A 56369-nucleotide genomic window follows, 5' to 3' on the forward strand; every position below is an offset into this window, starting at 1 on the left:
GTTGTCCAAGGCAGTTAGAGCAGCACCAACAGTCGTGTAAGTGCCTGTTGAAAGAGCATAGTTTGGAGCAGTGAAAGCACCGTTCGTGAAGCTCGCTCCGCCGCCCAGTGATGCAGCAAGTGGGGCAATCTGACTCACGATTACCGCGTCATTTGCGGCCTGACCAGCTGCAACATTCACGATGCGGCGACGCAAACTGCTGTCGCCGACAGATACGGTGTTGGCTCCGCCATCCGTCGAACCATGTCCCAAAGACACAGCATTTTGGGAGTATGCTTCGCCGCCTATGGCGATTGTGCGAGCGCCAGCAGCTTGCCCGCCAATTGCGATTGCAGAACCGAACATGCTGCCATTGGCCACTGCGCCTGAGCCAATGGCAATGCTGCCGATGGTGCCGGCGTAAGCTCGGTATCCAAAGGCTACCGCTTGCTGGCTAGCGACAGAAAAATTGCCGATTGCTGAACCGCCCCAAGCGGATGAGGCCGTATCGCCAAAGGCAACGCCGCCGTCTGTATTGGTAGCCCGATTTCCAACGACAGTTGCCGTTCCGATTGGGTTGGCATCGATGGAGTTGTCTGTGACTCCTCCGGTAGTCAGCCACGCCGAAGCGCCGTTGCCGAGCACGAGACAGCCGACTACACCATTGTCCCGGCATGTGGCGTTCTGAGACCCCTTGATGATCATTTGGTCGCCGACTGTGTCAGCCAAAGCCGGCTGAGCGAAGGCCGCAAGTGCGAACGACAGGGCGAGTGAGAGTCTGCGGAGAGCGCTCATTGCTTCACCCCACCGCATACGAAGGTGGGGCCAGGCACTGCGCTGATCTTTCCGTCTTTACTTGGCTTGGAGATCACGACCTCTTGGAAGCTCGCTCCTTTTCTTGATGCAAAGGTTGCGGTGTAGCGGCCGTCTCTGCCTGTGCGTGCTTCCGCGACGGGAGACGTCCCTTGGTTTGCGCGAATGACGATATGCGCATCAGAGACGAGTTCGTTAGCAACGATCAGTGCACCTTGAACTGTGCATACGCTGTTTTGATAGGTGACAGTTGGCTTGACGGCCGCATTGAATGCTTGTGGATCAACTGTTGTGATCACTGTTGCAAAGGCTGGTGCCGATAAAAGGGAAAGTATTGGGATGAATAATTTAAACACTGGATCTCCGTCTCGTTGAGTTGCCTTTAACAAAACAGAAAAAATCTAAAGCGCAAGACGTTGATCACAAAAAAAACCGCCCGAAGGCGGCTTTTCTATTCTGTATTTTATTCGCACTTCAAAGATGGTCCTCCGAAAATGTAAAAGGCGTGTTTTGGATCTGCTGTCTTGGCTCTGATGTATTGATGAGGGCTCGCCGTAGTTGGGGTGTAGGTGTAAGAGAAGAAGCCACGGTTGTCGGTCTCGACAAGGGCAATGCGCTTGTCTTTTGTGTCTGTCAATAACACCGGTGCGTTAGATTCTAGTTTTCTACCGGTTGACACTAGTCCGCTGACAGTGCATTTCGCATCGCCCGATGTGGTGTCGTCATGATTGCTGATTGTGTAAAGCTCATAGTGATTTGGCACAGGTCTGGACGATCTGTCGAGGCTGATCCCGCTGGGCTGTAAGGGCTTTGGTCCTGAGCTGGCTTGTGCACATGTGCTGGCCGCCATGAGCGCGAGTATTAAAAGTGGTTTCATTGAATCTCCTTTGTTGAGTGGTGTTGGTTTAGTCAAACACCAAATGGCTTTTGCGCAAGGGTTGGAGCATAAAAAAACCGCCCGAAGGCGGCTTCTTTTTTAAATTGGCGATCTTAGTAAGAAATCGTGATTTGACGTTCTGCTGTGTAAGTGCCAACAGCTGCATATGTCGCGTCGGTGTTGACAGTGATGCGAGTGCTGAACACCTGTTCCACGCCAGTGCCGACAGAGCTCAATGCCGCATTGTTTGCAGTAGTGCTAAAGGGCTGCCAGTTCGACGGACCGCTCAGGCCAAAGCTCGCGCGCGCCTTGATCTCTTTTGAGGTAGCGGCGTCAGTCATCACGAAGTTGCCCGATGCATCGGCGGTATCCATCTCAACCGTGTAGGGGAGGTCTTTGTTGCAGGTGACAGTCAGATCCTGGATCGCAGAGAGCGCAACGATAACGCTGTTCTCGTCCTTTTCACCCAGCTGCATAAATACATCATCAGGAATTGCCATTTTGCAGACTGCCGCTTGAACGGCAGTGATATTCATTGTCTGTGTCTCAGTTGCAGCAAAAGCCGGATTTGCAGCAGCCATTGCCAAGCCAAATGCTAAGCCGGTAGCAATGGTAATTTTATTCTTTAACATCGATTGATCTCCTTCATTGATAAGCGGAATTGCTTAGTATCCAATCGAAGTTAAGGCGAATTTGAAATTGCGCAAGTCATTCGCACTGAATTTGCACAAGATCTTTGTCCGCCTTGTCGATGGGAAGGACACCACTGCAAGTGACGCTATCTGTTTTGATCGTGACGCTTCTGCCAGGGTTGTAGGTAGGAAGGAATATTCGGCCGTCATCAGCGATTGGAACTTCCAAGTCGTCTGCGACCGCGACCCCTGAACCACGCACGATCTTCCCTTGGAACATCGCTCGCAGTTCTAGCGGTTTGATGTAAGAGATTGGAAAGATCACTTTGCTTCCGAACAACCGAGGTGGTGTCGTTGTCTGGGTGCGTTGATTGATCTGTGCATCCAGAGGCAAAGAACTTACGTCTAGGCCGACGTTCGACGTTCGGTATGCAGACAACGGGAAGAGGGCGTAACCGCTACTATTTGTGACTTGGTTCGAGCCATTGGCATTGAGCTTTGCATTCGCCGTGTCAGCAACTTCGACGAGAGCAAAGGAGCGATTGAGAGTGCGACCGACAAGTGCACCACCTTCGCCCAGCCAGATTGAGCCCTCGTAGCGCCCTGTCACGCCGATATCGCCATTGCGCGTCGTGGACTGTGCTTGGAAGCGTCCTGAGCGGGTGTCTAGGCCAGCATTGGCGTAAGAGCCCGTGTCAGACGTTCCCAATCCATAGTTGATCCTTCCGGCTCTGCCGTTGAATGCCAGGTTCCTGTGGTCATCACTGAGCGACATGCTCGCTCGCTGCCGGGTGCCAAATTGACGGGTGTAGAACACATAGAAGCCACTCTCATCGCGGTCTCGATAGAGCTGGACGCTCAGGGTGCTGTTGGCACCTGAGTAGCGGCCGGTGAGGCTCAGACGCTCGGTCTGAGCCCCCGTTGAGTAGGTGTTCGAAGACCAGGACAATCCAACTTGGAACGGGCGATGGGTGTAGGCGATGCTCGCCAGATTACTGTTAGTGATGACCGATCCGGCGCGCCATTGGTCACTGAGCTGCCAGCTGTCAGTGGAGCGCTTCTGGGTCTGAGCGTTGACCGACCAATTTCGCGTCTGGAAGCTGTATCCAGCCGAGTATGAGAGGGCGCTTTGCCCATCCGATTGGCTTGCCAGACTGCTTAGAGTGAGGACACCAGCGGTCCCTAGAACGACAGTTGCATCCAGCCCCAGGTTCGCGTTCTGCCCCATCATTTGTGCAGAGGAGCCGAGCGTAAAGAAAGGGCTCAGGCCCCTGCGGTAGAAGCCCGCGAGCGCAAGATCTCGGTAGTCGTTACCAATGGATCCGAAGCGGCTCAGGCCGCCAGTCACAGCCCATTCTGATGCCCTTGGGCGCAGGGCCCGGTTGGTAAAATAGAAGTCACTCTGAATGATCTGCTCGCGGCCAAACTGGTCTCTCAACACGACAGACGACGAGTTCAAGCCATTGAGCATCGAGCCTTGCTCGATGGAGTAGGGGCCTCGATCCAGGTTGAGCTGGCGTTGCCGCTCGTTGTTGAGATAGATCTCAGCTGTGGTCCTGCTATCGGCAATGCCGGCGATAACCGGGACGGGGTAGAGATCGCCCGTAAGCTCGCGCTCCGTGCCGACGTTGAAGCCCAGCAAATTCGACGTGGACGTGATGCCTAGCGTAGGCGTAAAGACATCCCCGATCTCCACCGAGAGTCCCTTCCTGATGAAGTCCTTGGTCCATGTCGTGAGCCCCCGTGCGTTGGAAGAACCACCAGGTTGAACGTTCAATTGCCCCGTGTTGATTAGCACACCACCTGCGAGACCTGTTCGCATGTCATAGCCCCAGGATGCTGCCCAGTCGCCTCGGTATGAGCGGATGACGGCGAGATCTTGGTTGATCAAGATGCCCTTCGGTGCGGGGTCTGCCTCTACAAGCGCGTCCGCTGATCCCACGACCTGAGGCCTGAAATATTTGCCAGGCACTGTGAGGGTGACGAGTTGCTTCTCATCTTGCACTTCCACCCCGACACCGAGGGCTTTCATGCTCTGGATAGAGGCGAAGTCGCCGACCAAGCCGTAGCTTTTGAGCTTTGCGGATGGGACGAGCAAATCGCCGTCATCCGTTGTTGTTGCTAGAAGTGCCTCATCTACTGTTTTCCCATTGATCGAGATGGCATAGATGCTCTCAGCACCATATGAACTTGAACACCAAAGAAGAGGGGCTAGCGCCAAAGCGCGCCAGGCCATTACTCAATCACTAGCTCAGTCACAACGCCATTGATCAAAGCCTTGACCGATGTCGCGTTGCCTTTAGAAATCACCATCTCCTCCCCAGGCAGCAAGTAGCCGACCAGACCATCACGACGATAGCTGCCATAGTTGAGGTTCGCGATCTGGGCAGTAATCGGGCTTGCATTGCGAAGAACGATGGCTGATTCAGACGCTCTAGCGGTGACTGTGGCTCTATCAGATGCACGCCAAAAAAGGGGGAAGTTCATGTTGAAGACGGGCTCAATCCCAGTCGTCTCCAGCTTCTTGACGTTCTTCTCTTTCACGACGACGCGATAAGCAAGCTCACTGCTGGATGTCTCGGTGTTGATGAAGCGGACCACTTGAGATTTGCCTGCTTCGAGATAGAAGGAGCTTGGAGCGAAACGGATAGCGTCAACAGGTGTGCGGGCCTGCTTTCCATCAACCAGGGTCCACTTGAATGCTTGAAGCTGATACTCCTTTCTCTCATTCGAGGTGTTGACGACAGTCAACGAGCCATTGTTCTTTTCTGGGCTAATCGTTTGGGCCAGGGGCGAAACTTGCATTGCATTAGACGCAAATGGACATAGCGCTAGTGCTGCGCTTAACAATAGATATTTCATTAGATCTCCGAGTTTTTTGAGTGTCCTTCACAAATAACCCGGGTCCAAAGATTGTCAAGCTGTGTGCAATAAAGAAGCCGCAACAATGTGCGGCTCTATGTTCAAACGCTCGATTAGGAAAAAGTGTATTTGAAGAGGTCGGGCCGGGCCATGCATGCTCTATTTGGGTGCTGAACAGTCCATCCCCAGGAAAGGAACCGATCTTTACCCATAGCGATGCAGGTGGCTTCCAAGCCCATTGGGCACCAGGTTGATACCAATGCTCGTTCAAGAATCAAAGATGATGGTTCGCCAGCGCTCGCGACGAAATTGGGTAGAGGTTGGCCGTGGCGCTTTGCCCATTTGGACTGACCACACTCGGCTTTCATCTCAACGTGCGGATAGTCTTTGGGAGAGGTCCACCGGCCACCCCAGTTCAATCCGAGGATCTCAGCCAGCTCCCCGAACCGCTCATATCCGGCCAGAACATGAGGATCAATCAGATCCCAGCTCGGCTTTCCATCGACATAGATGGCGGCATCCAGGGCTAAGCCATAGTTGTGGCAGCTCGACCAGGCTCCAACACTCGTGACACCAGACGCGGACGCGAGGAGGACGGCTTGGCGTTCAGGGCTTCGATATCCCTCTATAGGTCTCAGATCAAACCCTTCCGCTTCCATCACCTCCTGAATTGCTTCGATCTTTTCTCTGAGATCAGGATGGACGCCTTTCCAGGCGCGTTCTTGAGCTGGGTGGAAAAAGCGATAGATGCGTCCGCGTGCTTTCTTCTTTGATCTTGGTATTTCGGCTTGGAACGAGATGCTCTTTGACACGACTTCTCCATAGGAAGCAGGAGTTGAAGAGCCATAGATGATTCCGGTTGAACTTTGATCAAAGAATTGAGCGTGAGCTGTGCTCGGGCTCACCAGGAAATTCGATGAAGTGAGTTTCGACCAATAAGGTTCTTGACCAGCGAAGACGGAAGTTGGTGAAAGGAGTATGAGAAAGCTAAAGAGCAGTTTGCGCATCGGATCTCCAGTTTTATTTGAGTGTTAATCACAAATAAGCCGGGGTCACACAATGTCAAGGACTCGGGCATTAAAAAGCCGCCAGTCAATGGCGGCTTTAAGAACTGGTGTGACTTTGATCCTATTTGCTTTTCATGCGTGCATTGAAGGCGAGAGAGATAGCGGCAGTCATGTCCTCACTGCTCAAAAGAAGCAGGGATCGAACCACTTCCTGAATGCTGGTCTCAACATCTCCCCGGCTTTCAAGCTCATCGATCTTCTTTCCGAGCTCTACGGGATCTGGATTGAAGTAGCGCATGAACATCTTCAAGTCTCTGTGCCCTGAGATCTTCGCCGCTTCCGCTGGGTTGAGGTAGTGGCCGAGTTCCGTGATGCGGGTATGACGAAGATCATGAATTCGTGCGGTCAAGATGTCCGGATTGTCCTGGCTGATAGCGACATCAGAACGTGCCCGGTCCCAAGCCTGGGTGATCGTGTCTGGTCGGGATCTTTTGCCGCGACTTGATACGAAGACCGGGCCTCTTTTTTCTGAGGAAAATGTATGCCGCTCTTCTAAAAGTCTCAGTGCATCTTTGTTAAGCGGAATTGTCCGTTCAACGTATTTGCCATCATTAGCCTTTGTCCCTCGCAGCCGTGCGGTCTTGTTTTTAAAGTTGATGTCTGACCAATCAAGCTTGATGCACTCAGAGCGTCGGGCCGCAGTAAAGCGGGCGAAACGGATGACATCAATGGTAGCCGGATCTGTTCGTCCCTTTTCCAAGCGCTCAATGATCGAGTTCCACTCGTCTTCTGTGAGAGTCCTGGATCGTGAATCGTCTTGGTTCAGGGATTTGAGTGTGGCAATGGGTGAGCGGATATCGATCTTCCAAGCGTCATAAGCATGCTTAAAGATCGTTTGAATTGTGGTCAACGCCCGTTTCTTGCTCCCTGGCACAATTTCGCGAACGGACCCGTCTTTCAGGACTTTGACGTAGAGATTGACGAAGGAGGTCGAGTGCTTGCCTAGGAAATCGTCACTTGTGAGGTCCTTGGCGAGCTTGTTGGTGAGCAGTGACATGCCCGTTTTGTGCAGCCCAAGGCCCTTGCCGGTGCCCAAAAACAACATGACGTTCGACCGATCAGTCCTCACAGAAGAGTGTTTGATCACTCCCGAATCGATCTCATCCACATAGCGCCGCAGGAGGTCCCCAAACGTCCAGGCGTCGGCCGTGTTGGCGAAAGGGGTCTGCCTGAGCTCGAGGGAGGCGTGTTCACGGCTCACGTAGGCTTCGGCCATGAGCCTTGCCGTATCGATATAGTGCTCGGTCCCGGGCTTGGCCTTTGGATCGACTGGGTAGCGTTTGAGGGGGAATTTGAGCGCCTGGCCGTCCAGGGAGCGCCTGATTCGGGCCTCCCACCGCAGTTGGCCATCGGTCCGCAGCGTCACGCCAGCCGCAAGGCTCACGGCCTGAGAGGGCTTGATCCCAGGGGGCAGGGCACCGGAAAACGACTTGATTCGCCCCTTCTTAACGACCTTCTTCTCTTTGCTCACGAGTCCAACCCCTGTATCCTTAACGGGCAACTGCTGCAAGGCCCCGTGGCACAATTGGATAGCGCGCGTCCCTCCTAAGGACGAGGTTGCTGGTTCGAACCCAGCCGGGGTCACCATTTCAGGCCGCTCGCCACAAGAGCGCCACAGCGATGCTAACTTTCGCGCCTAAAGCCTTGCAGGGCTTAGGTTTGAGGATAACGTGGTTTTCCCTCCTAAGGGGAAGGTCGCCCGTTCGAATCGGGCCGGGGTCACCACCCGCCACACTGCACGGCAACCGCTCGCCGGGCTTCTACAACAGCCCCAGCCCACCCAGCACCGCCGCCACCTCCTCGCGCTCACCACCGCGCAGCCCCTGCAACGGCAGCGGCAGGCAGTTCTCGCCGCACAGCCCCAGCAGCGCCGCCGCGCAGGCCATGACGCGAATCCCGCCAAACCGGTCATACAACGACCACAGCGGCGCCAGTCGTGCAGAGAGGGCAATGGCACCTTCGGCATCGCTGTTACCCACGGCCCGCATGATCTGCAGCGCAACCTCGGGGAACAGTCCGGCAGTTACCGAATACCAGCCATCGCACCCCGCCAGCAGTCCACGCACTGCCGAGGCATCACCACTGACGCCCAGCGTCACATGCGCAGGAACGCACGCACGGAGTGAAGCGACGCGCGCGGCCGCCTCGGCCGGATCGTCAGCAAGGCGCGGGATCTTGATCGAAGCAATGTTGGGCAGTGCGGCGATCCGGCCATGCAGCGCATCGGTGAAGCGGAAATGCGTGGTGCCCGGATTGTCGTAGACGCAGATCGGTGTGCGCACCGCTGCGCATATGGTTTCGAACAGCGCTTGCACCTCATGATTCTTCAGGGGCTGGTAGGACACCGGGGCTAGCAGCAGGCCAGCAGCACCCGCATCCTCCGCATCCAGCGCCAGTGCCAGCACATCGCGGGTACGCAGTGCACCGATGCCGGCGATCACCGGTACGCCCCCGGCATGCGCGAGTGCTTCGCGCAGCACCCGCTTGCGCTCGGGCTTTTCAAGATAGGCGTAGCTGCCCGTCGAGCCCAGGACGCCCATTGAATCAACACCGGAATCAGCCAGGCGCTCGATCAGTTGCGCAAATGCCCGAAAGTCGATGCCGGCTTCAGAGAGCGGGGTCAAAGGAAACGCGCTGAGGCCATTGAACATGGGATCTCCCGGAACTGGAATGGGCTGGGTGCCGCCGCGCCTGGGGCGTGCCGACTGGGGCGTCTGGAATTGTTTATTGTCCTATGACAAAACTCAAGTGCCGCCATGCAGAGTGTCTATCCGGTGCAAATGGCGCACCATGAATGTCATGGAGCCCAACCTTCGCCCCGTCCAGCCTTTGCACTACGCTCCCATTGCCGATTGGCTTGATTCCGCCGAGGCCACCCAGCGCTGGGCAGGCCCGGGTGTGCCGTTTCCACTACCGCCGGAGCGGTTCGCGCAGGTGCTTGAGCTCGAGGTGCGCCCGGGCTGGGCGCTGCTGGACGAGCAGGGTGTTTGTGTAGGCTTCGGCCAGTACTGGATGACCGGCGCCGGCACCGCGCACCTGGGCCGCATCATTGTTTCCCCACTGGCACGCGGGCGCGGCCTTGGCCGGCTGCTCGTTCAGTCCTTGAGTGCACAGGCGATGCGCGAAAGCGGTATCCAACGCCTCACTCTGCGTGTCTATCGTGACAACACGGCCGCCGTGGCCCTGTACCGCGATCTCGGTTTCCAGCAGGTCGAAGCGTCCTCGACGCAGGAACTTCTGTTCATGCAGCGCACGTCGGGCTGAATCCTGTTCAAGCAGGTGTGGCGGCCTGCAGGGCACACCATTGCTCGCGGGTGATGCGGCTGATGTGCTCGGTACGGTAGTCGCCAAGGAAGCTGTTGAACTTGTTCAATTCGGTATGGTGATGCTGGAAACCGCATTTGCTCTGCGCGATGAGCGATTGCAGGTTATCAGCGAAGTAACCGCACCACAGCGCTTCCAGCTCCAGCTGCAGGAATGCATGCCGCATCACTTCGCGCACCGCTTCGGGGACCAGCCCGCGGCCCCAGTACGGTACGCCGATCCAGTAGGCGATCTCGCCTTCGCGGTCGCTGATCTCGAAGTTGCTGTCAGCGCCGATCAGGATGCCGACACAGCCGATGGCGCGGCCGTCTTCGCGGTTCTGCAGAGCGTAGACCTCCGGTTGGTTGAAGACGGTGCGGATGATTTCGGTACTTTCCTCGACACTGGTGTGCACCGGCCAACCGGCGATCGGACCCACGCGCGGGTCGCGGGCGTACGCGTACAGATCGGCGGCGTCGGTGTCTCGCCAGGGGCGAAGGATCAAGCGTTCGGTGTGCAGCTGCATGTCGATTCCAAGGAGACAAAGTGAGCGCACAGGCTAGGTCGCCAGGCGCGGCCGGCCCAGAGTGGGACCTTGATGGTTTCGGTACTTTTCACAACTGATGGTCGAGCCCGGGTATGCTGGGGCCCGGAATACAGCCGGATCGGCCCATGGACCGCGTACCCCAGCTTCTGGACCAGGACGAATCCATGCGGCTGGAGGTCAGTACGCTGGCCGAAGGGCAGGGCGTCCCGTTGTCGTTCGGTCACGCTTATCTGGCGGTACTGGTATGCGTCTCGGGGCGCGCGCGCTTTGCACTGAATTTTCGTGAAGTAGCGGTGCAGCGTCATGATGTGCTGGTGCTGGCAGAGGACACGCTGGCGCTGCTGCGGCATCGCTCGCGCGGCTTCCTGGCGATGGTCTGCCTGATGCCCAAGGCGCTGGCATCGGAGGTGGCCTATGTGTTGCCCAATGCGCTGTTCCAGTTCCTGCACGAACAGCCGCACTGCCGGCCATCACCGTTGGATGTGCCGTTGCTGCAGGGATGGTTGCAGCTGATGATGGACGCGCAGCACAACGGTGGACGGCATCGCCACGTGATGCTGCGCAATCTGCTGCAGAGTTTCTTCCTGAAGATGGCCACGTTGCTGCCGAAGCAGAAGCGGGCGCCCGCGCAGGTCAGCCGACGCGAGCGCCTGGCCTGGAGCTTCTGGGAGCTGGTCGGGCAGCGCAGCACGCGCCAACGTGACGTGCAGTCCTACGCCGAGGCGCTGTGCATCACCCCGTTCTATCTTTCGCAGCTGACCCGCGAGTGCTTCGACGAGACGCCGAAGGCATTGATCGACCGTCAGGTGGTGCTGGAGATCAAGGCACTGCTCACCTACAGCGAATTGCCGATCGGTCGCATCGCCGAGCGCCTGTGTTTCGAGGATGCGTCCTACCTGTGTCGCTACTTCCGGCGGCATACCGGTCAATCGCTGACTGGCTACCGCCGGGCGGGGCAGGGTGGCACTAATGTGATACGAACAGCGGCGCCGGTACTTCGGCGAGCAGATCCTCGGTGACTCCGCCGAGCACGCGCTCGACCACCCGGCTGCGGCTGTAAGGGCCCAGCACCAGCAGGTCTGCGTCGGCATCGAGTACGTGCTGGCGGATGGTTGCGGCAACGCCGCCCTGGCTCGAACTGATCGTCTGGATCTCCACCTCAACGCCATGCCGCGATAGATGCTGGGCCATCTCTGCGCCGGGTGTGGCCTCGGCCTTGGGCGTGTCGACCATCAGCAGGTGCACCGCTTGTGCACGCGCGAGCAGGGGCAGCGCATCGGCCACCGCGCGACGTGCCTGCTTGCTGGCATTCCAGGCCACCACAATGCGATGGCCGACCTGATCGCCCTGCCAGTGCGGCGGCACCAGCAGCATCGGCACGCCGGTCTGGCGCAGCGTGCCCAGCGGGTGCCAGCCAGAAGGGGCGCCGGGCGTGCGCGGATAGCCGGCGATGATCAGGTCGCAGTACAGCGACTGCAGGGCCAGGTCGGCGCCGCCCAGATAGTCCGAGACGATGCGCAGTTCGGTGCTGATCTGCAGCGGCTCGGACACGGCACGCAGGTTCTGCATCAACTGTGCGGTGCAGGCGGCATCCGCGCGCGCCTCATGGTCGAGCGCGGCGGCGATGCCGGCGCCGCGCGCGAAGCCGTTGGCGATGTCGGTGGGATGCTGGGCGGTGGAGACTGCGACCAGATGCGCCTGCTGCGCCTGCGCCAGATGGGCGGCGATGTTGAGAACGCGGTTCCCGGTGTCGCTGGCGTCGAACAGTACAGCGATATCGCGTAGTGGATGCAGCATGGCGTTGTCTCCTTCGATGCCTGTGACGCGTTCCCTGTCGCGCACCGACCCGGGTGCACCGGACGCACACCCGTTTTAGCGCATTGGTGATTCGGATGAATCATCCGTGATTCAGTTTATTAATTGATGATTCATGCTAGCGTGAGGGTGAACCCACACCTCAGCGCTTTCATGCGACCTGCCGCAGCACGCACCCGCCGCGACCTGCACCACGCCCTGGCAGCCACCCTTGTCAGCCATCCGCGCTGCACGCTCAGCGAACTGGCGCAGGGGGCAGGCATCAGCCGGGCCACGCTGTATCGGTTTGCACCAACACGTGAAGCGATAGACGAAGCACTGTTCGCCGCAGGCTTCGAGCGTCTGGAAGCGGCGGCGGTCTGGTTCGACGAGGGCGGTGATGCACGCCACGTGCTGGAGCAGGTCACCGCCACGCTGCTGGCGGACTGGGAACTGGTGACGCTGCTGTTCGCGCGGATGATGGAAGAGCAGCAGCGCCAGGGCGACCTGCATCTGCTGCCGGAGCGCTGGGCGCCGATCGGCGAGCGCTTCGAGGCCTTTTTCCTGCGTGGTCAGGCGGCCGGAGAGTTCAACGTCGGTTTCACCGCGGTGTGGCTCGCGGACTTCTACTGGACCTGTTTCTACGGCATCACCTGGTCACTCGCACGTGGTCGGCTGGCGCCGGCCGCGGCGGCCTCCACGCTGCTCGCGTCGTTCCAGCGGGGGGCGATGAAGGATTGACCGCAGGGGCTTGCGGCCGGGGCGCCGTGGCTTACGCCTGCTTCAACAACTGCACCAGCTGGCGCAGCCGATACGGCTTGGGCAGGAACTCCACCTGTTCCGGCAGCGGCGGCAGCTGCGAGCGCGCATAACCGGACGACAGGATCATCCGCGCCTGCGGTTGTTCGCGCGCCACATGCTCGCTCAGCTCGATGCCGGACATGCCGTTGGGCATGCTGACGTCGCTGAACACCACGTCGAAACGTGCTTCGCCCTTCAGCAGGGCGGCGGCCTCATGCGCGTCGGCGGTCGTGGCCACGTCGATGCCGAGGTCGCGCAGGGCCAGGCCGATCATTTCACGCAGATCGGTCTGGTCTTCCACCATCAATACGCGGATCGGGTCATCGGTCATCGGCAGGGTCCTCCATTGCGGGGAGCAGCAGGCTGACCGTGGTGCCGACACCGGGCGTGGTGGACACGTCGACGAAGCCGCCGCTCTGGGTAGTGAATCCGAACACCTGGCTCAGGCCCAGGCCGCTGCCTTTGCCGATGTCCTTGGTGGTGAAGAACGGCTCGGTCGCCCGTTCGGCGATGTCGGCCGCCATGCCGTGGCCCTCATCGCAGACGCTGAGCGTGACATAGCCACGTTGCAGCGTGGAGTCCGCATCCGGGTCGAGGCGATGCTCCAGCGCGGTGCCGATCAGGATGCGGCCGCCTTCAAGGGTAGCATCCGCGGCATTGGCGACCAGATTGGCCAGCGCAGCCTGCAACTGCATCGCATCGGTGTTCACCAGGGGCAGGCCGGGTGTGAGCCGTAACTCCAGCAGCACCGCAGGCGGACAGGCGCGCTGCAGGTCCGGCAGCCCTTGCAGTACCAGGGCATTGATGTCCAGTGGCTCGCGGATCAGCGTCTGGCCGGTGCTGAACGCCAGCAACTGGCGGGTCAACAGCGCGCCGCGGTCGGTGGCTGCCTGTGCAGCATCCAGCAGCTCGGCGGCACGCGCATCGTCACCGCTTACACGCAGTGAGAGCAGGTCCAACGCGTTGCCGATGGTGGTCAGCAGGTTGTTGAATTCGTGCGAAAGGCCGCGGCTGAGGCGGCCGACGGTTTCGAACTGCTGGGTGTTGCGCAGCGCACGCTGGGCGTCGCGCAGCAGTCGTTGTGCCTGCCACTGCTCGGTGATGTCGCGGGTGATCTTGACGAAGCCGAGCAGCTCGCCTGCCTCGACGACCGGCTCGATGACCACGCTGGCACGGAACGAGGAGCCATCGCGACGTACCCGCCACCCTTCACTGGCAACGTGGCCATGTTGAGCTGCATGGCGGAGCAGGCGCTGCGGTTCCCCCGCCTCGCGATCGGCAGCCAGATAGAAACGGCCAAAGTGCGTGCCTACCACTTCATCGGCTGAATAGCCCTTGATGCGCTCCGCGCCCGGGTTCCAGCTGCAGACCATGCCATCAGGATCAAGCAGGTACAGCGCATGGTCGCGCACGCTGTCGATCAGCAGTCGCAGTTGGCGTGAAGGGTCCGTCAGCACGGACGTCGTAGAGGCGGCAGCGTCCACGTGGAAATGAGCATTACCCCTGGGAGGGACGTGAAGCTAGGCAGTGCAGTGTGAAGAGTGTGTGGAGGCATGGCACGTGCCATTCGTACTGTGCGGCTGAATACGACACGGGGTACCATCTCCCACCTTTATTTCCTGGAACCGACCTGCATGCGTCCTGGTGCGACCACGCGTGACCGCTGGATCTGGATGACCTCCGCCGTGCTGCTGGGGGCGACCATCGCCCTGGAACTGGTGGTTCCACTGGGCTATGCCGTCTGGCTGGCGTACTTCCTCGCTGTTGGCGTCACGCTGTTCCAGCGCAGTGCGCGCGCGCCGTTCATCGTGGCCGTCGTCGCCTGCGTCCTGTTGATCATTGGCTACAACGTCGCTCCGGCCAGCTCCAACTCGGCGTTCTCGCTGGTCAACCGAAGCATCGGCGGCTGTGCGTTCCTGATGATCGCGTTGATCGTCTCCCGCGCCATCCAGGCGCGGCGCGAAGCGATGCGGGCGCTGTGGCTGCAGGAAGCCGAGAACGCGGTGGCGATGAGCCTGCGCGGTGACCTGGGTCCGGAGCAGATCGCCGAGGCCGCGGCAACCAGCCTGGGGGCCCAACTGCAGGCGGATGTCGCCGCCGTCTACCGCCTGGAAGGGGGGCGACTGCAGCTGACCGGTGGCCTGGCATTGCCGTCCGGCATGCCGGCGTCGCTGGCATTGCAGGAGGGCGTGGCCGGGCAGGTGGCGCGGGACGAACGCATCCGCCACCTGCACGGGGGTGACGATTCGGTGCTTGAGCTGCAGACCAGCCTGGGGCGCTTGCCGGTGCGCGAGCGCATCCTGGCGCCGATCAGCAGCGATGGTGCGGTCGTGGGCATCGTTGAACTGGGACGCACCCGCGCCGGCGAACAGGATCGACTCGATGTCGAGCTGCTGGAGCGCTGTGCAGAGACCATCGGCATGGCGCTGCGCGCATCACTGCTGCGTGCACAGTTGGTGGTGCTGCTGGAGGAATCCCAGCGCCAGGGCGAGGAGCTGCAGGCCCAGCAGGAAGAGCTGCGTGTGGCCAATGAGGAACTGGAAGAGCAGAGCCGCAGCCTGCTGCAGTCGCAGAGCCATCTGGAAGAACAGCAGGCCGAGCTGGAACAGAGCAACGTCCAGCTGGAAGAGCGCACCCACGAGCTGGAGGCACAGAAGCAGGCGCTGCTGGTCGCGCAGAGCCAGCTGGTGCGCAACAGCAACGAACTGGCCGCCACCTCGCGCTACAAGTCCGAGTTCCTGGCCAACATGTCGCATGAACTGCGTACGCCGCTGAACAGCTCGCTGATCCTGGCCAAGCTGCTGGCCGACAACAAGGACGGCACGCTCACCGAAGAGCAGGTGAAGTATGCGCGCGCGATCCTGTCGTCCAACAACGACCTGCTGGCGTTGATCAACGACATCCTGGACCTGTCGCGCATCGAGGCCGGCCACGTCGAGCTGGCCGATGAAGTGGTGGTGACGGACAGCGTGCTGCAGCGCCTGCGCGAGACCTTCGAGCCGATGGCGCGGCAGAAGGGCCTGGCCCTGCAGATCGAGGCCGATGCGCTGGCGCCGAGCCAGCTGGTGGTCGACAGCCAGCGCCTGCAGCAGATCCTGAAGAACCTGCTGGCCAATGCGGTGAAGTTCACCGAGCATGGAAAGGTCAGCCTGCACGTGCGTGCGGGCGGCCAGGGCCGCATCCGGTTCGAGGTCTGCGACAGCGGTATCGGCATTGCCCGCGAGCAGTTGCAGGTCATCTTCGAGGCGTTCCGCCAGGCCGATGGCAGCACCCGCCGCCGCTACGGTGGCACCGGCCTGGGGCTGTCGATCTCGCGCGATCTGGCCGAGCGCATGGGCGGCAGCATCCAGGTCGACAGTGAACCGGGCCGCGGCAGCTGCTTCATCCTGGAACTGCCGTTGCAGGGTGCGCCCGCATCGAACGCCACTGACATCTCTGCGGCGCCCGTGGCGGCGCCCGCCACGGCCGCTGTGCCGGCGATGCCGGTACCTGCAGCGGCCGCGGTGGCGCCGACCACGACGGTGCCCAGCGTGGCCGATGACCGCGGTCGTCGCCAACGCGCTGGCCGCTTGATCCTGGCCGTTGAGGACGACGCCACGTTCGCCGAAGCACTGGTGGCCCTGGCCCATGAACTGGACTTTGACTGCGTGGTGGCCGGGACCGCCGAAGAGGCGCTGACCCTGGCCAGCGAACTGCGCCCGAACGGCATCCTGCTCGATATCGGCCTGCCGGACGTGTCCGGCCTGAGCGTACTGGAGCGCCTGAAGCGCAACCCCGATACCCGGCATATTCCGGTGCACGTGGTCTCGGCGATGGACCGCAGCCAGGTGGCGCGCGAGCTGGGCGCGATTGGTTTCGCGATCAAGCCAACCACGCGCGAGCGTCTGGTGTCGGCCATCGAGCAGCTGGAGCAGACCAGCCAGCGCGACGTGCGGCGTCTGCTGATCGTCGAGGACGACAGTGAGCTGCGCCACAACCTGGAACTGCTGCTGGGCCGTGATCAGCTGCAGATTGTCGCGGTGGGCACTCTGGCCGGTGCGCTGGAGCAGCTGAGCACGGTCACGTTCGACTGCATGGTGATGGACCTGTCGCTGCCCGACGGCAGTGGTTACGACCTGCTCGAGCACATGGCCGGCAACGATGATGTCGGCTTCCCGCCAGTGATCGTCTACACCGGCCGTGCGCTCAACCGCGAGGAAGAGCAGCGCCTGCGCCGCTACTCCAAGAGCATCATCATCAAGGGCGCGCGCTCGCCCGAGCGCCTGCTGGATGAAGTGACCCTGTTCCTGCACAGCGTGGAGGCCAGCCTGCCGACCGACCAGCAGCGCCTGCTGCGCGAGGCACGCCGCCGTGACACCGTGCTCGATGGACGCACCGTGCTGCTGGCCGAGGATGACGTGCGCAACATCTTCGCGCTGTCCAGCGTGCTCGAGCCGCTGGGCGTGACGCTGGAGATCGCGCGCAACGGCCAGGAAGCGGTGGATCGCCTGGCCGAGCGCGACGTCGACCTGGTGCTGATGGACATCATGATGCCGGAGAAAGATGGCTTGGCCGCGATGCGCGAGATCCGCGCGCAGCGTCACCTGCAGGACCTGCCGATCATCGCGTTGACTGCCAAGGCGATGCCCGATGATCGTGAGCGCTGCCTGCAGGCCGGTGCCAACGACTACATCGCCAAGCCCATCGACGTCGACAAGCTGGTCTCGCTGTGCCGGGTCTGGTGCTCGCGGCAATGAACGAACAGGCCCTGTTCGACCTGGAACTGAAGGTCCTGCTGGAGGCGCTGTACCAGCGTTACCACTACGATTTCCGCAGCTATGCGGTGTCATCGCTGCGCCGGCGCATGCGCCAGGCGATGCAGCGCTACGAGTGCGAACGGCTGGTCGACCTGCAGTACCGGCTGCTGCACGAGCCGGAACTGTTCGCCCAGGCCATGCAGTTCTTCACCGTGCAGGTCTCGGAGATGTTCCGTGACCCCGCGTACTTCCGTGAGCTGCGTGAGCAGGTGGTGCCAGTACTGCGTACCTATCCCTCGGTGAAGTTGTGGGTGGCCGGTTGCAGCACCGGTGAGGAAGTGTGGTCGCTGGCGATCCTGCTGCACGAAGAGGGCCTGCTTGATCGCAGCATCGTCTATGCCACCGACATCAATCCGGCCGCGCTGGCCACCGCCGAGGCGGGTGCCTATGGCATCGACCGGATGGCCCAGTTCAGCCGCAACTACCTGGCTGCCGGTGGCACGGCGTCGCTGTCCGACTACTACGCCACCGCCTACGATGGTGCGGTGTTCGACCGCCAGCTGCGTCGCAACGTGGTGTTCGCCGACCACAGCCTGGCCACCGATACCGTGTTCTCCGAAGTGCACCTGGTGTCGTGCCGCAACGTGCTGATCTATTTCAACCGCGATCTGCAGGACCGCGCCGTCGGCCTGTTCCGCGAAGCGCTGGTGCACCGTGGCTTCCTTGGCCTGGGCAGCAAGGAGTCGCTGCAGTTCGGGTGTCACCATGACGCCTTCGAAGTCTGTTCGCGCGAGCATCGCCTGTACCGGAAGGTGGCCTGATGGCGTTGCCGGCGCGTCCAGCCGTGCTGGTGATCGGCGCGTCCGCCGGTGGCGTAGCCGCCCTGCAGGCGGTACTTGGTGCACTGCCGGGCACGCTGCCGGTACCGGTACTGGCCGTGCTGCACCTGCCGCGTGACCGTACCAGCCGCATCGCCGAGGTGCTGGCGCCGTACTGCGCGTTGCCGGTGCGCGAAGCCGAAGACAAGCAGCCGTTGCAGCCGGGCACGGTGACGTTCGCGCCGCCGGATTACCACCTGCTGGTGGAGGACGAGGGATCGGTGGCGTTGTCGGTGGATGCGCCGGTGCTGTTTTCCCGTCCGGCCATCGATCCACTGTTCGACTCCGCTGCTGCAGTGTTCGGCGGGCAGGTATTGGCCCTGCTGCTGACCGGTGCCAGCAGCGATGGCAGTGAAGGCGTGGCTGCGGTGCGCGCCGCCGGTGGCCGTGCCTGGCTGCAATGTCCCGAGGAGGCCGAGGCGTCGATGATGCCGGCTTCCGCCCTGCAGCATGCCGGCGCCGATGCCGTGCTGCCCCTTGAACTGATGTGTCGCCGCCTGAAGGAGTTGTTTGCATGAACCTGTTGCCACCGGACCCTGCGCAGCCGCAGACCCCGGTCAACCTGCTGATCGTCGATGACGTGCCGCAGAACCTGGTAGCCATGCAGGCCCTGCTGCAGCGAGAAGGGGTCAACCTGCTGCTGGCCGGCTCGGGTGCGCAGGCGCTGGAGTTGCTGCTCGAGCACGAGGTGGCATTGGCCCTGCTTGACGTGCACATGCCGGAGATCGATGGCTTCACCCTGGCCGAACTGATGCGCGGTTCGCATCGCAGCCGCGACGTGCCGATCATCTTCCTGACCGCCTCCCCGGATGATCCCCTGCGCGTGTTCAAGGGCTACGAGAGCGGCGCGGTCGATTTCCTGCACAAGCCGGTGGCGCCGCAGGTGATCCTGAGCAAGGTCAATGTCTTCATCGAACTGTACCAGCAGCGGCAGCTGCTGAAGGCGCGCAACGAGGCACTAGAACGCGCGCTCAAACTCAACGAAACGATGGCCGCGGTACTGACCCACGACCTGCGCACGCCGCTGTCGGCCATCCTGCTGTGTGCCGACAAGCTGGCGCTGGATCTTCCCGAAGACAACACTGGCGCGCAGCAGACGCTGCAGTACCTGGAGGCCAGCACCCTGCGCATGGCACGCATGGTCGAGCAGTTGCTGGACTTCTCGCGGATCCGCAGCGGCGGCCTGCGCCTGCAGGCCAGTGCCTGCGACCTGGCCGACGTGACCCGCGCGGTGGTGGCTGAGGCGGGCAGTGCGCATGGGGCAGGCCGGATCCATCTGGACATGCACGGTGATACGCGGCTGCAGGGCGATCTGGACCGTCTCGGCCAGGTTGCCGCCAATCTGGTCGGTAATGCGCTGACCCACGGCAGCGAGGCGAGGGTGGAGGTGGACGGGCGCGACCCCCGCAGCGTGCTGTTGCGTGTGAGCAACGCCGGCCGGATCGACGACGCGCTGCTGCCGCGGTTGTTCGAGCCGTTCAAGGCCAGCTTCCACCAGAGCAAGGGCCTGGGGCTGGGTCTGTACATCGTCGATCAGTTCGTGCGCGCGCATGGGGGGCGTATCGCCGCGCGCAACGAGGCCGGGCAGGTGGTCTTCGAAGCCCTGCTGCCGAGGCGCGTCGAGGGGCTGCCTGCAGCAGCAACCTGAATTCTTCAGGAAACGCCCGCGGGTGTTGAGACGGACTCGTCCGCAACTGCTACCGTGGGTGTACATCTTGTCAAGGAAGCACCATGCCACTGCGTGCCATCGCCTATGTCAGCCAGGCGCTGCCGGATCTTTCCGCTGAACGGTTGCGGGCGCTGGTCGACGATGCAGCCCGCTTCAACAAGATGGCGGGCGTGACCGGTGTGCTGCTGCATGACGGCGGGCGATTCCTGCAGTACATCGAGGGGCCGCCGGACGGTATCGATTCGGTCTATGAGCGCATCCTGCAGGCTGGCAGCCACATCGACATCATCGAACTTGCGCGCGGCCGCCTCGGTCAGCGCCAGTTTCCGTACTGGTCGATGCGCGCGTTGCCGGTGGAAGAGGCGCTGCTGCGCCAGCTGTCATCCAGCGACTGGTCGGGTTTTACCCGTGCCCTCCAGGGCGATCGTTCCGCGCCGACGCCGGTGGATCTGCTCGACAACGTCGTGCAGCCAGTCCTGCACGCCGGCTGAGCGTCAACGCGAGGTGCCGCCGCAGTAGGCGGCATGCAGCGCCTGCAGCACGCCCAGTGCGGGCCCTTCAATCACGCGGTAGTGGACCGCCTGTGCTTCGCGCCGGGTCGCAACGATCTCCATCGCCCGCAGCACCGCCAGATGCTGCGAAAGCGCCGATGCACTCAGGGCGGTCAACTCCTGCAATTCCGCTACCGGCGCCTCACCTTCGACAAGGCGGCACAACACGCGCAGCCGCGCAGGATGGGCCAGGCTTTTGAGCAGCGCTGCGGCCTGGGTGGCATGCTCGGCCATCGCGGCGCTGTCGAGCGGGGGGCGGGCCATGGTTGACCTGTGGATTTAGAAAAAGCTAATTTAGAAAAATCTAAATCAAAAGGCAAGCGAATGTACGGAATGGGCGGAGGCAGGTCATGACCCTGCCGTGGGCCGCGGTGGCGGGGGGCGCATTGATCGGTGCGGCGGCGGTGGTGCTGCTGGCAACCACGGGCCGGGTGGCCGGCATCAGTGGCATCACTGCTGGCAGTGTGCGTGCCGCGCCAGGTGAGCGAGGTTGGCGCTGGGCGTTCCTGCTCGGCCTGCTGGCTGCTGCAGGGTTGGTGATGTGGTGGCAGGCCGCGCCAGGGCAAGCGCCCCGCGCCCTGCTGCGTGATGCCTTGCCGGCGTGGCAGCTGGTCGGTGCCGGCCTGTTGGTCGGCTTCGGTACGCGGTTGGGCAATGGCTGCACCAGTGGTCACGGGGTCTGCGGCCTGGCCCGCGGCTCAAAGCGGTCGCTGCTGGCGGTGCTGGTGTTCATGGCCTGCGCGATGCTGACCACGTTCCTGATCCGTCACGGCGGAGGCTTGGCATGAGCCGCGCGATGGTGGCCGCCGGTGCGGCAGGCGCGCTTTTCGGCGCAGGCCTGGCGTTGGCCGGCATGACCGATCCGCGCCGCATCCTCGGTTTCCTCGACATCGCCGGCGATTTCGATCCTACCTTGGCCTGGGTGCTGGCCTCTGCACTGCTGGTCAGCGCGGTTGGCCAGCGCTGGGTGCTGCGGCGCGCGCGTCCGTCCTGCGCAACGCGCTTCCAATTGCCCGCTGCGCGCGGTGTCGATCTGCGCCTGGTGCTGGGCGCGGCGTTGTTCGGCATCGGCTGGGGCTGGGCAGGCTATTGCCCGGGCCCTGCCATCGCCGGGCTGGCGGTGGGATCGCGCGAGGCGCTGTGGTTCGTGCCGGCGATGCTTGCAGGTTTCTGGCTGCACGATCGCGCGGTCCGCTGAGGCTTCACCGCTGTGTCACCCTGCATGGGGTCATATCCATGGATCACGGGGAAAGGAGCGCAACGACATGGCACGGATGAAGTGGAAGGAAAAGGCACTGCTTGCGGTCGCACTGGCCGCCGCAGCAGCACCAGCGCTGGCCTGCACGCGTGCGGTGTACCTAGGCGACAACGGCGATGTGATCACCGCGCGCTCGATGGACTGGAAGGTCGATGTAGCGACCAATCTCTACGTGCTGCCGCGCGGTATCGCACGCAGCGGCCAGGCAGGCCCGAAGTCGCTGGCGTGGACCGCGCGCTACGGTTCGGTGGTGGCCACCGGCTACGACGTATCGACCACCGATGGCATGAACGAAAAGGGCCTGGTGGCCAACCTGCTGTGGCTGGTCGAGTCGGAGTATCCGCAGCAGCGAGGCAACAAGCCGGGCCTGGCCATCTCGCTGTGGGCGCAGTATGTGCTGGACAACTTCGCCACCGTGGAGGAGGCGGTCACCGCGTTGAAACGCGAGCCGTACGCGATCGTCACCGACAAGGTGCCCGGCGAAGATCGACAGGCGACGCTGCACCTGTCGCTGTCCGATGCCAGCGGCGACAGCGCCATCGTCGAGTACATCGGCGGTCGCCAGGTGATCCACCATGACCGGCGCTATCAGGTGATGACCAACTCGCCGATCTTCGAGCAGCAGCTGGCCCTCAACAGTTACTGGCAGCAGATCGGCGGCACGGTGATGCTGCCGGGTACCAACCGCTCCGCTGACCGCTTCGCGCGCGCCTCGTTCTACATCAACGCCATTCCCAAGGCCGAGGATCCGGTGGTGGCGCTGGCCAGTGTGTTCAGCGTGATCCGCAACACCTCGGTGCCGTACGGCATCACCACGCCGGGCGAGCCGAACATCTCATCCACACGCTGGCGCACCGTGGCTGACCACAAGCGGCGGCTGTACTTCTTCGAATCGGCGCTGACCCCGAACACCTTCTGGGTCGATCTGAACAAGGTCGATTTCGGCGGCAAGGTGCTCAAGCTCGATCTCGGCCCGGACCAGCGCAATACCTTCGCTGGCGATGCACTGGGTCACTTCGTGCCCAGCGCACCGTTCACCTTCCTCGGCGTCGACGGTTAGTTCGACGCCTGGCTGGAGGCCGGGTAGACCGCCTGGATCGCGCAGCTGCCGCGGGTGTACTGCGGCAGCGGGGCGATGCTCTCACTGCGCAGATCGTCTGTCTCGAACTCGGCAGCCATGATCCGATCGCCGGGATTGCCGCAGATCAGGCCATTCTGCAGGCCCGAGTGGAAGCTCAGCTGCGGCGCGCGGTCGAGCTGGCGGCAGTGGCTGCCGAGTTCGACCCGGTAGTAGCGATGGCCACCATTACGGTGCGGATTGGTCTCCACCAGCATGCCCTGCGGGTCGGAGGACCAGGCGCGCACGTTGCGCGTGGCAAAGCAGTAGGACGGCGAGCCGCCGAAGCTGCGGCGTACCTCCTTGCGTTCGCGGATGGTCACGGCGGGCAGGGTGGCCGTGCGCAGGCGGTCGCTGTCGCGGGCGACGCTGGCGTAGTCACGATCCTGCAGCGGGGTGACCGCGCTGATGGCGCATCGGCGGCCGTCGACCACGACGCGTTCGCTGGGGCGGCCGCAGGCCCAGCCGGCGGGGGCTTCCAGCTTCAACGAGGTGGCACCGCGGACGCCGGGACAATCTTCGTTGAAGTCGATCCGATAGGCCTGGCCGGAGGCGGCGCGCAGTGCGATCGAGCGCGGTGATGCCTGCTCCACTTCCTGTACGCCGACAGCGTCCATGCAGTGCGGGGCCGGTGGCGTACGCTCCTGTGCGGAGGCCGAAGCTGCGAGCATCAGGCCGAGGCTGGTGGCCAGCACCAGGGACACCTGCTGATGGGTCATGTCCTGCACTCCCTGCGTTGGATGACGGATCGACTATAGCAGCGGTTTGCACGGCCGTTGTTACACGCGCACACTGCACGGATGGGCGCCATCTTCCATCTGCGGCACTACGGGCAGGCCACTGGCCTGGACCGCCATGACTACGCGCAGTGGGTGCTGCCGCTGCAGGGTGAGCTGCACTTCGAGATGGAAGGGCGCGGTGGTCGGCTGGACCTGCTGCAGGGGGCTTTTGTTGCCGCCGGCGAAGCGCATGACCAGATGGCTGACGGTCCCAATGGGTTCGTGATCGTTGACTGTCCTCCGGGCGTGCTCGATGACGGCACGCAGGAGCATCTGTGCCGGCAGCGCTGGCTGCATCTGCCGCTGGCATTGCGTCGGCGCCTGGCCGAGGTGCAGGCAGGGCAGCCGATGCCGGCGCTGCTGCCGCAGTTGCTGCAGGTATTTGCACCTGCTGGCAGTGGCGCGCGCATGCAGGGCCTGTGTGCGGCGGTGCAGGCCGACCCCGGGCGTGCGTGGCCGGTGGCGCGCATGGCTGCGTTCGTCGGGGTCAGCGAGAGCCGGTTGCACGCGCTGTTCCAGCAGGAGTTCGGGCTCAGCCCGCAAGCCTGGCTCAGTGCGTGCCGGTTGCGCTGGGCCAAGCATCGGTTGCGCACCAGCACGGCGCCGATCAGCGATATCGCGCTGGCCGCAGGCTATTCCGAGCAGAGCGCACTGACCCGTGCGCTGCGCCGCGAGTGTGGCCAGACCCCGGCCGCGTGGCGCAGGAGCGCCGGCTGATCTGTAGAGCCGAGCCCACGCTCGGCTGCCCTTATCTGCACAAGGGCGAATCGCAGCCGAGCATGGGCTCGGCCCTACAGAGGTGACAAGGCAGTAGCCTCGGTCAAGAGCGCCCACCGGCCAGCGCTTACACTGCGCGGCCCGTTCTCTCCCCCGAAGAACCCGAATGCGCAACAACCCGATGGCCCTGGGCATCGCCAATGGCGTTGCCGCCGGCGCACTGTGGGGCGTGGTTTTCCTCGCGCCCGCCGTGCTGCAGTCGTTCAACGCCCTGCAACTGTCGGCCGGTCGTTATCTGGTCTACGGCCTGATCGCCGTAGCCCTGCTGCTGCCGCGATGGAAGCGGCTGGCGCCGCGGCTGGGCCGCGCCGAATGGATCGGCCTGCTGTGGCTGAGCCTGGCCGGGAACCTGGTGTATTTCCTGTTGCTGGCCACGGCGGTGCAGTGGGCCGGTGGCGCGGCAGCGTCCTTGATTGTCGGCCTGATTCCGGTGGTGGTCACTCTGGTTGGCGTGCGCGAGCAGGGGGCGGTGCCGCTGAGGCAGCTGCTGCCGGCGCTGGGCCTGTGCGTGCTCGGCGTGGGACTGGTTGGCTGGGAAGCACTGATGTCCGAGCACCTGGCAACCCCGTGGCGGCAGCGTCTGATTGGCCTGCTGTGTGCGTTTGGCGCGCTGTTCTCATGGGCGTTGTACTCGATCGGCAACAGCCGCTGGCTGGCGCGCCGACCGGATCTGTCCAGCCACGACTGGTCGCTGCTGACCGGCGTGACGACTGGCGGCCTGGCCCTGCTGCTGGTGCCGATGGCCTTCATCGGTCACACCGGCGGGCACACAGCGGCACAGTGGAGTGGTTTCTGGGCGATCAGCGCCGGTGTGGCAGTGGTGGCCTCGATCCTCGGCAACGCATTCTGGAACCGCGCCAGCCGCCTGCTGCCGCTGACCCTGACTGGCCAGATGATCGTGTTCGAGACTTTGTTCGCGCTGCTGTATGCCTTCGCCTGGCAGCAGCGCTGGCCGACGCTGCTGGAGGCGCTGGCAATCGTGTTCCTGGTAGCCGGCGTGATGCTGTGTGCGCATGCCCACCGCACACCGCGGGCGATCGCCGAACATGCCGGCTGAATGCGGAAGTCATGGGTGCTGATGCCGGCTTGGTCTCAGATGCAACCAAATGCCCCCACGTTGGCCGATGATCGCCGCAATGGTTTTTTGCATCGCAGCACTTGACAGCCGCCCGGCGCGCAGTGTTTTCTGTACGCCATGGTTCTTGATGCCGCCCACGCCAGCCTGATCGCCCCCGCCACCGCGGGCCGTTCGACTGCGCCGGTCGCCACCACCACCATTACCACCACCACCGTCACCATTGCCCTGGTGCGGCCCGTCGTCTTCGTGTAACTCCCGAAAACCACGGCCCCGCACCATACAGGTGGCGGGGAAACTCGACACCTGCATGCGACGGGGCCTCCTACCGAGGTCTGCATGTCTTCCCACGCCCCCGCTCATCCCGTTGCCCCGGACGACCTGGCTGCACCGTCCATTGTCGTGCACAAGTTCGGTGGCACCTCGGTGGCCGATGCCGAACGTTACCGCCATGTTGCCGGCCTGCTGCTGGCCCGTCCCGAATCGCTGCAGGTCACTGTCGTCTCGGCGATGAAGGGCGTCACCGACGCGCTGATCGAGCTGGCCCAACTGGCGGCCAAGGGTGATGAAAGCTGGCGTGAAGCCTGGCATGCGCTGCGCGCGCGACATCGCGGCGCTGCCGTGGCGCTGTTGGGCGAGCAGGTGGGCGAGACGGTCGAATGGATCGACGCCCGCTTTGATCAGCTGGCCGAAGTGCTGGCCGCGCTGGCGGTGATCGGTGAACTGCCGCGCGAGGTCCTGGACCGCGTGCAGGGCCTGGGCGAAGTGTTCTCCGCGCAGCTGCTTGGCACCCACCTGCGGGCGTTGGGCGAAGAGTGTGCGGTGCTCGATGCGCGTGATGTGCTGGTGGTCGGGCACGGTGAACTGGGCGTGGATGTCGACTGGGAAGCCAGTGCCGACCGCCTGGCCAAGTGGCGTCTGCAGCACCCGCAATCGCGCCTGGTTGCCACCGGATTCGTCGCGCGTGATCGCGATGACCGTATCACCACCCTCGGCCGCAACGGCAGCGATTACTCCGGCGCGATCTTCGCCGCGCTGTTCAACGCCGATGAACTGCACATCTGGACCGATGTTGACGGCGTGCTGTCGGCCGACCCGCGGCTGGTGCCTGAAGCCGTGCAGCTGGAATCGCTGAGCTACGACGAAGCCTGCGAACTGGCCTACTTCGGTGCCAAGGTGGTGCATCCGCAGACGATGTCGCCGGCGATCCGCCTGGGCCTGCCGATCTTCATCCGCAACACGTTCCAGCCGGCGCATCCGGGTACGCGCATCAGTGCCGAGCGCTCGCCACGCGGGCCAGTGAAGGGCCTGACCCTGAGCCCCGGGCTGGCCCTGCTGAACCTGGAAGGCACCGGCCTGATCGGTGTACCCGGTACGGCCGAGCGCGTGTTCGCGGCCCTGCGCCAGGCACAGGTGTCGGTGGTGATGATCTCGCAGGGTTCGTCGGAGCATTCGATCTGCTGCGTGGTGCGTGCTGCTGAAGCGGCGCGTGGCCGCGAGGCGCTGCTGCACGCGTTCGCGCACGAGTTGTCGGTCGGTCAGGTGCAGCGCGTGCAGGTCAGTGAGGGCGTCAGCGTACTGGCGGCGGTGGGTGACGGCATGGCCGGCCAGCCGGGTGTGGCCGCACGCCTGTTCGAGGCACTGGGGCGTGCGCAGGTGAACATCCTGGCGATCGCACAGGGTTCGTCCGAACGCAACATCTCGGTGGCGGTGGACAGCGCCGATGCGACCCGTGCGCTGCGCGCGGCGCATGCCGGTTTCTGGCTGTCGCCGCAGACCTTCGCGGTGGGTGTGATCGGGCCGGGCAATGTCGGTGCCGCACTGCTGGACCAGCTGCTGGCGGCCCGCCCGCAGCTGCTGGCCAAGGCCAATGTCGACCTGCGCCTGCGTGCACTGGCCTCACGCTCGCGCATGCGGTTGGAAGTGGACGGCCTGCACGCCGACTGGCGGGAGGCTCTGCAGGACGCCGGCGAGTGCAGCGATCTGGATCGCTTCACCGAACACCTGCTGGCCGCGCACCTGCCGCATGCGGTGGTGATCGACTGCAGCGGCAGCGCCGAGGTGGCCGAGCGCTACGAGGGCTGGCTGGCGGCCGGCATCCATGTGGTCACCCCGAACAAGCAGGCCGGGGCCGGGCCGCTGCCGCGCTACCAGCGCATCCGCGCCGCGGCGGCGGCAAGTGGCGCACGCTTCCGCTACGAGGCTACGGTGGGTGCAGGCCTGCCGGTGATCACCACGCTGCGTGATCTGGTTGATACGGGCGACGAGGTGCTGGCGATTGAAGGCATTTTCTCCGGCACGCTGGCCTGGCTGTTCAATCGTTTCGACGGCAGCCAGCCGTTCTCGCAGTTGGTGGCGCAGGCGCGGTCGATGGGCTACACCGAACCGGACCCGCGTGATGATCTGTCCGGTGTGGACGTGGCGCGCAAGCTGGTGATCCTTGCCCGCGAAGCCGGCCACGCACTGAGCCTGGAACAGGTACAGGTGGAAAGCTTGGTGCCGGCGCTGCTACGCGACGGCAGCGTGGATGACTTCATGGCGCGGCTGGGCGAGTCCGATGCCAGCCTGCTTCAGCGCCTGCAGGACGCGCGGGCGCGTGGCGCGGTGCTGCGCTACGTGGCGCAGCTAGGTGCCGACGGCGCCTCGGTGGGCCTGCAGGAACTGCCCGCCGATCACGCCTTCGCCAACCTGCGGCTGACCGACAACGTGGTGCAGTTCCGCACCCGTCGATACTGCGACAACCCGCTGGTGGTGCAGGGGCCCGGCGCCGGACCGGAAGTGACCGCCGCGGGCGTGTTCGCCGACCTGCTGCGGGTGGCCGCCGGCGAAGGAGCGCGCCTGTGATCGCACGTGCGTTCGCGCCTGCCTCGGTGGCCAACGTGGCGGTGGGCTTCGACATTCTTGGTCATGCCATTGCCGGAGTTGGCGATACCGTGAGCGTGCGCCGCATCGATGAGCCGGTGGTGCGCATCGATGCGATACGTGGCAGTGCGGTCGAGCTGCCACTGGATGCGGCTGGAAACACCGCAGGTGCTGCGCTGATGTCGCTTCGCGCAGGGCTGGCCCTGGACTTCGGATTCGCGGTGGAGATTGACAAGGGCATTCCATTCGGTTCCGGCATGGGCGGCTCGGCAGCGTCGTGCGTCGCTGCGCTGGTCGCCGCCAATGCACTGCTGGATGCGCCGCTGACGCGCGAGGCGCTGTATCCATTTGCGCTGGATGGCGAGGCGGTGGCCAGTGGTGGCCGTCACGGTGACAACGTGGGGCCATTGCTGCTGGGCGGGCTTGCACTGTGCACGGCCGACCGCCTGCTGCCGATTCCGGTACCGGCTACCTGGCACAGCCTGCTGGTGCATCCGCACGCGGTCCTGGAAACACGCCGCGCACGCCAGGCGCTGCAGGGCAGCTATGCGCTGGGTGAATTCGTGGCACAGAGTGCGAACCTTGCGCTGGTACTCAGTGGCTGCCATCGCAGCGACGCCGCGCTGGTCCGCGCAGGCCTGCGCGATGTGCTGGTGGAGCCTCGCCGCGCCGGCCTGATTGCGGGCTTCGAGGCCGCCCGCGATGCGGCGCTGTCTGCGCATGCGATGGGCGCGGGCATTTCGGGCGCTGGCCCCAGCGTGTTCGCCTGGTTCGAGGACGCCGACCAGGCCCGCGCCGCTGCCGCACCGGTGCAGGCGGCATTCGCCGCCGCCGGTTTCGACAGCGATGCCTGGGTGTCGCCGCTGGATGCACCGGGAGCCCGCTTGTGCTGAATCCTTCCCCTTTACTGGATACCCAACCCATGCAATTTGTTTCGACCCGCGGCCAGTCCCCGGCCGTCGGCCTCAGTGCGGCGATCGCTGCAGGATTGGCGCCCGATGGTGGGCTGTATGTTCCGCAGGTGCTGCCGGCGCCACGTGAGCTGCAGGCCGGCGCAACGCTGGCCGATACCGCCGCCGATCTGCTGGCACCGTTCTTCGCAGGTGATGCTCTGGAGGCAGCGCTGCCTTCGATCTGCCGCGAGGCGTTCGACTTCCCGGTGCCACTGCGTGCACTCGGCGACGGCGACCATGTGCTGGAGCTGTTCCATGGGCCGACGGCGGCGTTCAAGGATATCGGTGCGCGCTTCCTGGCCGGAACGCTGTCGCGGCTGCAGGCCGGTAAGGACCGCGACCTGACCATTGTTGTCGCCACCTCCGGCGATACCGGTGCCGCCGTTGCTGCGGCCTTCCATCGCCAGCCCGGCGTGCGCGTGGTGGTACTGTATCCGGATGGCCGCGTGTCACCGCGCCAGGCGCACCAGCTCGGTTGTTTCGGCGACAACATCCAGGCGCTGCGCGTGGCCGGTGCCTTCGACGACTGCCAGGCCATGGTCAAGCAGGCGCTGGCTGACCGCGAACTGCAGGCACAGGTGCCGCTGAGCTCGGCCAACAGCATCAGCCTGGGCCGCCTGCTGCCGCAAATGAGCTACTACGCGCATGCGGCACTGACCCATCATGCTGAAACCCGTCGCCGGCTCAACCTGGTGGTGCCGACCGGCAATCTTGGCAACGCAATGGCTGCGGTGCTGGCGCGTGCGCTGGGCGTGCCGATCGGACAGATCGTGCTGGCCACCAATGCCAATGTGGTACTGCCAGCGTACTTCAGCGGCGGCGACTACCAGCCGCAGGCCAGTGTGGCCACCGTGGCCAATGCAATGGACGTTGGGGCGCCAAGCAACTTCGAACGCCTGCGCTGGCTTTACCACGGAGATGATGCCGAGCTGCGCGCTGCGTTCCGTGCGTTCGCGGTGGACGACGTGACCATCCGCGCCACGATTGCCGCAGCGTATGCCAGCAGTGGCGAACTGTTCTGCCCGCACACTGCGACGGCGGTGAAGGTGCTGCAGGACCTGCGCGCGCGTGGTGCCAAGGGTGACTGGGCGGTGGTGGCTACCGCCCATCCGGCCAAGTTCGAGGCTGTGGTCGAACCGTTGATCGGCGAACCCGTGGCCGTGCCGCCTGCATTGGATGCGTTGTTGCAGCGGCCGGCGCACGCCGAACCTTTGGCCGCCGATTACGCGGCGTTGCGTGAGGTGTTGGCTCCCATGTAGAGCCGAGCCATGCTCGGCTGTTGTTCGCGCACGGCGCGATGAGTCGAGCATGGCTCGACTCTACAATGCGCTTCGCGCAACACGGGTAGTGCCGGCCGCTGGCCGGCAACCCCATGAACTGCGAAACCCTCAGATCAACCCTTCACCCGCCAGCGTGCGTAGCCCGTCCTCGTCGAGGATCTCCACCACGTTCAGGTGGGGCAGGGCAATCAGCCCCTGCTGGCGCAGCTTGGTGAAGGTGCGGCTGACCGTTTCCATGGTCAGGCCCAGGTGGTCGGCGATGTCGCCGCGGCCCATTGGCAGCGACACGCGCAGGCCGTCGCCACCCAGCTTGGCCTCGCGTGCAGCCAGGCGCAGCAGGAAATCGGCCAGTTTTTCGGCAGGCTGCAGGCGTGCGAGTGCCAGCGCAGCATCCTGTGCGGCATCCAGTTCCTGGCAGGCGCGCTGCAGCAGCTTGCGCTCCAGGTGCGGGAAGCGGCTGCGCAACGCCTTCATCTGTGGCAGCGCAACGCGGCATACCCGGCTGTCGGCGATGGCCTCGATGTCGTAGCGGTGGTGGTCGCTGCCGCTCAGGCCCAGGTAGTCGCCGGGCAGCACGAAGCCGTTGATCTGGCGGCGGCCGTCGGCCAGGGTGCGCACCAGGCGCAGTGCGCCGCCGGTCAATGTATAGACATGGTCGCGCTCTTCACCGGTGCGGGCCAGCGTGCTGCCCATGCTGACCTGCTGCGATACGGTGACCTGTTCCAGCGCCTGCACTTCATCGGGCGACAGCGCCGAGCACACCGCAAGGTGGCGAACCGAGCAGTGCAGGCAGTCCAGCGTGGCGCAGGACGGCGAGGCGGGATCGTTGGTGGCGGGCGGAGCGCCGGAAGGCCGGGACATGTTGCGGGGGCGTATCGCGGGCGAGGGAGGGCCTTATGATACTTCAAGCGGCCGTTCGACCCTGCCCGAGGCGGGGGCGCTAGAATGTCGCCCCCTCCCACGTCCCGTTCCAGCAGGAGTTCCGCCCGTGATCAAGCCCCGTACCCCGCCCGGCACCCTTGAACTGCTGCCGCGCGAGCAGATTGCGTTCCAGCGCATGCTGGACGTGATCCGCCGCAACTACGAGCGCTTCGGGTTCCTGCCGGTGGAGACGCCGGTGTTCGAGCTGTCCGACGTGCTGCTGACCAAGTCCGGCGGCGAGACCGAGCGCCAGGTGTATTTCGTGCAGTCCACCGGTGCGCTGGCCAACGCCGCCGAATCGGGTGACCGTTCGCTGCCGGAAATGGCGCTGCGCTTCGACCTGACCGTGCCGCTGGCGCGCTATGTGGCCGAGCACGAGCACGAACTGACCTTCCCGTTCCGTCGCTACCAGATGCAGCGCGTGTACCGTGGCGAGCGTGCCCAGCGCGGCCGTTTCCGCGAGTTCTACCAGTGCGACATCGACGTGATCGGCAAGGACAGCCTGAGCGTGCGTTACGACGCCGAAGTGCTGGCGGTCATCCACGCGGTGTTCTCGGAACTGCGCATCGGTGACTTCAGCATCCAGCTGAACAACCGCAAGCTGATGCGCGGCTTCTTCGAAAGCTTGGGCGTGGCCGAAGGCGAGCGCCAGCTGGCGGTACTGCGCGAAGTGGACAAGCTGGACAAGCGCGGTGCCGATTACGTGCGCGAGACGCTGGTGGGCGAGGGCTTCGAGATTCCGGCCGAGCAGCTCGAGAAGATCCTGGCCTTCGTGGCCGTGCGTTCGCAGGGTCATGCCGATGCGCTGGCGCAGCTGGCCACGCTTGAAGCCGACGCCGGTTCTTCGGAGATCCTGCGTACCGGTGTTGCCGAACTGCGCGAAGTACTGCAGCTGGTGCAGGCGCTGGGCGTGCCGGAAACCGCGTACTGCCTGAACTTCTCTATTGCGCGCGGCCTGGACTACTACACCGGCACCGTCTACGAGACCACGCTGACCGATCACCCGCAGATCGGCTCGATCTGCTCGGGCGGCCGCTACGAAGACCTGGCCAGCCACTACAGCAAGTCGAAGCTGCCGGGCGTGGGCATTTCCATCGGCCTGTCGCGCCTGTTCTGGCAGCTGCGCGAAGCGGGCCTGATCGACGGCATCGAAGCCAGCAGCGTGCAGGCGCTGGTGGCGCTGATGGACGAGCAGGGTATGCCGCAGTCGCTGGACATCGCGCGCCGCCTGCGCGCCGGTGGCATCAATACCGAAGTGCAAATGGAACCGAAGAAGATCGGCAAGCAGTTCCAGTACGCCGCCAAGGCCGGCATCCGCTTCGTGGTGCTGGCCGGTGAGGACGAGCTGGCGCGCGGCGTGGTGGCGGTGAAGGACCTGTTGCGCGAGCAGCAGTTCGAAGTCTCCCGCGACGAGCTGGCCAGCACCCTGCAGGTGGAGCTGGAGCAGTCGCGGGTCATGGCGTGAAGCGTGCCGCCGCAGGGGCGCTGACGCTGCTCCTGCTGGCGGGTTGCCAGAGTGATCCGGCGCTGCGCAGCACCCGGATCGGCCCGGCCCAGTACCAGCTGGTGGTTGATCGCTGCCATGTGATCGACCGGGCGCAGCTTGAGCAGGATCTGCAGGCCCTGGCCACGCGGACGTGCCCGCGCGGGGCAGGGAGGCTGCAGAACCTGCAGTCTCATCCCAGCCGACAGGGCAGCCTGTTCGGCGAATGCCTGCGGCGCGGTGCGCTGCAGGCGAAGGTCCACTGCCAGCCCTGAGCGTCGCCAGCGTATTGATTTCAAAGTAGAACGCCCACCTTTGGTGGGCGTTCTGCGTTTATGGGAAAGAGCAGTCGAGCATGGCTCGACTCGATAAAAGCCGGTTCCGATCAGCTTTCCAGCGAGATCCGCCAGATCGCAGCCAACTGTCGAAGGCGGGGAGGGTCCGGTGGCAGGGGTGTGAGCGGCATGGATGCCGCGACCAAGCCCCCATGGACGGGTTTACGGCGCCCCCTGCCACCGGACCCTCCCCGCCATCCCACGGAATGCAGGCCTTTGCTGTTGCACTGGCTTTTGTTTCTGCGGGTGCAGGGCGCAGCCATGCCGTATCCCCCCCAACCCTCGATTTGACGCACCGCGCAAGAATGCGCTAATGTACTAACGCGCTATTACATTGACGCAAGAGATCCGCCCCGTGAAAGCCCGCCCCGACATTGCCGCCAAAGACCCGCAGGCCGACCTGGACGCACTGGCCCAGGCCTTTGCCGCCCTGCGCGCCCCCGACGAAGTGGCGGCCTTCCTGCGCGACCTGTGCACCCCCGCCGAACTGGAAGCCATGGCCGACCGCTGGAAGGTGGTGCCGCTGCTGCAGCAGGGTGTGCCGTACCGCGAGATCCACGAGCGCACCGGCGTCAGCGTGACCACCACCGGACGGGTGGCACGCACGCTCGAGCATGGCCATCGAGGCTATGCCGCCGCCATCGACCGCCTTGCTTCGCGCTGACCCGCGCCCCGTTCCGAACTTCGAGACCTCCCCCATGAGTGCAACCCAGGCAGCGCCGGCACGAGACCGGTTGCGTATCGCCATCCAGAAGAGTGGCCGGCTGGCCGAGCCCGCTCGCAACCTGCTCAGTGCCTGCGGCCTGAGCTGGCGCGAAAGCCGCGACAAGCTGTTCTGCTACGGCGAATCGCTGCCGGTGGACCTGCTGCTGGTGCGCGATGACGACATCCCGGGCCTGATCGCCGACGGCGTCTGCGACCTCGGCATCGTCGGCCGCAACGAGCTGGATGAACAGGCCGCGGCCCGCCGTCAGATCGGCCTGCCCGATGCCTACCAGGCGCTGCGCGGGCTGGGCTTCGGCCAGTGTCGGCTGATGCTGGCGGTGCCTGAGGAATGGCAGTGGCAGGGCCCGGCGCAGCTGGCCGGCACCCGCATCGCCACCAGCTATCCGGCCATCCTCAAGCAGTGGCTGGATGAGCAGGGCGTGGATGCACAGGTGGTCGAGCTGTCCGGTTCGGTGGAGATCGCGCCACGCCTCGGTACCGCAGACCTGATCTGCGACCTGGTCTCCAGCGGCGCCACGCTGCGCGCCAACCAGTTGACCCCGGTGCACAACCTGCTCGACAGCGAGGCGGTGCTGGCGGGCGCGGTGCGGGTGCCGGATGACGCACGCGCGTCGCTGCGGGCGATGCTGCTGCGCCGTCTCGACGGCGTGGTGCAGCGCCAGGACCGCAAGCTGCTGATGTTCCGTGCCAGCGAAGATCGCGTCGACGCGCTGGCGCAGCTGCTGGCCGATGCCGAGCCGCTGGTGCGGCTGCCGGCCGATGGCGGCGCGCTGCGCCTGCAGACCATGTGCCCCGGGCCGTTGAGCTGGCAGCGCATGGAGGAACTTGAGCGCGCGGGTGCGCAGGGCCTGATGGTGTTGAGCGTGGAGCGGTCGCTGGCATGAACCGTCTGATCTGGTTCCGACTTGATGAGGCTGCGCGCAGCGCGGCATTGACCCGCCCGGTGCAGACCGTGGCGCAGCAGACCCGCGATGTCGTGGCGGCCCTGATCGCGCAGGTGCGTGCACAGGGCGACGATGCGCTGCGTGCGATCACCGCGCGCTTCGATGGTGTCGAGCTGGCCTCGCTTGAAGTTTCCGAAGCCGAATTCGCCGCTGCTGAAGCGGCCGTGCCCGCCGAACTGCGCCAGGCGATGGTGGACGCCGCCGAGCGCATCGCGCGCTTCCACGCCGCCGGCATGGGTAAAGGCTATGCAGTTGAAACCGCGCCGGGCGTGGTCTGCGAACGCATGCTGCGCCCGATCGGCCGGGTGGGCCTGTACGTACCTGCTGGCAGCGCGCCATTGCCGTCCACTGCGTTGATGCTGGGCGTTCCGGCGCAGTTGGCCGGTTGCCCGCAGGTGGTGCTGTGCACGCCGCCGCGCGCCGACGGCAGCGCCGATCCGGCAGTGCTGGTAGCCGCGCGCCTGACCGGCGTGCAGCGCGTGTTCAAGTTGGGCGGCGCGCAGGCGATCGCCGCGATGGCCTATGGCACCGCCAGCGTTCCGGCCTGCGACAAGCTGTTCGGGCCCGGCAACAGCTTCGTCACCGAAGCCAAGCAGCAGGTCGCGCAGGATGGCGCCGCCGCCATCGATATGCCGGCCGGTCCGTCGGAAGTGCTGGTGATTGCCGATGCGGGCGCCAATCCGGCGTTCGTCGCCGCCGACCTGCTGTCGCAGGCCGAGCACGGCCCGGATTCACAGGTGCTGCTGTTGACCGACGATGCCGCGATGCTGGCGGCGGCCGAGGCGGAAGTGGAGCGCCAGGTGGCCCTGCTGCCGCGCCAGCAGATCGCACGCCAGGCGCTGTCGGCCTCGCGCCTGATCCAGGTCGATTCGCTGGAGGAAGCCTTCGCGATCAGCAACCGCTATGCGCCCGAGCACCTGATCCTGGCCCTGCGCGACCCGCGCGCGTGGCTGGACCAGGTGCAGGCGGCCGGCTCGGTGTTCCTGGGGGACTTCACCCCCGAAGCACTGGGCGACTACTGCAGCGGCACCAACCACGTGCTGCCCACCGCGGGTGCCGCACGTGCCTACAGCGGCGTGAGCGTGGCCAGCTTCCAGAACCTGATCAGCGTGCAGAGCGCCAGCGCCGCCGGCCTGGCCGCAATCGGTGGCTGCGCACGCATCATCGCCAGCGCTGAAGGCCTGGACGCGCACGAACGTGCGGTTGCCCTGCGCATGGAGGCCGCCGCATGAGCGCCGCCATTGATGACGTGCTGGCACTGGTGCGCCCGGATCTGCAGGCGTTCGCTGGCTACAGCTCGGCGCGCAGCGCGGCGGTGCAGGGCGAGGTCTGGTTGAACGCCAATGAGTCGGCCTGGGCCAATCCGGCCGATGCTGATGGCAGCAGCCGGCGCTATCCCGAACCGCAACCGCTGGCGCTGCGTGAAGGCCTGGCCGCACTGTATGGCGTGCAGCCGCAGCAGCTGCTGGTCGGGCGGGGCAGTGACGAGGCGATCGATCTGCTGGTGCGCGCGCTGTGCGTGCCCGGTCGTGATGGCGTGCTGGTCACGCCGCCGGTGTTCGGCATGTACGCCGTGTGTGCGCGGTTGCAGGGCGCCCCGCTGATCGAAGTGCCGCTGGTGGACGGCGAGGATGGACTGCGCACCGATCTGGATGCGGTGATCGACGCGGCCAAGGCGCAGGGTGCCAAGCTGGTGTTCCTGTGTGCGCCGTCGAACCCGGCCGGCAGTGACATCGCCCTGGATGAGGTCGAGCGCGTGGCGGTTGCGCTGCGCGGGCAGGCGCTGGTCGTGGTGGACGAGGCCTATGTCGAGTATGCACAACGGCCGTCGGCGACCACGTTGCTGGTCGCGAACGCCAATCTGGCGGTGCTGCGCACGCTGTCGAAGGCGCACGCGCTCGCGGCCGCCCGCATTGGCACGCTGATCGCTGCCCCGGAGCTGATTGCCCTGCTGCGTCGCTGCCAGGCGCCGTACCCGGTGCCGACGCCGTGCGCGGAACTGGCCGTGCAGGCACTGCAGCCGGCCGCGCTGGCACGCACCGCCGAGCGCGTGACCACGGTGATCGCCGAGCGCGAGCGCCTGTTCACGGCGCTGCCGGGCCTGCCTGGCGTTCGTCGCGTGTACCGCTCGTCCGGCAACTACCTGCTGGTCCGCTTCGCCGATGCCCAGGCCGCGTTCGATACGCTGCTGGCTGCGGGCGTGGTGGTGCGCGACCAGCGCGCCGCGCCGCAGCTGGGTGATGCGCTGCGCATCAGCATCGGCAGCCCCGAAGAGAATGACCGCGTGCTTGCGGCCCTGTCGGCGCGGAGGGCCGCAGCATGACCCCGATCCTGTTCATCGACCGCGACGGTACCCTCATCGAGGAGCCGTCCGATTTCCAGATCGACGCCTACGAGAAGCTGCGCTTCGTGCCGCAGGTGATCCCGGCGCTGCTGAAGCTGCGGGATGCCGGCTACCAGTTCGTGATCGTCACCAATCAGGATGGCCTGGGCAGCGACAGCTACCCGCGTGCCAGCTTCGATGGCCCCAACGAGCTGATGCTGCAGATCTTCGAAAGCCAGGGCATCACCTTCCGTGACGTGCTGATCGACTGCAGCTGGCCGCAGGACAATGCGCCCACGCGCAAGCCAGGCATCGGCCTGATGACCGCCTACCTGCAGGACCGCAGCATCGACTGGGCGCGTTCGGGCATGGTGGGGGACCGTATCACCGACCTGCAGTTCGCCGACAACCTCAACATCCGTGGCTTCCAGCTGCGCACCGAACAGTTCGGTGGCGAGTGGGACTGGCCGGGCATCGCCCACGCGCTGGCCGACGCGCCACGCACCGCAGTAGTCCAGCGCAATACTAAGGAAACGAAGATCCGCGTTGAGCTGGACCTGGATCGTGCCGGCGATGCACGCATCTCCACCGGCCTGCCGTTCTTCGACCACATGCTTGAACAGATCGGCAAGCATGGTGGCTTCGCGCTGGACATCCAGGCCGAGGGTGACCTGCACATTGACGAGCACCACACCATCGAAGACACCGGGCTCGCATTGGGCCAGGCCCTGCGCGAGGCGCTGGGCGACAAGCGCGGCATTGGTCGCTACGGTTTCACCCTGCCGATGGACGAGACGCTGGCCAGCGCGGCACTGGATTTCAGCGGCCGGCCGTACTTCGTGTTCGAAGGTGAGTTCAAGCGTGAGCGCGTGGGCGATATGCCGACCGAGCTGGTGCCGCACTTCTTCCGCTCGCTGTGCGACGCCAGTGGCCTGAACCTCAACCTGCAGGTGCGCGGCGACAACGATCACCACAAGGTCGAGGCCTGCTTCAAGGCGCTGGCGCGTGCGCTGCGTCCGGCGTTGGCCCGGCAGGGCACCGCGCTGCCTTCCACCAAGGGGGCGTTGTGAGCGACGTCGCGCTGATCGATGCCGGCGGTGCCAACCTGGGCTCGGTGCGCTATGCATTGGAGCGTCTGGGTGCGACGGTGCGGCTGGTGCGCGATGCGGACGGCCTGATCGGCGCGCAGCGGGTGATCCTGCCCGGTGTCGGCGCCGCCGGTCCCGGCATGCAGCGCCTGCACGCGCAGGGCCTGGTGGAATCGCTGCAGCGACTGGAGGTGCCGCTGATGGGTATCTGCCTCGGCATGCAGCTGCTGTTCGAACGCTCCGAGGAAGCGGGTGTGGAGACACTGGGGCTGATTCCCGGCGTGGTGCGCAAGCTGGTGCCGGCCTGCGGCATCCGTGTGCCGCACATGGGCTGGAACCGGCTGCTGCCGCTGCGCGAATCGCTGCTGCTGCGCGGTGTGCCGGAGCGCGCCAGCGCCTACTTCGTGCACAGCTATGCGGCACCACTCAATACCCACACTGTCGCTGCCTGCGACCACGGTGGCCTGTTCACTGCCGTGGTGGAGCAGGGGCGTTACTACGGCGCACAGTTCCACCCCGAGCGCTCCGGCGAGACCGGCTCGCTGATGCTGCGCAACTTCCTCGAGGGCACGGCTGCATGAGTTTCATCGTTTACCCCGCGCTGGATATCCGCGATGGCCGCGTGGTGCGGCTGCGCCAGGGCGACTACGCGCAGGAAACCACCTATGGCGACGATCCATTGCCACGCGCGCAGGCCTTCGCCGCGCGAGGTGCGCAGTGGATGCATCTGGTCGACCTGGACGCTGCACGCGCCGGTGGCTACACGCTGGCACCGCTGCTGTCGTCGATCCGCGCGCAGACGCCGCTGCAGGTGCAGACCGGTGGTGGCGTGCGCGGCCGCGCCGATGTAGCGCGCATCCTCGATGCCGGCGCGGGCCGCGTGGTGGTCGGTTCGCTGGCCGTGCGTCGTCCCGATGAAGTGGTCGGCTGGCTGGAGGAATTCGGCGCCGATCGCATCACCATTGCGCTGGACGCTCGTCAGGATGCGCAGGGCCAATGGCAGCTGCCGGTGCACGGCTGGACCGAGAACGCCGGGGTAACCCTGGATGAGCTGGCGCAGCGCTACGCGCGCGCCGGCATGCGCCACCTGCTGTGCACCGACATCGCCCGCGACGGCATGCTGGCCGGGCCCAACATCGGCCTCTACCAGCACCTGTCGGGCTTGCTGCCGGGTGTGGCGGTGCAGGCTTCCGGCGGCATCCGTGACGTGGCCGACGTTGCCGAAGCGCGACGTGCAGGCTGCGGTGGCGCGATCCTTGGCAAGGCGCTGCTGGAGCAGCGCATGGACCTGGCGGAGGCACTGGCATGTTGAGCCGGCGCATCATTCCGTGCCTGGACGTGCGCGATGGCCGCGTGGTCAAGGGCGTGCGTTTCCGCGACCACGTCGACATGGGCGATATCGCCGAGCTGGCGCAGCGCTACCGTGACCAGGGCGCCGACGAGCTGGTGTTCTATGACATCGGCGCCAGCCCCGAGGCGCGCTCGGTGGACGTGGCCTGGATCGAGCGCATCGCGCGGCTGATCGACATTCCGTTCTGCGTGGCCGGTGGCATCGACAGCGTGGAAACCGCGCGTCGCGTGCTGTTCGCCGGTGCCGACAAGGTGTCGATCAACTCGCCGGCGTTGGGCCGTCCGGAACTGATCACTGAACTGGCCGACGAGTTCGGCGTGCAGTGTGTAGTGGTCGGTGTCGATTCGGTACGCGAGACCGATGGACAGTGGCGGGTGCGCCGCTTCAGCGGGGACCCGGACAAGACCCAGGCGGTGCCACTGCGCACCCTGGACTGGATTGTCGAGGCGCAACGGCGGGGCGCCGGTGAGATCGTGCTGAACTGCATGGACAGCGATGGCGTGCGCCGTGGCTACGATGTCGTGCAACTGCAACAGGCGCGGGCACTGTGCCAGGTACCGTTGATCGCCTCTGGCGGTGCCGGCGCGATGGAGCACTTTGCCGAAGCCTTCGACCAGGCCGACGTCGACGGCGCGCTGGCGGCCAGTGTGTTCCACAGCGGTGCCATCGCCATTCCGGAATTGAAGCGCTACCTGCGCGGACAGCAGATCGAGGTGCGGGATGTCTATTGAAATCAGGCCGTCCTTGGACGCGTTGCAGGCGCTGGACTGGGGCAAGGGCGACGGCCTGCTGCCGGCGGTGGTGCAGGATGCCGATACCCTGCAGGTGCTGATGCTGGGCTATGTCAGCGCAGAGTCGCTGGCGGCCACGTTGGCCATCGGCCACATGACTTTCTTCAGCCGCAGCAAGCAACGGTTGTGGACCAAGGGTGAGCAGTCCGGCAACGTGCTGGTGGTGCAGTCGATCAGCGTCGACTGCGATGCCGATACGTTGCTGGTGATGGCACGTCCCGCCGGGCCGACCTGCCATACCGGCGCCGAGAGCTGTTTCGACCAGGCGCCGAAGGACTTCCTGGGCGGGCTGGGCCAGCTGGTGGCGATGCGCGAGGCACAGCGGCCACCGGGCAGCTACACCACCAGCCTGTTCGAGGGCGGCATCCGCCGCATCGCGCAGAAGGTGGGCGAGGAGGGCGTGGAGACCGCCCTGGCGGCGGTGGCGCAGGACGATGAAGCGCTGCTGGGCGAGGCATCGGACCTGCTGTACCACCTGCTGGTGCTGCTGCGCGCGCGTGGTTTGTCGCTGGAGGATGCGCGGGCGGTGCTGGAAAAGCGCCATCGTTGAGGAAGGCGTGCGGACCAGCGGTCCGCATCCACCTTTGCAATGCAGCCGAGCTTGGCTCGGCTCTACAATACAGGGTCTTCTTCTTTCCCGGACCGCCCATGAAACTGCCTGCCGCCTGGCTGTGCTGCCTGTTGCTGACCTCGCCGGCCTGGGCCGCGGACACTGTGGTCACCGGCAAGGTCTATCTGGAACGCGACGGCCGGCCGGGTCGCGGTGCGACCGATCCGGGCCTGGCCGGGGTGCAGGTCTCCAACGGCGAGACCCTCGTCAAGACCGCCGCCGACGGCAGCTACAGCCTGCCGGTGCGTGATGGCCAGACCGTGTTCGTGATCAAGCCCGATGCGTATTCCTTCCCGAAGGCGGCCGATGGCCTGCCCTCGTTCTGGCGCCACTACCGTCCGAACGGTTCGCCGGCGCTGAAGTACGGCGGCATCGCCGCCACCAGCGACGCCACCCGCAACTGGGATTTCGCCCTGCAGTCGGATCGCCATGACAGCCGCCGTGGTTTCCAGATGCTGGTGTTCACCGATTCGCAGACCGCCAGCCTGAAGGACATCGGCCACTACCAGCAGTCGATCGTGGCGCCGCTGGTCGGCCAGACCAGGGCGCGCATGGGCACCACCCTGGGTGACATCGTCAACGATGACCTGACCCTGTATCCGGCGATCAACAAGGTCACCACCGAACTTGGCGTGCCGTGGTTCCATGTGCCGGGCAACCACGACCTCGACTTCGACGCCGCCAGCGATGAGCACTCGCTGGACAGCTGGCGCAACATCTACGGCCCGGATACCTACGCGGTGGAGGAGGGTGGCGCCAGTTTCGTGTTCCTGGACGACGTGGTGTACGACCCCAAGGCCAAGCCGAAGTACATCGGCGGCCTGCGCGAAGACCAGTTCGCCTTCCTCGCCAGCTACCTGAAGGGCCTGCACAAGGACCGCCTGCTGGTGCTGGGCATGCACATTCCGCTTTTCGACGCCGCACCGGGTCGCGAGACCTTCCGCCATGCTGACCGCCAGCGCCTGTTCGACCTGTTGAAGGATTTCCGCAACGTGCTGGTGCTGAGCGGCCACAGCCACACCCAGCAGCACGTCTACCACGGCAAGGCCGAGGGCTGGAACGGCGACAAGCCGCTGCACGAATACAACGTGGGTGCCAACTGCGGCGCGTTCTGGTCGGGCGTGAAGAATGCCGCCGGCGTGCCGGACAGCACCATGAGCGATGGCACGCCGAAGGGCTATGCATTGCTCGACGTGGCCGGCAATGGCAGCTACAAACTGCAGTACCGCGTGGCCGGCAAGCCGGCCAGCGAGCAGATCGGCCTGCACGCACCGAAGGTGCTCCGCCAGGGGGCCTACCCGGCGTGGGGCATCTATGCCAACGTCTACATGGGTGAGGATGCCAGCGTGGTCGAGTACCGCGTCGATGGCGGCGCCTGGCAGCCGATGAAGCAGGTCAGCCAGCCCGATCCGCGCCTGATGGTGGAGAACGTGGCCGACGATCTGGCTGACAGCCTGCGTGGCTACGACCGCTCGCCGGAGGCCACCGCATCGCCGCACCTGTGGCGTGGCGCGCTGCCGACCGATCTGGCGGTGGGCAGTCACAAGGTCGAAGTACGCTCCACCCAGCCTGACGGTGCGGTGTTCACCGCCACCACCCGCTACAGCCTGCAGACTGCCGAGCCCTGACCTCCGCATCACGGCACCAGCGAAAGGACCCCGCATGGATATCCGCTTCATGGCCGGCACCACGCCGGTGACCCTCAGCCGCCACTGGTTCACCGGCGCGATGCTGCTGCAGAGCGCCACCGAGAAGGTCTGGGTGCAGCACCCGCTGCATCCGGGCACGCACTTCTCCTTCTCGCTGGTACAGTCGTGGCTGCGCCACATCGCAGGCCACGAAGTGCTGGTCGAGCGTACCCGGCCGCTGCTGTTTGCCGGCTTCCGCCCGCAGCGCCTGCGCGTGCTGGTGGATGGCGTGCAGGTGGCCGAACAGGAAGGCATGTAGGCCAACCTGAATCATCGGCGTGCTAGGCAAAGCCGCCCCGATGCCTGAGAATCGGGGCGATTCAATCGATCCAAGCAGGCCAGCGTGACCATCGCAGCAGCGTCCCCGGTTTCCTCCGACTCCGCCCGCGGCGGTCCTCCGCGCAGTCTGGTGGTCGCCGATGTCGGCGGCACCTTCGCCCGCCTTGCGCTGGCTGGAACCCAACCCGGCCAGGCGCCGCTGCTGGGCAGCCATCGCACCTACGCCTGCGCCGAGCATCCCAGCCTGGCGGCGATCCTTGCTGATTTCACCGCTGGCCTTGGCCAGCCAGTGCAGGCCGCGGTGGTGGCCATCGCCGGCCTGCTCGATGGCGATGTACTGATCAATTCCAACCTGCCGTGGATGGTCTCGCTGTCGGCCACCCGCGCGCAGTCCGGTCTGCATGAGCTGCAGTTGATCAATGATTTCGAAGCGGTGGCGCTGGCTATCCCGTACCTGCAGCCGGAAACCCTGGTGCCACTGAACGGCGACGCCGATCCGGCACAGGCGTTCCCGGCGCTGGTGCTGGGCGCGGGCACCGGCCTGGGCGCCGCGCTGCGTTTCGCCGATGGCGGGCGCCCGGTGCTGGCCAGCGAGATCGGCCACGCCGCGCTCGGCGCCGGCAACGCGCTGGAACTGCAGGTGCTGGGCAAGTTGCTGCAGCGCTGGGCGCACGTGGACAACGAGCGCGTGCTGTCCGGTAGTGGCCTGATGAACCTGTATCCGTGCCTGTGCGAGCTGCGCGGCGTCACCCCGGTGTGGACCAGTACCGAAGCACTGATCGGTGCCGCCCGCAGCGGTGAAGACTTGCTGGCGGTGGAGACGCTGCAGGTGTTCTGCGCCTGGCTGGGCAGCCTGGCCGGCGACGCAGCGATCGCCGTCGGTGCACGCTCGGTGTACCTGGCCGGAGGCATTTCCGCGCATGTGCAGGATTTCCTGGCCGATGGCCGCTTCCGTGAGCGCTTCCTCAACAAGGGCGTGCTGACCGAGGTGCTGCGCCAGGTGCCGGTATGGCGCGTGGAGCACGGCCAGCTGGGCGTACTCGGTGCAGCGGTCTGGCACGCCGCACGACAGCCCACGCACGACTGATCGGCACGACCGGCATCGGGCCGGCCGTGCATTGCAGACTGGGAGGGGAAGATGGTGGATCGCAGGCAGTTCCTGCAGGCCAGCGCACTGGCCGCAGGCATGGCGGCTTTGCCGGGCGTGCAGGCGCGCACGCAGGGTGGGGCCAAGGTGGTTTCGACCTGGGACTTCGGCGTGCCGGCCAACCAGGCCGCATGGAAGGTGCTGTCGCAGGGCGGCAGCGCGCTGGATGCGGTGGAAGCGGGCGCACGCTGGGCCGAGAGCGAGCTGTGCAACCCCACCGTCGGCCATTGCGGCAACCCCGATCGCGACGGCGTGCTCAGCCTGGACGCGAGCATCATGGATGGCGATGGCCGTTGTGGCGCGGTGGCCGCGCTGGTGGACATCCTGCATCCGGTGTCGGTAGCCCGCAAAGTGATGGAAAACAGCCCGCATGTTTTGCTGGTGGGCGAGGGCGCGCAGCAGTTCGCGGTGCAGCAGGGTTTCGAGCGCAAGCACCTGCTGACGCCGCAGGCCGAAGCGGCCTGGCGCGAGTGGCTGAAGACCGAGAAGTACCAGCCACAGATCAATGCCGAGCGCCGGGGTATTCCCGGCAACAGCGACAACCACGACACCATCGGCATGCTGGCACTGGACGCCAAGGGCCATCTGGCCGGTGCCTGCACCACCAGTGGGATGGCCTGGAAACTGCACGGACGCGTGGGCGACAGCCCGATCATCGGTGCCGGCCTGTATGTCGACAACGAAGTGGGTGCGGCCACCGCCTCTGGCGTGGGTGAGGAGATGATCCGCAACGCCGCCTCGTTCCTGGTGGTCGAGCTGATGCGCCAGGGGCGCTCGCCTGCCCAGGCCTGCCGCGAGGCAATCGACCGTGTGGTGCGCAAGCGGCCGGAGGCGAGCAAGACCCTGCAGGTGTGCTTCCTGGCCATGAACAAGCAGGGCGAGGTGGGCGCCTACGCGTTGCATCGCGGCTTCGTCTACGCCGTGTGCGATGCGCAGCGCCAGGATGACCTGCGCGATTCGCCGTCGATCTATGCGAGCACCCAGGCGTGAGCACGCGGCTGACCCTGGAGATCGCCAGCAACTCCCTGGCCTCGGCGTTGGCGGCGCAGGCCGGCGGGGCCGACCGCATCGAGCTGTTCGACAACCTGGCCGAGGGTGGCACCACGCCATCGTTTGCCACCATCGCGATTGCCCGCGAACGCCTGTCGATTCCGCTGTTCGTGCTGGTGCGCCCGCGCCCGGGCGACTTCCACTACGACGCGCTGGAAACCGAACTGATGCTGCGTGACATCGCGCAGTGCCGCGCGCTGGGCTGCGATGGCGTGGTGATCGGCGCACTGGACGTGCAGGGCGGCGTTGACGTGGCGTTGTGCCGTGAACTGATGCAGGCCGCCGGGCCGTTGCAGGTGACCTTCCATCGCGCCTTCGACGCCGCCCGCGATCTGCCGGCGGCACTGGAGCAGGTGATCGAACTGGGTTGCCAGCGCGTGCTGACCTCCGGCGGCCAGGTCAGCGCCGAGGCCGGTGCCGAGGTGCTGGCGGGCCTGGTCACCCAGTCGGCGGGGCGCATCACGGTGATGGCCGGCGCCGGACTGGGCCCGGCCAATATCGCCGCCGTCGCGCGACGGAGCGGCTGTGCCGAGTTGCACGCCTCGGCGAAAGGCCTGCGGCGCTCGGCCATGCAGTTCCAGAATCCGGCCCTGCGCGGACTGGATCCGGACTGGAGCCAGACCAGCACCGCGACCGTGGCCGCCCTACGGCAGGCGCTGGACGGCGCAAGGTAACCCGTTTCTTCTCTGTAGAGCCGAGCCCACGCTCGGCTGCTTTTCGCGGCGAACAACAGCAGCCGAGCGCGGGCTCGGCTCTACAACGACGCGCTGTCGACCGTACACGCCATCACGGACAAAACAGTTCCGCGCGCGATTGTCGCGATCGTGTCATTGACGTGTGCGCCATTCTCTCAGCGATGTTTCGCAACCCTTTGATTGTTCTGGATGCCGGCAGCCGATGGCAGCATTCCCTCGGGTGTTGCTGCGCCGCCGCATGCCGTGCATGGTTCAGCTGTGCTTTAGTTTGGATCGATCCACAGGGGAGGGCGCCGCGACGGTCTTGAACCGATCCAAGCGCCCGGATCAGCCGTGGTGCCGCGCCACCACCCGTCCGTGCGTCCACACTTTCGAAGAGCAACCACCCATGGCTCAGATCGTCCGCAAGCGCCGTCACCTGCTGTCCCAGGCCCTGGTCCTGGCCCTGCTTCCCCTGGCTGCCAGTGCGCAGGAAGCCCCAAGCTCGTCCACCAAGGATCTCGATGCGGTCACCGTCACCGGCTCGCGCATCAAGCGCGCCAGTGTCGAAGGCCCGGCACCGGTCAATGTGATCACCGCCGCGCAGATCCAGAAGGAAGGCTTCGTCAGCGTGTACGACGCGCTGAAGACCCTCACCGAAGCGACCGGCACTGTTGAAGCCGCCTCGCAGTGGGGCTCGCATACGCCCAATGCCAGCGGCCTGAATCTGCGCGGGATGGGCCCGAACCGCTCGCTGTTGCTGGTCAACGGCCGTCGCGTGGCGGACTACCCGCTGCCGTATGGCGGTGAAACCAACTTCTCCAACTACGGCAACATTCCGGCCGCGGCGGTGGAGCGCATCGAAGTGCTGACCGGTGGCGCCTCGGCCATCTATGGCTCCGATGCGATCGCCGGCGTGGTCAACGTCATCCTCAAGACCAACTACGACGGCGACGAAGTGCGCGTGCGCGGCGGTACCTCCACCGAAGGCGGCCGCGATACGTGGGATCTGTCCTGGGCCGGCGGCAGGACCGGCGACAACTGGAGCGTGACCTACGCGCTGCAGTACACCAAGCGCGACCCGCTGTTTGGCCGTGACCGCCCGCAGATGGACGACGCCGATGATGCACCGTATCCATCCTGGAACATGGAACAACGCAAAGTCGGCTTCCGTCCCACCGCCGGCCTGGCGCTGATCGATCCGACCACCGGCCAGCGCCTGGCGCCGCCCACCGGCACCTGCGAGAAGTTCGATGGCGAGTACTACACCGCGGATCGATTGGTCTACAACTACGCCGCCAACACCATCACCAACACCGGCCGCCTGTGCGGCATGCGTGCGGACTATGCGAACTGGCTGCTTACGGGCGGTGCCGAGAACGTGTCCGGCAACCTGTATGCCACCTTCGACTTCAGCAATGACCTGCAGGCCTGGACCAACCTGGCCGTCTACCGCTCCGAAGCGATCTGGGGCACCAATCCGCCGAGCGTGTCGCTGATCGACGACGACAACGGCTACTACTGGGATGCCAACCGCAACCGCCCGATCCTGGGCGTGCGCCAGTTCACGCCAAATGAAGTCGGTGGCGTGGATACGCTGCGCAACACCAACCGCGAACTGTCCTGGGACTGGAGCGCCGGCCTGCGTGGCCGCCTCGCTGACCGCTTCGACTGGAGCGCCACAGTGGGGCGTTCCTACTACCGCGTTGAAGAACGGCAGAACGTGGTCGACAAGCAGAAGTCGTATGACTACTTCCTGGGTCCGAAGCTGGGCACCACCGCCGATGGCGAGGCGATCTACGCACTGAACGAATCGCGCTGGTGGAATCCGCTGACGCCGGACCAGTACTGGCAGATGGGCACGGTGGCGAGGAACCGCGCATCATCGTGGGTCAACCAGGCTTCGGCGGACATCACCGGCGAGCTTTTCCAAGGGTGGGTGGGTCCGATTTCGTTCGCGGCAGTGGCCGAAGTCGCGCAGCAGGGCTATCACCTCAGCCCCGATCCGCGTGCAGGTATCGACTTCGACCTGCAGAACGTCGATCGCGGCGGCGGCGAGCGCACCCGCTATTCGGCCGGCGTCGAGTTCAAGATCCCGCTGCTGGAGAGCGTGACCGCCACTGCGGCCGCGCGCTATGACCGTTATGGCAACTACAAGGCTGACAACAGCGGCGAAGCGCTGGACATCGGCAGCCAGAAGGAAACCACCTGGAACGTCGGCCTGGAATGGCGCCCGGTGGAGTCGCTGCTGGTGCGTGGCTCCTACGCCACCAGTTTCCATGCGCCGGACATGCACTACCTGCTGGGCCAGCCGAGCAGCTCCGAAGTGCAGACCTATGACCGCCTGCGCTGCATCCAGAGCGGCGCTTACCTGGTCAACAACTGCGGCGTGGGCAACACCGACGTCTGGTACACCTTCGACGTGAACCGCCGCGGCACGCCACTGCTGCGTTCGGAAACCGGCGATTCGTGGACGGTCGGTTTCGTCTGGGATGTGATGCCCAATCTGTCGGTCAGTGCCGACTACTGGGCGATCAAGCTGGAAGACATGATCGTCGACGTCGGCGCCGACGAGGTGCTGGCCAGCGAAGCCGGCTGCCTGACCGGCAAGAACATCGACGGTACACCGTGGGCCAATCCGGCCGGTGGCGAATACTGCGCCGGCATCCTGGCCCGCGTGAACCGCGACAGCAACGGCCGTCTGGTATCGATCGAGCGCGGGCCGTTCAACCTGGCCAGCCGCGAAGTGCGCGGTATCGACCTGACCGCGCGCTATCGCCTGGAAACCGCGCAGTGGGGCAGCTTCCAGCTGGGCCTGAACTACACCAACCAGATCTCGACCAAGGAACAGCGCTACGCCAACGACCCGAACCCGGAGCGTCGTGACCGCGACCTGCGCAGCAAGCTGCGCGCGAGCCTGGCCTGGCAGCGCGGCAACTGGAACGCCAATGTCTATGCCGACCGCATCGGTTCGGTGCCGGGCGTGCGCTACCACTGGGGCACCGATCGCCTGAACAACCCGGGTGGCTGTCTGCCGTTCGCTGATGGCTATGTGCCCAGCGACAGCCCGTCGCTGAACTGCCTGGAACCGGCAACACGTCCGGATGGCTCGCCCAACCCGAACCCGAACGCCGGCCAGCAGACCACGCGCTACTACGGGCGGGTCGGGCCGTTCATCACCTGGAACTTCAACATGGGCTACCAGGTGACCGAACGCGCCAAGGTCAACGTCTACGTCAACAACGTGTTCAATTCGGCCAGCTGGAACCACAAGGATCCGTACAAGCTGGACTATGACTTCGCCCCGACCCGCCTGCTCGGCGCGGTGGGCCGCGAGTTCGCGCTGGAGTACGTGTTCACCTTCTGAGGCGGATTGCGGGCGGTACGCCGGGCCTGGCCCGGCGATACCGGCTGGACGTGGCGGCTGGATTTGACCTTCCCACGATGGCAAGGTTTAGCCTGTCCGCATCCAGAAGGAACCCCGGGAATCCGATCATGAGCACGCCCCGCGCCATTGCAGCCCCCGCAAGCCCCGCCACCATCAGCCTGCCCATCGAGGGCATGACCTGCGCCAGCTGTGTCGGCCGGGTCGAGGCCGCGCTGTCCAAGGTCGAAGGTGTGGGCAGTGTTTCGGTCAATCTGGCCACCGAGCGCGCGGATATCCGCCCGTCGGGCCCGGTCGATCGGGCCGCGCTGATCCAGGCGGTGGAGCGGGTGGGCTATGACGTGCCCGCCGCTACCGTTGAACTGGCCGTGGAAGGCATGACCTGCGCTTCCTGCGTGGGTCGCGTGGAACGCGCGCTGCTGGCGGTGCCGGGCGTCAGCCAGGCCAGCGTGAACCTGGCCACGGAGCGTGCGACCGTGCGCGGCGTGGCAGGCGTTGACGCGCTGGTGGCGGCCATCGACAAGGTCGGCTACGCCGCACACCTGATCGAGGCCGGCGTGCAGTCCGACGATGAGGCTGCAGAAAAGAAGGATGCCGAGCGCGCCGGACTGAAACGCGACCTGATCGTGGCGTCCGCGCTGGCGCTACCGGTGTTCGTGCTGGAGATGGGTTCGCACCTGATTCCCGGCATGCACGAGTGGGTGATGGCCACCATCGGCATGCAGGCCAGCTGGTACCTGCAGTTCGTGCTGACCCTCCTGGTGCTGGCCATCCCCGGCCGCCGTTTCTACCAGAAGGGCTTCCCGGCACTGCTGCGGCTGGCGCCGGACATGAACTCGCTGGTGGCGGTGGGCACCGCCGCGGCGTTCGGTTATTCGGTGGTAGCGACCTTTGCACCGCGGCTGTTGCCACCGGGCACGGTGAACGTCTACTACGAAGCGGCGGCGGTGATCGTCGCGCTGATCCTGCTCGGCCGCTTCCTTGAAGCTCGGGCCAAGGGCCGTACCTCCGAGGCGATCAAGCGCCTGGTCAACCTGCAGGCCAAGGCCGCCCATGTGATCCGTGACGGCCGCACCGTCGACATCCCGGTCAATGAAGTGCAGAGCGGCGACGTGGTGGAAGTGCGCCCGGGCGAGCGCGTGCCGGTCGACGGCGAGGTGGTCGAGGGTCGCAGCTACATCGACGAGTCGATGATCAGCGGCGAGCCGATTCCGGTCGAGAAGCAGCCGGGAAGCAGCGTTGTCGGTGGCACGGTCAACCAGAAGGGCGCACTGACGGTGCGAGCCACGGCGGTGGGCGCGCAGACGATGCTGGCGCAGATCATCCGCATGGTCGAACAAGCGCAGGGCTCGAAGCTGCCGATCCAGGCGGTGGTCGACAAGGTCACGTTGTGGTTCGTGCCGGCGGTGATGCTGGCCGCGCTGGCGACCTTCGCGGTCTGGCTGATCTTCGGTCCATCGCCGGCGCTGAGCTTCGCGCTGGTCAATGCGGTGGCGGTGCTGATCATTGCCTGCCCCTGCGCGATGGGCTTGGCCACGCCGACCTCGATCATGGTCGGTACTGGCCGTGGTGCTGAAATGGGTGTGCTTTTCCGCAAGGGTGAAGCGCTGCAGCTGCTGAAGGACGCGCAGGTGGTGGCGGTGGACAAGACCGGCACGCTGACCGAAGGCCGCCCGCGCCTGACCGACCTGGAGATCGCCGACGGTTTTGATCACGGCACGGTGCTGGCAGCGTTGGCGGCAGTGGAGTCGCGCTCGGAGCATCCGATTGCCCGCGCCATCGTGGATGCGGCTACCGAGCAGGGCATCGCGTTGCCGGCGATGGCCGATTTCGAATCGGTCACCGGCATGGGCGTGCGTGCCAGCGTTGATGGCGCGCGCGTGGAGGTGGGGGCGGATCGTTTCATGCGCGATCTGAGGGTGGATATCACGCCGTTCGCGGCGCTGGCCACCCAGCTTGGAACGCAGGGCAAGTCGCCGCTGTATGCCGCCATCGACGGCCGCCTGGCCGCGATCATCGCGGTATCCGATCCGATCAAGCCGAGCACGCCGGCCGCGATCGCGGCACTGCACCAGCTCGGCCTGAAGGTGGCGATGATCACCGGTGACAACGCCGGTACCGCGCAGGCGATCGCGCGCGAGCTGGGCATCGATGAGGTGGTGGCCGAGGTGCTGCCGGAAGGCAAGGTCGAGGCCGTGCGCCGCCTGAAGGCCACGCATGGCCACGTCGCCTTCGTCGGCGATGGCATCAATGATGCGCCGGCACTGGCCGAAGCCGATGTCGGCCTGGCCATCGGTACCGGCACCGATATCGCGGTGGAGTCGGCCGATGTGGTGCTGATGTCGGGCAACCTGCAGGGCGTGCCCAATGCCATCGCGCTGTCCAAGGCGACGCTGGGCAACATCCGGCAGAACCTGTTCTGGGCGTTCGCCTACAACACCGCGTTGATTCCGGTAGCGGCCGGCGTGCTGTACCCGGTGTGGGGCGTGCTGCTGTCGCCGGTGTTCGCGGCCGGTGCGATGGCATTGTCCAGCGTGTTCGTGCTGGGCAACGCGCTGCGACTGCGCCGCTTCCAGCCGCCGATGGCGGATGCCGCCGCTGCCACCCACTGAAGGAGATCCGCATGAACATCGGTGAAGCTGCCAAGGCCTCCAGCGTGTCGGCGAAGATGATCCGCTACTACGAGCAGATCGGCCTGATTCCCGCAGCTGATAGAACCGAGTCGGGCTACCGGGCGTATTCGCAGGCGGACATCCACCGCCTGCGTTTCATCCGCCGTGCGCGCGATCTCGGCTTCCAGGTGGCCGAGATCACCGATCTTCTGGGCCTCTGGAATGACACCTCGCGGCACAGTGCCGACGTGAAGCATCTGGCCGAACAGCACATCGCCGATCTGGAACAGCGCATCGAGCACATGCGGCAGATGGCCGACACGCTTAAGTCGCTGATCAGCTGTTGTGCGGGAGACGAGCGCCCTGAGTGCCCGATCCTGCAGCGGCTGGGTGAGGACGATGAGACGCCGGTGCCGGTTGATACCGCGAAGACCGGTGCAGTGCGGCGACGCGCACAGAAGCATTGAATCGATATCGCGTGAACCAAAAAGCCCGCCCTGTGACAGTGCACGGGGCGGGCTTCGTTGTGGACGCAGGGCAGGGGTCAGACGGTACGCGGCGGGAAACCGGCATCGTTCACCGCGGCGAACACCTGTTCCTGCGACGCGGTGGTCTGCACCTTGACCAGGCCGGTCGGCGGGTCGGCAACCACGCTGGCGTCCGGATCGATCTGCTGGATCGCGCGGGTCACGCTGCGCGCGCAACCACCGCAGGTCATGCCTTCAACATGGAATTCCATCTGTAGCTCCTTCGGTGCTCTTGGGGTGGAGTCAGTGTGCACCTTCCAACGATGGCAGGGTCAAGCGCCGGGCTGAACGACAGGCAAGGCGCCGACAAAAAACGGCAGCCACCTGTACCAGCGTGGCTGCCGTGGAGGAACGTCCCCGCCGGAGCAGGGCGTGGGTTGCGCCGGGCGTACCCGCGCAACCCGTCGTGCTTCAGAACTTCCAGGTGGCGCCGAAGTACAGCTGGCGGCCTGCGTAGGTGTTGGAGACGAGGCGGGCCTTGGTGTCATTGCCCAGGTGCACGCGCTGCTCGGACTTGGTGGCATTGATCACCGAGGCGGTCAGGGTCCAGTCCGGGGTCAGGTTGTAGGCAACATTCAGGTCCAGCTGGTCATACGGTTCGGTGTAGACGGTGAGGCCATTGTTGAGCCCGCCGACCACCTGGCCGCGACGGTTGAACGAAGCGCGCGCGAGGAACTTCTCGTTCTCGTAGAACACCGTGACGTTGGCCTGGTTCTTGGCGCTGCCAACCAGCGGCGAGGAGCCGATTTCCTGGCCGTCCAGAACAATCGAGGCCAGGTTGGTGTCGTTGTAGGTGTAGTTGGCCTGCACGCCGAAGCCGAAATCGAAGGTGTACTGGCCATACAGCTCGACGCCCTGCGACACACCATCGCGGCCATTGGCCTGGGTCTCGTAGCGCTGCACGTTCACCGCTTCACCGTTGATGACCATCGGCGTGTCGCGCACCACCGGCAAAGTGAAGTTGTCCACGTTCTTGCGGAACAGGCCGACGCCGGCGACTGCGCCCGGCTGGAAGTACCACTCCAGGCCCAGGTCGAACTGGGTGGCCTTGAACGGTTCCAGCTGCTTGTTGCTGCCCTGGCCCACCCAGCCTGCGGTCGAAGCGCCACCGGCAACGCGGCGATCATTGACGTACTCTTCGCTGTAATAGCTCAGTGCGCCCGGTGCTGCGATGTCGGTGTAGCCGGGGCGGGCGATCACCTTCGATGCGGCGCCACGCAGCACCAGCGTGTCGGTGATGTCCCAGGCGATATTGAAACTCGGCAGCACGTCGGTGTACGTGCGATCCACGCCGATCAGGCTGTAGGTCTTGCTCTGCGCCAGGTCGTGCGGCAGGCGCACGAAGCCGCTCTCGCAGCTGTAGGTCGGGTAGGCTGCAGCGGCCGGATCGGTGCACGCCATCGGCGCGCCGGACGCGTTGTCCAGGAAGTAGTCGTTGAACTTCTCGATCGAGTCGGAGGACTGCGCGAACTGCTTGGTGCGCACCACGCGCACGCCAACGTTGCCGCGCAGACGCTCGGTGCGGAAGTTGGCCTGGAAGTAGCCCGAATAGATCTTCTCGTTGACGTTGTAGACGAAGTCTTCCTCGGTACGGTTGTGCGAACCGCCGTAGGTCTTGTTCAGGTAGTCGATGTAGGCCGGGTAGTTGATGCCCGGGAACACGTTGGCATTGAAGCCACCAGCGATGTTGCTGATCGGGTTGGACAGGAAGAAGCCAGGCTGCGCATCGCCGGCAGTCGGATCGCAGCCGCTCTGGTAGCGGCTGTTGTCATAGTCGGCCGGGTCACGGCCCGGGCACACCCAGTAGGTGTTGCCGGTGTTGCGGTGGACCTTGCCATCACGGTACTTGGCACCGAACTGGATGGAGTCCAGCCAGCCGGATTCAAACAGCTTGGTGACGTCGGCCTGGAAGTAGTTCTGCTTGACCTCGGTGCGCTTCCACGACGAATCGGTCGAGCCGGTGTCGACTTCCGCGATGCCGTTCATCAGCTGCTGCTGCAGGTCGGGCGAGAAGGTGGCCGAAGGCGTGCCGGTCAGATCCCAGGCGCTGTACAGATTGCCCGACAGGTAATCGTTGCCGACCTTGCGGCGCGGCTTGGCCGACATCCGGAAGTTCATGGACGGACCACCTTCGGACCAGGTGCGGCCGCCGGTGAACGAGGCCTTCCACAGCGGGCTGATGTCCCAGTCGATGGTCAGGTCAGCGGTCTGCGACAGCGCCTTTTCCTTGCTGTAGCCACCGGTCAGCTGCGGCGTCGGAACCGTGCAGTCGTCCGGGCCCCAGCCACCGGGCTTGAGGCCGGCAGCCTTGGCCTGGTCTTCATTGCAGTAGTAGGTCTTTCCAGCCAGCTTTTCGAACTGGGCGCCGGTAACGGTGTTGCCGCTGGGATCGAAGTCCAGGCCGTTGAGCAGGCGTCCACCGGCCCAGTTTCCATCGCCATTGAAGCGGGCCATGCTCCATTCCGGAATCTTCAGCATGTTCTGGGTGTAATCACCCTGCAGTTCGAAGCGGAAGTAGTTGGCCGTCATCGTGACGTTGTCGACCGGCTTGAACTGGAAGGTCAGCTGGCCGCCCTTGCGCTCGCGCTTCTCTTCCTTCACCGCGAAGTTGACCGACGTCGGCATGAAGAAATCGCTGTAGTTGCCGCCGGTCTGGTTGTTGAAACCGGACTTGCCCCACCAGTAGTGGATGCCATCCTGCGCCTGCACGTTGCCATAGGCATCGCGCGCCTTGCCAGCGCCATACCACTGGTAGTCCTCGGTGCTGGCTTCCATGGTACGGGTGGTGCGCTTCTGCTGCGTCACGCCGATCAGCACGCCGAAACGCTCATCCTTGCTGTGCCACGAATACAGGGCCGAGGCCTGCGGGTCCATATCGTGGTGGGTATCGGAAGAGGTGCCCTCGAGCGTGACGAAGCCCGAGTTGGATTCCATGTCCAGCGGACGACGGGTGTGCAGGATGACCGTGCCGCCGATGCCGCCTTCGTCGATGCGTGCTTCCGGCGACTTGAACAGCTCCGCGCTGGACAGCATGTTCGACGGCAGCAGGGTGTAGTTGAACGAACGGGTCGCTTCGTCGTTGGTTTCCGACGTGGCGACGTAGTTGCCGTTCAACTGGGTCAAGGTCAGGTCGGGTGCCAGGCCACGCACGCTGACGGTCTTGCCTTCGCCGCCGCTGCGGGTGATGACCACGCCGGGCACGCGCTGCAGTGCGTCGGCCACGTTCTTGTCGGGGAACTTGCCGACGTCTTCGGCGGTGATCACTTCGACCACGGCGTTGGCGTCGCGCTTCTGCTCAAGGCTCTTTTCGATGGCGTAGCGGTAGCCGGTGACCTGGACGCTGTCCAGAGTGGTGGCATCCGGCGCGCCGGTAGACGTGGCCTGTTGCGCGGCGGCGCCAGCCGGAATGACGGCGGCGGCCAAGGCCAGCGCGATGGCCAACGCCAGTGCGTCCTGGCCATGCGTACGTGTTGAATGCTTCATTCCCATCTCTCCCTCTCTCCTGGATTGATCCGGTGACGTGGCACGGACAACTTGAATCGATCTAATTTGAAGTGACATTGTCGCTATCGCCATGCAGTGGCAGTTGCACCGTGCACGTGGCCTGGTACGTCCTGTTGCCGCTCCCCCAACTCCCGGCCATCGCAACGTCGTCTTGGATCGATCTAAGCGATGGGCGGGCGTTTTTTAGCATGGGTCGCCCGCGGGCGCATGCTGCTCCGCAATATGGTACTGGCGTGGCGAAGGGATGACGGTTTGCTGAAAACAGTGAAATCGTTTTCGTGCGCAGGGGAAGGGTGGGTCGGCAGGGCTGCGCCCTGCACC

53 protein-coding genes and 1 tRNA gene (1 of these 54 only partly in view) are annotated in these 56369 nt (G+C 65.0%); 37 read left to right on the forward strand and 17 right to left on the reverse strand.

The annotated features are described in order from the left end of the window. The 7 genes from M1L61_RS09795 to M1L61_RS09825 form a co-directional block, all read right to left on the reverse strand. Positions 1-774, reverse strand: partial view of a YadA-like family protein gene (locus M1L61_RS09795; RefSeq protein ID WP_161771267.1) — the 5' end (the start) only. It extends 1284 nt beyond the left edge of the window; 774 of the gene's 2058 nt are visible here — the first part of the coding sequence; it begins with the start codon at positions 772-774; the stop codon falls past the left edge of the window. Continuing rightward, positions 771-1148: a hypothetical protein gene (locus M1L61_RS09800; protein WP_161771266.1), complete on the reverse strand. Its 378-nt coding sequence runs from the start codon at positions 1146-1148 to the stop codon at positions 771-773. The genes M1L61_RS09795 and M1L61_RS09800 overlap by 4 nt, the downstream gene beginning before the upstream one ends. A 634-nt stretch (positions 1149-1782) precedes the next feature. Beyond that, a complete protein-coding gene (locus M1L61_RS09805; protein WP_248854668.1) occupies positions 1783-2301 on the reverse strand; it encodes a hypothetical protein in 519 nt (172 codons plus the stop codon). Positions 2302-2377: 76 nt separating this feature from the next. After that, positions 2378-4537 carry a fimbria/pilus outer membrane usher protein gene (locus M1L61_RS09810; RefSeq protein ID WP_248854669.1) on the reverse strand — a complete coding sequence of 720 codons (2160 nt, stop codon included), beginning with the start codon at positions 4535-4537 and terminating at the stop codon, positions 2378-2380. Then, on the reverse strand, positions 4537-5163 hold the full coding sequence (locus M1L61_RS09815; protein ID WP_138927519.1) for a fimbria/pilus periplasmic chaperone: 627 nt from the start codon (positions 5161-5163) through the stop codon (positions 4537-4539). The genes M1L61_RS09810 and M1L61_RS09815 overlap by 1 nt, the downstream gene beginning before the upstream one ends. A 113-nt stretch (positions 5164-5276) precedes the next feature. Next, complete coding sequence (locus M1L61_RS09820; RefSeq protein ID WP_248854670.1) at positions 5277-6170, reverse strand: M15 family metallopeptidase; 894 nt, start codon at positions 6168-6170, stop codon at positions 5277-5279. 121 nt (positions 6171-6291) lie between these two features. Next, positions 6292-7701 (reverse strand): site-specific integrase, encoded by a 1410-nt coding sequence (locus tag M1L61_RS09825; protein ID WP_161771257.1) that lies wholly within the window; start codon positions 7699-7701, stop codon positions 6292-6294. A 39-nt stretch (positions 7702-7740) separates the two neighbouring features. Between M1L61_RS09825 and M1L61_RS09830 the strand changes: the two genes are divergently transcribed. After that, a tRNA-Arg gene (locus M1L61_RS09830) sits at positions 7741-7817 on the forward strand. A gap of 173 nt (positions 7818-7990) precedes the next feature. On the opposite strand, the gene M1L61_RS09835 is transcribed toward M1L61_RS09830, so the two are convergent. Then, the gene (locus tag M1L61_RS09835) at positions 7991-8881 is read right to left on the reverse strand and encodes a dihydrodipicolinate synthase family protein (protein WP_248854671.1); all 891 of its coding nucleotides are present in this window, start codon (positions 8879-8881) and stop codon (positions 7991-7993) included. A gap of 148 nt (positions 8882-9029) precedes the next feature. On the opposite strand from M1L61_RS09835, the gene M1L61_RS09840 reads away from it, so the two are divergent. Then, the gene (locus M1L61_RS09840) at positions 9030-9494 is read left to right on the forward strand and encodes a GNAT family N-acetyltransferase (RefSeq protein ID WP_248854775.1); all 465 of its coding nucleotides are present in this window, start codon (positions 9030-9032) and stop codon (positions 9492-9494) included. Positions 9495-9501: 7 nt separating this feature from the next. Here M1L61_RS09840 and M1L61_RS09845 read toward each other — a convergent pair whose 3' ends face one another. Beyond that, complete coding sequence (locus tag M1L61_RS09845; RefSeq protein WP_248854672.1) at positions 9502-10059, reverse strand: GNAT family N-acetyltransferase; 558 nt, start codon at positions 10057-10059, stop codon at positions 9502-9504. Positions 10060-10205: 146 nt separating this feature from the next. Here M1L61_RS09845 and M1L61_RS09850 point away from each other — a divergent pair, with 146 nt between their 5' ends. Continuing rightward, positions 10206-11099, forward strand: coding sequence for a helix-turn-helix domain-containing protein (locus tag M1L61_RS09850; protein WP_049436275.1), 894 nt, complete (start codon positions 10206-10208; stop codon positions 11097-11099). Here the strand turns inward: M1L61_RS09850 and M1L61_RS09855 are convergent. Then, positions 11047-11877, reverse strand: a complete 831-nt coding sequence (locus M1L61_RS09855; RefSeq protein ID WP_241888321.1) for a universal stress protein — start codon at positions 11875-11877, stop codon at positions 11047-11049. The two genes, M1L61_RS09850 and M1L61_RS09855, sit on opposite strands and share 53 nt — an antisense overlap. A gap of 171 nt (positions 11878-12048) precedes the next feature. On the opposite strand from M1L61_RS09855, the gene M1L61_RS09860 reads away from it, so the two are divergent. After that, positions 12049-12615, forward strand: coding sequence for a transcriptional regulator (locus M1L61_RS09860; RefSeq protein ID WP_049453152.1), 567 nt, complete (start codon positions 12049-12051; stop codon positions 12613-12615). 31 nt (positions 12616-12646) lie between these two features. Here M1L61_RS09860 and M1L61_RS09865 read toward each other — a convergent pair whose 3' ends face one another. After that, positions 12647-13006 (reverse strand): response regulator, encoded by a 360-nt coding sequence (locus M1L61_RS09865; protein WP_010482617.1) that lies wholly within the window; start codon positions 13004-13006, stop codon positions 12647-12649. Beyond that, positions 12996-14132 (reverse strand): PAS domain-containing sensor histidine kinase, encoded by a 1137-nt coding sequence (locus tag M1L61_RS09870; protein WP_248854673.1) that lies wholly within the window; start codon positions 14130-14132, stop codon positions 12996-12998. Before M1L61_RS09870 ends, M1L61_RS09865 begins: the two co-directional genes overlap by 11 nt. A gap of 177 nt (positions 14133-14309) precedes the next feature. On the opposite strand from M1L61_RS09870, the gene M1L61_RS09875 reads away from it, so the two are divergent. From M1L61_RS09875 to M1L61_RS09895, 5 genes are all read left to right on the forward strand, one after another. Beyond that, the gene (locus M1L61_RS09875; protein WP_241875080.1) at positions 14310-17411 is read left to right on the forward strand and encodes a response regulator; all 3102 of its coding nucleotides are present in this window, start codon (positions 14310-14312) and stop codon (positions 17409-17411) included. Continuing rightward, positions 17408-18232 (forward strand): CheR family methyltransferase, encoded by an 825-nt coding sequence (locus M1L61_RS09880; RefSeq protein WP_032127427.1) that lies wholly within the window; start codon positions 17408-17410, stop codon positions 18230-18232. The genes M1L61_RS09875 and M1L61_RS09880 overlap by 4 nt, the downstream gene beginning before the upstream one ends. Next, complete coding sequence (locus M1L61_RS09885) at positions 18232-18807, forward strand: chemotaxis protein CheB (protein WP_010482610.1); 576 nt, start codon at positions 18232-18234, stop codon at positions 18805-18807. Before M1L61_RS09880 ends, M1L61_RS09885 begins: the two co-directional genes overlap by 1 nt. Continuing rightward, positions 18804-19937 (forward strand): hybrid sensor histidine kinase/response regulator, encoded by a 1134-nt coding sequence (locus M1L61_RS09890; RefSeq protein ID WP_010482609.1) that lies wholly within the window; start codon positions 18804-18806, stop codon positions 19935-19937. The genes M1L61_RS09885 and M1L61_RS09890 overlap by 4 nt, the downstream gene beginning before the upstream one ends. A gap of 83 nt (positions 19938-20020) precedes the next feature. Continuing rightward, on the forward strand, positions 20021-20449 hold the full coding sequence (locus tag M1L61_RS09895) for a BLUF domain-containing protein (protein WP_057503553.1): 429 nt from the start codon (positions 20021-20023) through the stop codon (positions 20447-20449). 3 nt (positions 20450-20452) lie between these two features. Here M1L61_RS09895 and M1L61_RS09900 read toward each other — a convergent pair whose 3' ends face one another. Further along, positions 20453-20773 carry a metalloregulator ArsR/SmtB family transcription factor gene (locus M1L61_RS09900; RefSeq protein WP_126560427.1) on the reverse strand — a complete coding sequence of 107 codons (321 nt, stop codon included), beginning with the start codon at positions 20771-20773 and terminating at the stop codon, positions 20453-20455. An 86-nt stretch (positions 20774-20859) separates the two neighbouring features. Here M1L61_RS09900 and M1L61_RS09905 point away from each other — a divergent pair, with 86 nt between their 5' ends. From M1L61_RS09905 to M1L61_RS09915, 3 genes are all read left to right on the forward strand, one after another. Then, positions 20860-21297, forward strand: coding sequence for a YeeE/YedE thiosulfate transporter family protein (locus tag M1L61_RS09905; protein ID WP_126560429.1), 438 nt, complete (start codon positions 20860-20862; stop codon positions 21295-21297). Continuing rightward, a complete protein-coding gene (locus tag M1L61_RS09910; protein WP_043397189.1) occupies positions 21294-21707 on the forward strand; it encodes a DUF6691 family protein in 414 nt (137 codons plus the stop codon). The genes M1L61_RS09905 and M1L61_RS09910 overlap by 4 nt, the downstream gene beginning before the upstream one ends. A gap of 67 nt (positions 21708-21774) precedes the next feature. After that, positions 21775-22827, forward strand: a complete 1053-nt coding sequence (locus M1L61_RS09915; RefSeq protein ID WP_126560431.1) for a linear amide C-N hydrolase — start codon at positions 21775-21777, stop codon at positions 22825-22827. On the opposite strand, the gene M1L61_RS09920 is transcribed toward M1L61_RS09915, so the two are convergent. Further along, positions 22824-23603, reverse strand: a complete 780-nt coding sequence (locus M1L61_RS09920; RefSeq protein ID WP_099560677.1) for a DUF6491 family protein — start codon at positions 23601-23603, stop codon at positions 22824-22826. The two genes, M1L61_RS09915 and M1L61_RS09920, sit on opposite strands and share 4 nt — an antisense overlap. 81 nt (positions 23604-23684) lie before the next feature. Here M1L61_RS09920 and M1L61_RS09925 point away from each other — a divergent pair, with 81 nt between their 5' ends. From M1L61_RS09925 to thrC, 6 genes are all read left to right on the forward strand, one after another. Further along, on the forward strand, positions 23685-24380 hold the full coding sequence (locus tag M1L61_RS09925) for an AraC family transcriptional regulator (protein ID WP_248854674.1): 696 nt from the start codon (positions 23685-23687) through the stop codon (positions 24378-24380). Positions 24381-24546: 166 nt separating this feature from the next. Next, positions 24547-25497: a DMT family transporter gene (locus M1L61_RS09930; protein WP_043397195.1), complete on the forward strand. Its 951-nt coding sequence runs from the start codon at positions 24547-24549 to the stop codon at positions 25495-25497. Between the two features lie 138 nt (positions 25498-25635). After that, positions 25636-25770 carry a hypothetical protein gene (locus tag M1L61_RS23125; protein ID WP_283102633.1) on the forward strand — a complete coding sequence of 45 codons (135 nt, stop codon included), beginning with the start codon at positions 25636-25638 and terminating at the stop codon, positions 25768-25770. A gap of 84 nt (positions 25771-25854) precedes the next feature. Then, positions 25855-28359 (forward strand): bifunctional aspartate kinase/homoserine dehydrogenase I, encoded by a 2505-nt coding sequence (gene thrA / locus M1L61_RS09935; RefSeq protein ID WP_043397196.1) that lies wholly within the window; start codon positions 25855-25857, stop codon positions 28357-28359. Beyond that, a complete protein-coding gene (locus tag M1L61_RS09940) occupies positions 28356-29270 on the forward strand; it encodes a homoserine kinase (RefSeq protein ID WP_043397198.1) in 915 nt (304 codons plus the stop codon). Before thrA ends, M1L61_RS09940 begins: the two co-directional genes overlap by 4 nt. Before the next feature lie 29 nt (positions 29271-29299). After that, positions 29300-30589: a threonine synthase gene (gene thrC / locus M1L61_RS09945; RefSeq protein WP_241885952.1), complete on the forward strand. Its 1290-nt coding sequence runs from the start codon at positions 29300-29302 to the stop codon at positions 30587-30589. Between the two features lie 129 nt (positions 30590-30718). Here the strand turns inward: thrC and M1L61_RS09950 are convergent, their stop codons facing one another. Beyond that, on the reverse strand, positions 30719-31471 hold the full coding sequence (locus M1L61_RS09950; RefSeq protein WP_043397202.1) for a helix-turn-helix domain-containing protein: 753 nt from the start codon (positions 31469-31471) through the stop codon (positions 30719-30721). A gap of 127 nt (positions 31472-31598) precedes the next feature. On the opposite strand from M1L61_RS09950, the gene hisS reads away from it, so the two are divergent. The 19 genes from hisS (at position 31599) to cueR (ending at position 52484) form a co-directional block, all read left to right on the forward strand. Beyond that, positions 31599-32996: a histidine--tRNA ligase gene (hisS, locus tag M1L61_RS09955; RefSeq protein ID WP_248854675.1), complete on the forward strand. Its 1398-nt coding sequence runs from the start codon at positions 31599-31601 to the stop codon at positions 32994-32996. Continuing rightward, positions 32993-33289: a hypothetical protein gene (locus M1L61_RS09960; RefSeq protein WP_043397206.1), complete on the forward strand. Its 297-nt coding sequence runs from the start codon at positions 32993-32995 to the stop codon at positions 33287-33289. The genes hisS and M1L61_RS09960 overlap by 4 nt, the downstream gene beginning before the upstream one ends. A gap of 415 nt (positions 33290-33704) precedes the next feature. Then, the gene (locus M1L61_RS09965) at positions 33705-34013 is read left to right on the forward strand and encodes a YerC/YecD family TrpR-related protein (protein WP_108754790.1); all 309 of its coding nucleotides are present in this window, start codon (positions 33705-33707) and stop codon (positions 34011-34013) included. A gap of 34 nt (positions 34014-34047) precedes the next feature. Continuing rightward, positions 34048-34959: an ATP phosphoribosyltransferase gene (gene hisG / locus M1L61_RS09970; RefSeq protein WP_019338500.1), complete on the forward strand. Its 912-nt coding sequence runs from the start codon at positions 34048-34050 to the stop codon at positions 34957-34959. Continuing rightward, positions 34956-36251 (forward strand): histidinol dehydrogenase, encoded by a 1296-nt coding sequence (gene hisD / locus M1L61_RS09975; protein WP_248854676.1) that lies wholly within the window; start codon positions 34956-34958, stop codon positions 36249-36251. Before hisG ends, hisD begins: the two co-directional genes overlap by 4 nt. Continuing rightward, entirely contained in the window at positions 36248-37342 is a 1095-nt protein-coding gene (hisC, locus tag M1L61_RS09980; protein WP_241888313.1) for a histidinol-phosphate transaminase, read from the forward strand. The genes hisD and hisC overlap by 4 nt, the downstream gene beginning before the upstream one ends. Then, the gene (gene hisB, locus M1L61_RS09985; protein WP_159360073.1) at positions 37339-38412 is read left to right on the forward strand and encodes a bifunctional histidinol-phosphatase/imidazoleglycerol-phosphate dehydratase HisB; all 1074 of its coding nucleotides are present in this window, start codon (positions 37339-37341) and stop codon (positions 38410-38412) included. Before hisC ends, hisB begins: the two co-directional genes overlap by 4 nt. Continuing rightward, on the forward strand, positions 38409-39011 hold the full coding sequence (gene hisH, locus M1L61_RS09990; protein ID WP_012480034.1) for an imidazole glycerol phosphate synthase subunit HisH: 603 nt from the start codon (positions 38409-38411) through the stop codon (positions 39009-39011). Before hisB ends, hisH begins: the two co-directional genes overlap by 4 nt. Beyond that, positions 39008-39742, forward strand: a complete 735-nt coding sequence (gene hisA, locus M1L61_RS09995; RefSeq protein ID WP_126560908.1) for a 1-(5-phosphoribosyl)-5-[(5-phosphoribosylamino)methylideneamino]imidazole-4-carboxamide isomerase — start codon at positions 39008-39010, stop codon at positions 39740-39742. The genes hisH and hisA overlap by 4 nt, the downstream gene beginning before the upstream one ends. Beyond that, a complete protein-coding gene (gene hisF, locus M1L61_RS10000; protein ID WP_012480036.1) occupies positions 39736-40512 on the forward strand; it encodes an imidazole glycerol phosphate synthase subunit HisF in 777 nt (258 codons plus the stop codon). Before hisA ends, hisF begins: the two co-directional genes overlap by 7 nt. Further along, a complete protein-coding gene (gene hisIE, locus M1L61_RS10005) occupies positions 40502-41122 on the forward strand; it encodes a bifunctional phosphoribosyl-AMP cyclohydrolase/phosphoribosyl-ATP diphosphatase HisIE (protein WP_049436248.1) in 621 nt (206 codons plus the stop codon). Before hisF ends, hisIE begins: the two co-directional genes overlap by 11 nt. A 98-nt stretch (positions 41123-41220) precedes the next feature. After that, positions 41221-42810 carry a calcineurin-like phosphoesterase family protein gene (locus M1L61_RS10010; protein ID WP_248854677.1) on the forward strand — a complete coding sequence of 530 codons (1590 nt, stop codon included), beginning with the start codon at positions 41221-41223 and terminating at the stop codon, positions 42808-42810. 34 nt (positions 42811-42844) lie between these two features. Then, positions 42845-43129, forward strand: a complete 285-nt coding sequence (locus tag M1L61_RS10015) for a hypothetical protein (protein ID WP_005409434.1) — start codon at positions 42845-42847, stop codon at positions 43127-43129. A gap of 84 nt (positions 43130-43213) precedes the next feature. Beyond that, entirely contained in the window at positions 43214-44236 is a 1023-nt protein-coding gene (locus M1L61_RS10020; RefSeq protein ID WP_248854678.1) for a glucokinase, read from the forward strand. Positions 44237-44287: 51 nt separating this feature from the next. Further along, positions 44288-45286, forward strand: a complete 999-nt coding sequence (locus tag M1L61_RS10025) for a N(4)-(beta-N-acetylglucosaminyl)-L-asparaginase (RefSeq protein WP_248854679.1) — start codon at positions 44288-44290, stop codon at positions 45284-45286. Further along, a complete protein-coding gene (locus M1L61_RS10030; RefSeq protein WP_241888308.1) occupies positions 45283-46020 on the forward strand; it encodes a copper homeostasis protein CutC in 738 nt (245 codons plus the stop codon). Before M1L61_RS10025 ends, M1L61_RS10030 begins: the two co-directional genes overlap by 4 nt. Before the next feature lie 409 nt (positions 46021-46429). Further along, positions 46430-49387 (forward strand): TonB-dependent receptor, encoded by a 2958-nt coding sequence (locus M1L61_RS10035; RefSeq protein ID WP_241888307.1) that lies wholly within the window; start codon positions 46430-46432, stop codon positions 49385-49387. A 128-nt stretch (positions 49388-49515) separates the two neighbouring features. Continuing rightward, positions 49516-52017 carry a heavy metal translocating P-type ATPase gene (locus tag M1L61_RS10040; RefSeq protein ID WP_248854680.1) on the forward strand — a complete coding sequence of 834 codons (2502 nt, stop codon included), beginning with the start codon at positions 49516-49518 and terminating at the stop codon, positions 52015-52017. Positions 52018-52028: 11 nt separating this feature from the next. Then, complete coding sequence (cueR, locus tag M1L61_RS10045; protein WP_010482574.1) at positions 52029-52484, forward strand: Cu(I)-responsive transcriptional regulator; 456 nt, start codon at positions 52029-52031, stop codon at positions 52482-52484. A gap of 77 nt (positions 52485-52561) precedes the next feature. On the opposite strand, the gene M1L61_RS10050 is transcribed toward cueR, so the two are convergent. Next, a complete protein-coding gene (locus M1L61_RS10050) occupies positions 52562-52756 on the reverse strand; it encodes a heavy-metal-associated domain-containing protein (protein WP_049409368.1) in 195 nt (64 codons plus the stop codon). A 199-nt stretch (positions 52757-52955) separates the two neighbouring features. Then, positions 52956-56033 (reverse strand): TonB-dependent receptor, encoded by a 3078-nt coding sequence (locus M1L61_RS10055; protein WP_248854681.1) that lies wholly within the window; start codon positions 56031-56033, stop codon positions 52956-52958. Positions 56034-56369 lie beyond the last annotated feature (336 nt).

Origin of the sequence: Stenotrophomonas sp. NY11291, assembly GCF_023277365.1 — a bacterium.
Lineage (GTDB): Bacteria > Pseudomonadota > Gammaproteobacteria > Xanthomonadales > Xanthomonadaceae > Stenotrophomonas > Stenotrophomonas geniculata.

Coding starts and splice junctions, on each gene's coding strand:
- M1L61_RS09875 (WP_241875080.1), top strand. CDS start 14,310: ATGCGTCCTGGTGCGACCACGCGTGACCGCTGGATCTGGATGACCTCC.
- M1L61_RS09910 (WP_043397189.1), top strand. CDS start 21,294: ATGAGCCGCGCGATGGTGGCCGCCGGTGCGGCAGGCGCGCTTTTCGGC.
- hisD (WP_248854676.1), top strand. CDS start 34,956: ATGAACCGTCTGATCTGGTTCCGACTTGATGAGGCTGCGCGCAGCGCG.
- hisA (WP_126560908.1), top strand. CDS start 39,008: ATGAGTTTCATCGTTTACCCCGCGCTGGATATCCGCGATGGCCGCGTG.
- M1L61_RS09815 (WP_138927519.1), bottom strand. CDS start 5,163: ATGAAATATCTATTGTTAAGCGCAGCACTAGCGCTATGTCCATTTGCG.
- hisC (WP_241888313.1), top strand. CDS start 36,248: ATGAGCGCCGCCATTGATGACGTGCTGGCACTGGTGCGCCCGGATCTG.
- cueR (WP_010482574.1), top strand. CDS start 52,029: ATGAACATCGGTGAAGCTGCCAAGGCCTCCAGCGTGTCGGCGAAGATG.
- thrA (WP_043397196.1), top strand. CDS start 25,855: ATGTCTTCCCACGCCCCCGCTCATCCCGTTGCCCCGGACGACCTGGCT.
- M1L61_RS09895 (WP_057503553.1), top strand. CDS start 20,021: ATGCCACTGCGTGCCATCGCCTATGTCAGCCAGGCGCTGCCGGATCTT.
- M1L61_RS09880 (WP_032127427.1), top strand. CDS start 17,408: ATGAACGAACAGGCCCTGTTCGACCTGGAACTGAAGGTCCTGCTGGAG.
- M1L61_RS23125 (WP_283102633.1), top strand. CDS start 25,636: ATGGTTCTTGATGCCGCCCACGCCAGCCTGATCGCCCCCGCCACCGCG.
- M1L61_RS09885 (WP_010482610.1), top strand. CDS start 18,232: ATGGCGTTGCCGGCGCGTCCAGCCGTGCTGGTGATCGGCGCGTCCGCC.
- M1L61_RS10055 (WP_248854681.1), bottom strand. CDS start 56,033: ATGGGAATGAAGCATTCAACACGTACGCATGGCCAGGACGCACTGGCG.
- M1L61_RS09950 (WP_043397202.1), bottom strand. CDS start 31,471: ATGTCCCGGCCTTCCGGCGCTCCGCCCGCCACCAACGATCCCGCCTCG.
- hisF (WP_012480036.1), top strand. CDS start 39,736: ATGTTGAGCCGGCGCATCATTCCGTGCCTGGACGTGCGCGATGGCCGC.
- hisB (WP_159360073.1), top strand. CDS start 37,339: ATGACCCCGATCCTGTTCATCGACCGCGACGGTACCCTCATCGAGGAG.
- M1L61_RS10040 (WP_248854680.1), top strand. CDS start 49,516: ATGAGCACGCCCCGCGCCATTGCAGCCCCCGCAAGCCCCGCCACCATC.
- M1L61_RS10050 (WP_049409368.1), bottom strand. CDS start 52,756: ATGGAATTCCATGTTGAAGGCATGACCTGCGGTGGTTGCGCGCGCAGC.
- M1L61_RS10010 (WP_248854677.1), top strand. CDS start 41,221: ATGAAACTGCCTGCCGCCTGGCTGTGCTGCCTGTTGCTGACCTCGCCG.
- M1L61_RS09920 (WP_099560677.1), bottom strand. CDS start 23,603: ATGACCCATCAGCAGGTGTCCCTGGTGCTGGCCACCAGCCTCGGCCTG.
- M1L61_RS09860 (WP_049453152.1), top strand. CDS start 12,049: ATGCGACCTGCCGCAGCACGCACCCGCCGCGACCTGCACCACGCCCTG.
- M1L61_RS09810 (WP_248854669.1), bottom strand. CDS start 4,537: ATGGCCTGGCGCGCTTTGGCGCTAGCCCCTCTTCTTTGGTGTTCAAGT.
- thrC (WP_241885952.1), top strand. CDS start 29,300: ATGCAATTTGTTTCGACCCGCGGCCAGTCCCCGGCCGTCGGCCTCAGT.
- M1L61_RS09915 (WP_126560431.1), top strand. CDS start 21,775: ATGGCACGGATGAAGTGGAAGGAAAAGGCACTGCTTGCGGTCGCACTG.
- M1L61_RS09805 (WP_248854668.1), bottom strand. CDS start 2,301: ATGTTAAAGAATAAAATTACCATTGCTACCGGCTTAGCATTTGGCTTG.
- M1L61_RS10015 (WP_005409434.1), top strand. CDS start 42,845: ATGGATATCCGCTTCATGGCCGGCACCACGCCGGTGACCCTCAGCCGC.
- M1L61_RS09850 (WP_049436275.1), top strand. CDS start 10,206: ATGGACCGCGTACCCCAGCTTCTGGACCAGGACGAATCCATGCGGCTG.
- M1L61_RS09930 (WP_043397195.1), top strand. CDS start 24,547: ATGCGCAACAACCCGATGGCCCTGGGCATCGCCAATGGCGTTGCCGCC.
- M1L61_RS09905 (WP_126560429.1), top strand. CDS start 20,860: ATGACCCTGCCGTGGGCCGCGGTGGCGGGGGGCGCATTGATCGGTGCG.
- M1L61_RS09900 (WP_126560427.1), bottom strand. CDS start 20,773: ATGGCCCGCCCCCCGCTCGACAGCGCCGCGATGGCCGAGCATGCCACC.
- M1L61_RS10035 (WP_241888307.1), top strand. CDS start 46,430: ATGGCTCAGATCGTCCGCAAGCGCCGTCACCTGCTGTCCCAGGCCCTG.
- M1L61_RS09845 (WP_248854672.1), bottom strand. CDS start 10,059: ATGCAGCTGCACACCGAACGCTTGATCCTTCGCCCCTGGCGAGACACC.
- M1L61_RS09855 (WP_241888321.1), bottom strand. CDS start 11,877: ATGCTGCATCCACTACGCGATATCGCTGTACTGTTCGACGCCAGCGAC.
- hisIE (WP_049436248.1), top strand. CDS start 40,502: ATGTCTATTGAAATCAGGCCGTCCTTGGACGCGTTGCAGGCGCTGGAC.
- hisG (WP_019338500.1), top strand. CDS start 34,048: ATGAGTGCAACCCAGGCAGCGCCGGCACGAGACCGGTTGCGTATCGCC.
- M1L61_RS09925 (WP_248854674.1), top strand. CDS start 23,685: ATGGGCGCCATCTTCCATCTGCGGCACTACGGGCAGGCCACTGGCCTG.
- M1L61_RS09835 (WP_248854671.1), bottom strand. CDS start 8,881: ATGTTCAATGGCCTCAGCGCGTTTCCTTTGACCCCGCTCTCTGAAGCC.
- M1L61_RS09840 (WP_248854775.1), top strand. CDS start 9,030: ATGGAGCCCAACCTTCGCCCCGTCCAGCCTTTGCACTACGCTCCCATT.
- M1L61_RS09820 (WP_248854670.1), bottom strand. CDS start 6,170: ATGCGCAAACTGCTCTTTAGCTTTCTCATACTCCTTTCACCAACTTCC.
- M1L61_RS09865 (WP_010482617.1), bottom strand. CDS start 13,006: ATGACCGATGACCCGATCCGCGTATTGATGGTGGAAGACCAGACCGAT.
- M1L61_RS10025 (WP_248854679.1), top strand. CDS start 44,288: ATGGTGGATCGCAGGCAGTTCCTGCAGGCCAGCGCACTGGCCGCAGGC.
- M1L61_RS09890 (WP_010482609.1), top strand. CDS start 18,804: ATGAACCTGTTGCCACCGGACCCTGCGCAGCCGCAGACCCCGGTCAAC.